This is a genomic window from Verrucosispora sioxanthis, assembly GCF_010560025.1.
Classification (GTDB): Bacteria; Actinomycetota; Actinomycetes; order Mycobacteriales; family Micromonosporaceae; genus Micromonospora; species Micromonospora palythoicola.
On sequence record NZ_SAIY01000005.1, the window covers coordinates 56,661 to 113,823 of the forward strand.

At 69.6% G+C, this 57,163-nt stretch carries 50 protein-coding genes and 3 pseudogenes (2 of these 53 only partly in view); 20 read left to right on the top strand and 33 right to left on the bottom strand.

From position 1 onward, the window contains the following. On the bottom strand, positions 1-513 hold the 5' portion of the coding sequence (locus ENC19_RS16085; protein ID WP_164448000.1) for a class I SAM-dependent methyltransferase. Its footprint begins 147 nt before the window's first position; only the first 513 of its 660 coding nucleotides appear in the window; its start codon is at positions 511-513; its stop codon lies beyond the left edge, outside the window. A 28-nt stretch (positions 514-541) separates the two neighbouring features. Continuing rightward, a complete protein-coding gene (locus tag ENC19_RS16090) occupies positions 542-925 on the bottom strand; it encodes a VOC family protein (RefSeq protein ID WP_164448001.1) in 384 nt (127 codons plus the stop codon). Between the two features lie 409 nt (positions 926-1,334). Between ENC19_RS16090 and ENC19_RS16095 the strand changes: the two genes are divergently transcribed. Both ENC19_RS16095 and ENC19_RS16100 read left to right on the top strand, forming a co-directional pair. Further along, positions 1,335-2,141 carry a hypothetical protein gene (locus ENC19_RS16095; RefSeq protein ID WP_164448002.1) on the top strand — a complete coding sequence of 269 codons (807 nt, stop codon included), beginning with the start codon at positions 1,335-1,337 and terminating at the stop codon, positions 2,139-2,141. Positions 2,142-2,315: 174 nt separating this feature from the next. Next, positions 2,316-2,486, top strand: a pseudogene (locus ENC19_RS16100) (methionine adenosyltransferase domain-containing protein); the annotation flags it as partial. Here ENC19_RS16100 and ENC19_RS16105 read toward each other — a convergent pair. Next, positions 2,444-3,715: a nuclear transport factor 2 family protein gene (locus ENC19_RS16105; RefSeq protein ID WP_164448003.1), complete on the bottom strand. Its 1,272-nt coding sequence runs from the start codon at positions 3,713-3,715 to the stop codon at positions 2,444-2,446. The pseudogene ENC19_RS16100 and the gene ENC19_RS16105 overlap by 43 nt on opposite strands. Between ENC19_RS16105 and ENC19_RS16110 the strand changes: the two genes are divergently transcribed. After that, positions 3,629-4,807 carry a LysR family transcriptional regulator gene (locus ENC19_RS16110; protein WP_208020921.1) on the top strand — a complete coding sequence of 393 codons (1,179 nt, stop codon included), beginning with the start codon at positions 3,629-3,631 and terminating at the stop codon, positions 4,805-4,807. The two genes, ENC19_RS16105 and ENC19_RS16110, sit on opposite strands and share 87 nt — an antisense overlap. Before the next feature lie 12 nt (positions 4,808-4,819). Here the strand turns inward: ENC19_RS16110 and ENC19_RS16115 are convergent, their stop codons facing one another. Continuing rightward, a complete protein-coding gene (locus tag ENC19_RS16115; protein ID WP_164448004.1) occupies positions 4,820-5,245 on the bottom strand; it encodes a winged helix-turn-helix transcriptional regulator in 426 nt (141 codons plus the stop codon). A 143-nt stretch (positions 5,246-5,388) separates the two neighbouring features. On the opposite strand from ENC19_RS16115, the gene ENC19_RS16120 reads away from it, so the two are divergent. Next, a complete protein-coding gene (locus tag ENC19_RS16120) occupies positions 5,389-5,901 on the top strand; it encodes an SRPBCC domain-containing protein (RefSeq protein WP_164448005.1) in 513 nt (170 codons plus the stop codon). A gap of 103 nt (positions 5,902-6,004) precedes the next feature. Here the strand turns inward: ENC19_RS16120 and ENC19_RS16125 are convergent, their stop codons facing one another. From ENC19_RS16125 to ENC19_RS16150, 6 genes are read right to left on the bottom strand one after another with little or no spacing between them, the layout of a single operon-like run. After that, the gene (locus ENC19_RS16125; protein ID WP_164448006.1) at positions 6,005-6,325 is read right to left on the bottom strand and encodes a hypothetical protein; all 321 of its coding nucleotides are present in this window, start codon (positions 6,323-6,325) and stop codon (positions 6,005-6,007) included. Further along, entirely contained in the window at positions 6,325-6,579 is a 255-nt protein-coding gene (locus ENC19_RS16130; protein ID WP_164448007.1) for a hypothetical protein, read from the bottom strand. Before ENC19_RS16130 ends, ENC19_RS16125 begins: the two co-directional genes overlap by 1 nt. Continuing rightward, a complete protein-coding gene (locus tag ENC19_RS16135) occupies positions 6,576-7,916 on the bottom strand; it encodes a hypothetical protein (RefSeq protein ID WP_164448008.1) in 1,341 nt (446 codons plus the stop codon). Before ENC19_RS16135 ends, ENC19_RS16130 begins: the two co-directional genes overlap by 4 nt. After that, positions 7,913-8,719 carry an ABC transporter ATP-binding protein gene (locus tag ENC19_RS16140; RefSeq protein ID WP_164448009.1) on the bottom strand — a complete coding sequence of 269 codons (807 nt, stop codon included), beginning with the start codon at positions 8,717-8,719 and terminating at the stop codon, positions 7,913-7,915. Before ENC19_RS16140 ends, ENC19_RS16135 begins: the two co-directional genes overlap by 4 nt. Before the next feature lie 14 nt (positions 8,720-8,733). After that, a complete protein-coding gene (locus tag ENC19_RS16145; protein ID WP_164448010.1) occupies positions 8,734-9,540 on the bottom strand; it encodes a cupin domain-containing protein in 807 nt (268 codons plus the stop codon). Continuing rightward, positions 9,537-10,076, bottom strand: coding sequence for an RNA polymerase sigma factor (locus tag ENC19_RS16150; RefSeq protein ID WP_164448011.1), 540 nt, complete (start codon positions 10,074-10,076; stop codon positions 9,537-9,539). The genes ENC19_RS16145 and ENC19_RS16150 overlap by 4 nt, the downstream gene beginning before the upstream one ends. A 152-nt stretch (positions 10,077-10,228) precedes the next feature. On the opposite strand from ENC19_RS16150, the gene ENC19_RS16155 reads away from it, so the two are divergent. The 5 genes from ENC19_RS16155 to ENC19_RS16175 all read left to right on the top strand — a co-directional run bounded on the left by ENC19_RS16155 (position 10,229) and on the right by ENC19_RS16175 (position 15,985). After that, positions 10,229-10,987 (top strand): alpha/beta hydrolase, encoded by a 759-nt coding sequence (locus tag ENC19_RS16155; RefSeq protein WP_164448012.1) that lies wholly within the window; start codon positions 10,229-10,231, stop codon positions 10,985-10,987. A 135-nt stretch (positions 10,988-11,122) separates the two neighbouring features. Beyond that, positions 11,123-11,836, top strand: coding sequence for a VOC family protein (locus tag ENC19_RS16160; protein WP_164448013.1), 714 nt, complete (start codon positions 11,123-11,125; stop codon positions 11,834-11,836). A 327-nt stretch (positions 11,837-12,163) separates the two neighbouring features. Next, a complete protein-coding gene (locus tag ENC19_RS16165) occupies positions 12,164-12,829 on the top strand; it encodes a dienelactone hydrolase family protein (protein WP_208020922.1) in 666 nt (221 codons plus the stop codon). Positions 12,830-13,105: 276 nt separating this feature from the next. Next, positions 13,106-14,551: an Nramp family divalent metal transporter gene (locus tag ENC19_RS16170; RefSeq protein WP_164448015.1), complete on the top strand. Its 1,446-nt coding sequence runs from the start codon at positions 13,106-13,108 to the stop codon at positions 14,549-14,551. A 96-nt stretch (positions 14,552-14,647) separates the two neighbouring features. Then, positions 14,648-15,985 (top strand): phytase, encoded by a 1,338-nt coding sequence (locus ENC19_RS16175; RefSeq protein ID WP_164448016.1) that lies wholly within the window; start codon positions 14,648-14,650, stop codon positions 15,983-15,985. Between the two features lie 302 nt (positions 15,986-16,287). On the opposite strand, the gene ENC19_RS16180 is transcribed toward ENC19_RS16175, so the two are convergent. Beyond that, the gene (locus tag ENC19_RS16180) at positions 16,288-17,406 is read right to left on the bottom strand and encodes an IS630 family transposase (RefSeq protein ID WP_309245962.1); all 1,119 of its coding nucleotides are present in this window, start codon (positions 17,404-17,406) and stop codon (positions 16,288-16,290) included. An 86-nt stretch (positions 17,407-17,492) separates the two neighbouring features. Beyond that, positions 17,493-18,461: a glycoside hydrolase family 6 protein gene (locus tag ENC19_RS16185; protein ID WP_164448017.1), complete on the bottom strand. Its 969-nt coding sequence runs from the start codon at positions 18,459-18,461 to the stop codon at positions 17,493-17,495. 274 nt (positions 18,462-18,735) lie between these two features. On the opposite strand from ENC19_RS16185, the gene ENC19_RS16190 reads away from it, so the two are divergent. Both ENC19_RS16190 and ENC19_RS16195 read left to right on the top strand, forming a co-directional pair. Next, entirely contained in the window at positions 18,736-19,749 is a 1,014-nt protein-coding gene (locus tag ENC19_RS16190) for a LacI family DNA-binding transcriptional regulator (RefSeq protein ID WP_166458730.1), read from the top strand. A 246-nt stretch (positions 19,750-19,995) separates the two neighbouring features. Beyond that, positions 19,996-21,456 carry an SDR family oxidoreductase gene (locus ENC19_RS16195; RefSeq protein WP_164448018.1) on the top strand — a complete coding sequence of 487 codons (1,461 nt, stop codon included), beginning with the start codon at positions 19,996-19,998 and terminating at the stop codon, positions 21,454-21,456. A gap of 205 nt (positions 21,457-21,661) precedes the next feature. On the opposite strand, the gene ENC19_RS16200 is transcribed toward ENC19_RS16195, so the two are convergent. The 3 genes from ENC19_RS16200 to ENC19_RS30285 form a co-directional block, all read right to left on the bottom strand. After that, positions 21,662-22,306, bottom strand: coding sequence for an alpha/beta fold hydrolase (locus ENC19_RS16200; protein ID WP_164448019.1), 645 nt, complete (start codon positions 22,304-22,306; stop codon positions 21,662-21,664). 289 nt (positions 22,307-22,595) lie between these two features. Continuing rightward, positions 22,596-23,882 carry a helix-turn-helix transcriptional regulator gene (locus ENC19_RS31430; RefSeq protein ID WP_328824268.1) on the bottom strand — a complete coding sequence of 429 codons (1,287 nt, stop codon included), beginning with the start codon at positions 23,880-23,882 and terminating at the stop codon, positions 22,596-22,598. 97 nt (positions 23,883-23,979) lie between these two features. Continuing rightward, on the bottom strand, positions 23,980-24,309 hold the full coding sequence (locus ENC19_RS30285; RefSeq protein ID WP_235944834.1) for a hypothetical protein: 330 nt from the start codon (positions 24,307-24,309) through the stop codon (positions 23,980-23,982). On the opposite strand from ENC19_RS30285, the gene ENC19_RS30290 reads away from it, so the two are divergent. After that, entirely contained in the window at positions 24,308-24,784 is a 477-nt protein-coding gene (locus ENC19_RS30290; RefSeq protein ID WP_235944835.1) for a hypothetical protein, read from the top strand. The two genes, ENC19_RS30285 and ENC19_RS30290, sit on opposite strands and share 2 nt — an antisense overlap. A 210-nt stretch (positions 24,785-24,994) precedes the next feature. Here ENC19_RS30290 and ENC19_RS31845 read toward each other — a convergent pair. The 9 genes and pseudogenes from ENC19_RS31845 to ENC19_RS16250 all read right to left on the bottom strand — a co-directional run. After that, a pseudogene (locus ENC19_RS31845) lies at positions 24,995-25,648 on the bottom strand (AAA family ATPase); the annotation flags it as partial. Beyond that, positions 25,642-26,010 carry a holo-ACP synthase gene (locus ENC19_RS16215; protein WP_164448022.1) on the bottom strand — a complete coding sequence of 123 codons (369 nt, stop codon included), beginning with the start codon at positions 26,008-26,010 and terminating at the stop codon, positions 25,642-25,644. The pseudogene ENC19_RS31845 and the gene ENC19_RS16215, both read right to left, overlap by 7 nt. Continuing rightward, positions 25,994-27,226, bottom strand: coding sequence for an acyl-CoA dehydrogenase family protein (locus ENC19_RS16220; protein ID WP_164448023.1), 1,233 nt, complete (start codon positions 27,224-27,226; stop codon positions 25,994-25,996). The genes ENC19_RS16215 and ENC19_RS16220 overlap by 17 nt, the downstream gene beginning before the upstream one ends. Next, on the bottom strand, positions 27,219-27,821 hold the full coding sequence (locus ENC19_RS16225) for a hypothetical protein (RefSeq protein ID WP_164448024.1): 603 nt from the start codon (positions 27,819-27,821) through the stop codon (positions 27,219-27,221). The genes ENC19_RS16220 and ENC19_RS16225 overlap by 8 nt, the downstream gene beginning before the upstream one ends. Then, the gene (locus ENC19_RS16230; RefSeq protein ID WP_164448025.1) at positions 27,818-28,666 is read right to left on the bottom strand and encodes a hypothetical protein; all 849 of its coding nucleotides are present in this window, start codon (positions 28,664-28,666) and stop codon (positions 27,818-27,820) included. Before ENC19_RS16230 ends, ENC19_RS16225 begins: the two co-directional genes overlap by 4 nt. Positions 28,667-28,703: 37 nt before the next feature. After that, positions 28,704-28,961, bottom strand: coding sequence for an acyl carrier protein (locus tag ENC19_RS16235; RefSeq protein ID WP_099845203.1), 258 nt, complete (start codon positions 28,959-28,961; stop codon positions 28,704-28,706). Positions 28,962-29,053: 92 nt separating this feature from the next. Next, positions 29,054-30,442, bottom strand: coding sequence for an alanine racemase (locus ENC19_RS16240; RefSeq protein ID WP_164448026.1), 1,389 nt, complete (start codon positions 30,440-30,442; stop codon positions 29,054-29,056). Then, on the bottom strand, positions 30,435-31,826 hold the full coding sequence (locus ENC19_RS16245; RefSeq protein ID WP_164448027.1) for a preATP grasp domain-containing protein: 1,392 nt from the start codon (positions 31,824-31,826) through the stop codon (positions 30,435-30,437). The genes ENC19_RS16240 and ENC19_RS16245 overlap by 8 nt, the downstream gene beginning before the upstream one ends. A gap of 11 nt (positions 31,827-31,837) precedes the next feature. Further along, positions 31,838-32,797 (bottom strand): 3-oxoacyl-[acyl-carrier-protein] synthase III C-terminal domain-containing protein, encoded by a 960-nt coding sequence (locus ENC19_RS16250; RefSeq protein ID WP_164448028.1) that lies wholly within the window; start codon positions 32,795-32,797, stop codon positions 31,838-31,840. A 328-nt stretch (positions 32,798-33,125) separates the two neighbouring features. Here ENC19_RS16250 and ENC19_RS16255 point away from each other — a divergent pair, with 328 nt between their 5' ends. The 6 genes and pseudogenes from ENC19_RS16255 to ENC19_RS16280 all read left to right on the top strand — a co-directional run bounded on the left by ENC19_RS16255 (position 33,126) and on the right by ENC19_RS16280 (position 40,203). Further along, entirely contained in the window at positions 33,126-34,898 is a 1,773-nt protein-coding gene (locus ENC19_RS16255) for a condensation domain-containing protein (RefSeq protein WP_164448029.1), read from the top strand. Continuing rightward, a complete protein-coding gene (locus tag ENC19_RS16260; protein WP_164448030.1) occupies positions 34,895-36,634 on the top strand; it encodes a condensation domain-containing protein in 1,740 nt (579 codons plus the stop codon). The genes ENC19_RS16255 and ENC19_RS16260 overlap by 4 nt, the downstream gene beginning before the upstream one ends. Then, positions 36,631-37,644: an ATP-binding cassette domain-containing protein gene (locus ENC19_RS16265; protein ID WP_166458698.1), complete on the top strand. Its 1,014-nt coding sequence runs from the start codon at positions 36,631-36,633 to the stop codon at positions 37,642-37,644. The genes ENC19_RS16260 and ENC19_RS16265 overlap by 4 nt, the downstream gene beginning before the upstream one ends. Continuing rightward, on the top strand, positions 37,628-38,389 hold the full coding sequence (locus ENC19_RS16270) for an ABC transporter permease (RefSeq protein ID WP_164448031.1): 762 nt from the start codon (positions 37,628-37,630) through the stop codon (positions 38,387-38,389). The genes ENC19_RS16265 and ENC19_RS16270 overlap by 17 nt, the downstream gene beginning before the upstream one ends. 68 nt (positions 38,390-38,457) lie before the next feature. Next, a pseudogene (locus tag ENC19_RS16275) lies at positions 38,458-38,726 on the top strand (transposase); the annotation flags it as partial. A gap of 397 nt (positions 38,727-39,123) precedes the next feature. Beyond that, positions 39,124-40,203, top strand: coding sequence for a trypsin-like serine peptidase (locus tag ENC19_RS16280; RefSeq protein WP_164448032.1), 1,080 nt, complete (start codon positions 39,124-39,126; stop codon positions 40,201-40,203). A 73-nt stretch (positions 40,204-40,276) separates the two neighbouring features. Here the strand turns inward: ENC19_RS16280 and ENC19_RS16285 are convergent, their stop codons facing one another. The 5 genes from ENC19_RS16285 to ENC19_RS16305 all read right to left on the bottom strand — a co-directional run bounded on the left by ENC19_RS16285 (position 40,277) and on the right by ENC19_RS16305 (position 43,931). After that, the gene (locus tag ENC19_RS16285) at positions 40,277-41,140 is read right to left on the bottom strand and encodes an IS5 family transposase (RefSeq protein WP_164448360.1); all 864 of its coding nucleotides are present in this window, start codon (positions 41,138-41,140) and stop codon (positions 40,277-40,279) included. A 393-nt stretch (positions 41,141-41,533) separates the two neighbouring features. Next, on the bottom strand, positions 41,534-41,722 hold the full coding sequence (locus ENC19_RS16290) for a hypothetical protein (RefSeq protein WP_164448033.1): 189 nt from the start codon (positions 41,720-41,722) through the stop codon (positions 41,534-41,536). A 382-nt stretch (positions 41,723-42,104) separates the two neighbouring features. After that, entirely contained in the window at positions 42,105-42,617 is a 513-nt protein-coding gene (locus ENC19_RS16295) for a MarR family winged helix-turn-helix transcriptional regulator (protein WP_164448034.1), read from the bottom strand. 73 nt (positions 42,618-42,690) lie between these two features. Continuing rightward, positions 42,691-43,098, bottom strand: a complete 408-nt coding sequence (locus ENC19_RS16300) for a hypothetical protein (protein ID WP_164446304.1) — start codon at positions 43,096-43,098, stop codon at positions 42,691-42,693. Continuing rightward, positions 43,095-43,931, bottom strand: coding sequence for an IS5 family transposase (locus ENC19_RS16305; RefSeq protein ID WP_164448035.1), 837 nt, complete (start codon positions 43,929-43,931; stop codon positions 43,095-43,097). Before ENC19_RS16305 ends, ENC19_RS16300 begins: the two co-directional genes overlap by 4 nt. A gap of 558 nt (positions 43,932-44,489) precedes the next feature. Between ENC19_RS16305 and ENC19_RS16310 the strand changes: the two genes are divergently transcribed. Together ENC19_RS16310 and ENC19_RS16315 are read left to right on the top strand one after the other, a co-directional pair. Continuing rightward, positions 44,490-44,924, top strand: coding sequence for a VOC family protein (locus tag ENC19_RS16310; RefSeq protein WP_164448036.1), 435 nt, complete (start codon positions 44,490-44,492; stop codon positions 44,922-44,924). A gap of 142 nt (positions 44,925-45,066) precedes the next feature. After that, positions 45,067-45,870 (top strand): PIG-L deacetylase family protein, encoded by an 804-nt coding sequence (locus tag ENC19_RS16315; RefSeq protein ID WP_164448037.1) that lies wholly within the window; start codon positions 45,067-45,069, stop codon positions 45,868-45,870. A gap of 19 nt (positions 45,871-45,889) precedes the next feature. On the opposite strand, the gene ENC19_RS16320 is transcribed toward ENC19_RS16315, so the two are convergent. The 4 genes from ENC19_RS16320 to ENC19_RS16335 all read right to left on the bottom strand — a co-directional run. After that, positions 45,890-46,345 (bottom strand): winged helix-turn-helix domain-containing protein, encoded by a 456-nt coding sequence (locus tag ENC19_RS16320; protein ID WP_208020923.1) that lies wholly within the window; start codon positions 46,343-46,345, stop codon positions 45,890-45,892. 653 nt (positions 46,346-46,998) lie between these two features. After that, a complete protein-coding gene (locus ENC19_RS16325; protein WP_164448038.1) occupies positions 46,999-49,389 on the bottom strand; it encodes an ATP-binding cassette domain-containing protein in 2,391 nt (796 codons plus the stop codon). 212 nt (positions 49,390-49,601) lie between these two features. Continuing rightward, a complete protein-coding gene (locus ENC19_RS16330; RefSeq protein WP_164448039.1) occupies positions 49,602-49,817 on the bottom strand; it encodes an MbtH family protein in 216 nt (71 codons plus the stop codon). A gap of 47 nt (positions 49,818-49,864) precedes the next feature. Then, a protein-coding gene (locus ENC19_RS16335) for a non-ribosomal peptide synthetase (protein ID WP_268968041.1) crosses the window boundary here: on the bottom strand, positions 49,865-57,163 show its 3' portion. The gene runs 2,124 nt beyond the window's last position; only the last 7,299 of its 9,423 coding nucleotides appear in the window; its start codon lies off the right edge, out of view; it ends in the stop codon at positions 49,865-49,867.

The window sequence follows — 57,163 nt, forward strand, 5'->3', positions numbered from 1 at the left end:
ATCGAAGTCGACGCCGAGGCTGCCGACGCGGCTACCGGGACCGTTACGATGCCCGGTGCCGTCGCCGTGCTTGAACGCCGCCACGAGGTAGCCGCCCGGCCGCACGACCCGAGCCAACTCGGCGAACGCCCGTACCCGGGCGTCCGGCGCCAGGAAGATCAACGAGTACCAGCACACCACCCCGGCCAGCGACGCGTCCCCGAACGGCAATTCCCGCAGATCGGCGACCTCGTACTCGAAACCCGGATGCTCCCGCCGCGCCACCTCCACCATGCCTGGCGACAGATCCACCCCGCACGGCGACAGGCCCCGGCCCGCGAGGTACGGAAGGAGTCTCCCGGTGCCGCAGCCCACGTCCGCGACCTCCACACCCACGGTCAAGGTCAGCTCGGCGAACAGGTCGAGCATCGTCCGCTCGACCGGCATGCTCTCCAGCGCCCCGACCAGGTTCTCCGCATACCACTGCGACAGCACGTCGTGCGCGTCCCGCAGTTCCTCCGTACTGGCGTCCATCCCCCGCTGATCCTCCCCGTCCTCAGCGTCAAGCGACACAGAACTCGTTGCCCTCCGGGTCGTGCATGACGACGTGTCCGAGGTCGTCGCCGTACCACTGCTCACTGACCACCGTCGCGCCGGCGGCAACCAGCTCGGGCACTTTCTGCTGGATCAGTCGGGTGCGCTCGGCCATGTCCCAGGGGCCTGGACCGGCCACCCGGATATCGATGTGCATGCGGTTCTTGGCAGACTTGCCCTCGGGTACCTTGAGGAAGCCGATGGCAGGGCCCTGGCCATCCGGGTCGACGATCGAGGCGTTGCCGGGCTCGTCGAAACCGGGTTCCTTGACATAGCCGAGGGCCAGCGCCCAGAAGACGGCGATCCGCTGGGGATCGTCGGCGTCGCAGCCCAAGGTCCATAAAGTCGCCACGGCGTCAACGTACGCGAGCTATGACGCGCTGTCATCGCCTACCACCGAGCGTCCATCTGCGCGGCTCGCTGGCAAACGATGGCCTGCGGACTGGAGCGGTTCCAGCTCGACTGAACTTGCCGCACTCTAGCGTCGGGCAACGCACTCAACTCGATGAGCCATGAGCGAGCGTGCATCTCGGCGAGGGCTGCTCGCCGGCCTCGACGTGCACACCAGAGGTTGGGCCTGACCGCCACGGTGGCCCCGCTGACCGCGTCGGGCACATTCCGTTCCATCCGGCCGCCACCACCTCCTCAGCGAGAGTCGGTCCCGTCCGGGGGCGATCGCCTTGCCCGACCATTGCCGGGACGGGCAGGCTTGGCAGATGCGTCCGGGGATGGCAAGCCGTCGTCTGCCGGCGCTTCAGCGTATGGTGACGCACCCGGCGGTCTGGCCGGTGCCGGCGATGGCGCTGCTCGTGCTCGTGGCCATGCCGTTCAACGACGCGTTCTACGGCTTCTTCGTCAACTACGACGCGCAGGGTGAGGCGCAGCAGCACGAGCTGCTGCACACCACGCGCATCTTCCGGTACACCTCCGGCGTCCTCTGCGGGCAGGTGTTGGCGTTGCTGGCCGGCGCCGCCCTCGCCGGTCGGAACGCACAGGCGAGGGCGCTGGCGGTGGCCGCACCGCTCTCGGTGCTCCGGGCCGGGGTGGCCGTCGCGGCCGCGTACCCGCTCGCCCGGGCTCGCGAGGGCGTCTCCTTCACGACCTCGGCACTCGACGACCCGATCCTGGTGCGGGTCCTCCTGTGCGAGGTGGCCGCCTACCCGCTCTACGCCGCTGCCGGCGTCGGCCTCGGCGCGCTGCTCGGGGGGCGCCTGCGGCGACCCGCGACGCGCTGGCCGCTCATGCTCCTGCTCCTGTTCGGCTGGTTCGTCACCACCATGACGGGACTCCTACAGGACGACCAGTTCGCGGGGCCGGACGCGCTGCTGTGGACCGTCCCACCGATCGCGGCCGGCACGGCGATCGCACTGGCCGGCCTGTCGACGGATGTCTGGGCCGTACCGCCCGTGACGGTGGGCGACTGGGGACGCGGCGCCAGTACTGCCCTGCTGGTGAGCGCCGCCGCGTACGCCCTGGGGTTGAACCTGCTCGCCTGCTGGACCCGTCGCCGGGTGCTCACGCGAACCGACCGGTTCGAACCCAACGGCAACCGGAGCACCCTGGCGTGAGGGCCCCGTCCCGGGGACCGACGCTCGGTACAGGGAACCGGCAGACCGGATCTCGGTCGCCGGTTCCACACCCTCCGACGAGGCACCGCGTATCGCCTTTTGCTCTTGACCTTGGTGTTCTTGGCTGTCACGCGGTGCCTACGCCGACGCCATCCGGTGAGCGGGCGGCCGTAGGTAGGAATTGGCATCGACGCCGAGAGGCACCGTCTTTTGCTCAACCCGGCCGGCCGTCTCGAGATCGGTGGCCCGATGGGCGACGCCGGTCTCACCGGCCGCAAGGTCATCGTTGACACGTACGGTGGCTACGCGCGCCACGGTGGCGGAACGTTCTCCGGCAAGGATCCGCCGGCCGGAAATTGGCCGGGTCGATAGGGATGTGCGGGGTGACGCTCGTGCACGCTCCTCGTCCGTCGGGTGCTCCGGTGGTAGGCCTTGTTCGCGATGCGCCAACTGTGATCCACGTAGATCAGTAGAAAGACGTCGGTGAAGACGTCCGCGCCGTGCCAGAGCGTCATCGACGCGGTCGCAACGGTGCCGTGGACGTCGACGGCGTTGATGCGGCGAAAGCGGCCGGGTTCGTCCGGGGCCGGCCGGCCGCGGAAGAGAGCGCAGTACTCGTCCAGGCGCCACGACACGAATTCGCCGTCGCGGATTCCCTCGATGTGGGCGGTGGGCAGGAACGCGTCCCGGAAGTGGGCAGGGTCTCCGGTGGCGTGTCCGCGAATGTAGGCGCGTAGCGGTTCGAGCACAGCATCAGCCACGGTAGGGACGGTGGCGGCAACCGCGATGTCCGCCTCAGGGCCGGCGACGGTGTCGGCCAGATCTGCTGCGCTGGCCAGGGGCGTGTCTGACGCGGCAGCAAGCAGTGCCATGTCTTTGGCCAGGGCGCCGATCGTGAATTCGGCCCGAGCCGTGGCGGCGGTCGACTGGCCGGTGAGGAAGGCCCGCTTACGAGCAACGAGTCCGCCGAGCTGGCCGAGTTCGAGGACGTCCAGCACCTGGGCGCGCGGCAGACCCAACGCGTCGGCTTGCCGCAGTGAGTCGCGCAGCGCCAGGAGGGCACCCGCGAGACTGCTGTTGGCGACCAGCTTGAGCGCGGCGGCGGTGGGAACGTCGTCGACGTGCCGCACGGTGCCGAGCGCTTCCAGCACCGGGCGTACCCGGTCGAGTGTGTCCTGGTCGGCGGCGGCGAGGATCTGCAGGGCGCCGGCGGTGGCGGCCGGTACGGAACCGAGCACCGGCGCGTGGACGTAGGACGGACCGAGCCACCGGGCCAACTGCGACGCCTCCACGGGCGCGACCGTGCTGGTGTTGACGACGATCGTGCCCGTTCGCAACGAGCCGCGGACCCGCTCGACGACCCGCTGACAGGCTTCGCCGTCGAACAGGGCCAGGAGAACGGTGCCGGCCTGCGCCGCGGCTTCGTTCGGGTCGCCGGTCACCTCGACGGTGACTCCCGCGCGCCCGGAGCGCGTCCAACCGACGACGTGCCAATCGAGGTCGGCGAGTCGTGTCGCTATCGCGGCGCCCATGCGGCCCAGGCCGAGCACGGCGATCGTGTGCGGTGCGGTCATCCATCGCACTTTGCGGCAACGCGACGGGTGCGACAAGCGCAGATCCATCAGGGCAGCCATGCGGACTACGCATATCGGCCGGGCATACTCGGGGTTATGGAGTTGACCGCGTGGCGGACGTTCGTGACGGCGTGCCAGCTCGGATCACTGTCCGCGGCGGCCGCCGAACTCGGCTACACACAGTCGGCCGTCTCCCGGCAGATCGCCGGGCTGGAGCGCCGGCTCGGCACACCGCTGATACAACGACACGCGCGCGGCGTGCGTCCGACGCCTGCCGGTGAAGTGTTCCAGCACCACGCCCGGATCACACTGATGGAGAGCGACCGGGCGCTGAACGCCGTCCGGGACATCCGTGACGGAACGCTCCGCCGGCCGCTGGCCATCGGCGCGACTCCCGCACTGGCGGCCGGGATCGTGCCCAAAGCGATCCGCCGCCTGCTCGACGAGGCCGGACCCCTCCGGTGGAGCCTGTCACCCGGACTGAGCGCACAACTGCACGACCAGGTGATCGCTGGCGACCTTGACGTCGCCGTCATCACCGACGCGCCACCCGGTCTACCCAACGATCCGCGTGTCGAACGACGCTTCCTGGGGCTGGACGAAATGGTGGTCGTGCTGCCCGTCGACCATCCGCAGGCCGGGCGCGGTCCGGTCCACATCCGAACCCTTGCCGGCCAGGCCTGGGTCGAGGACAACGACGGCTCGGCCGCGCTGCTGCGCCAGCACGCCGCCCGCGCCGGAGTCGCCACCCGTATCGACCTGACCGCAGCCGACCTACCCGGCAAGATAGCCCTGGTCGCCACCGGCCACGCTATCGCCCTGATACCCGGGATACTGACGTGCGCGCTGCGAACCGACGTCACTACGGTGACACTCGTCGATCCCCCAACCCGTGGCATCTACATGATCACACCACGTCGCGACCCACACCCATCCGCGACGGCGCTGGGCGACCAACTCGTGGTGGCATTCGGCCCGCGCCGACCCGCCCCACTCGCGTCCCCGGCCGAGCCGGCAGGCACCGTTCTCGCTGCTGACGGCGGTCACCCGCACGCCGTCGGAGACGCATCCCGATGGGATGACCCGGTCTGACGGACATCCCGGCTATGGGTATGGCCGGGTGGCGGTGCTCGCGGCGGGCGCCTGGTCGAACTCGTCGCGGTTTCGGGCGATGTCGCTCTGATGGTCTCGGACCCAGCCCACGAGTCCGTCCACCGCTTCACACAGTGAACGGCCGAGTGGCGTCAGGGCATACTCCACCCTCGGGGGTACGTGCGGGTACGCGGTCCTGGTCACCAACCCGTCGCGGGTGAGCCCGCGCAGCGTCTGGCTGAGCATCCGTTGCGAGATGCCGGCGACCTGATCGTGCAGCGCGGTGAAGCGCAGCGGGCCGGGCGCCAGGACCGTGAGGGTCAGCAGCGTCCACTTGTCGCCGACCCGCGCCAGTACGTCACGGACGAGCTCGATCGTCCGCACGCAGTCCGGCGCGACCCCGCGCTGTGCGAGTTCGGCGCCGAGGGAGCTTGTCATGGCTCGTTGTTCCTCGTCCGTCAGTAACTGACTTCAAAGTGCGTATCGGAAAGCCGGACTAAAACCGGTGGACGCACGTTTCTTCTGATCGTAACTGGGTGTGCGGCCACCCTCTCTGTGGCCGTGACAGCGGAAGGAACGGCATGGTCCGACACGACACGTTCACGATCTCGCGGCACCTCGACGCGTCGCCGGACGAGGTCTTCACGGCCTTCGCCGACACCACGGTCAGGCGGCGGTGGTTCCGGCTCCCCGGCCACGCAGCCTCGTACGAGCACGACTTCCGCGTGGGCGGAGGCGAGACGGCCCGCAGTACCTACACCGGGCTGGACACCGCGCCGGAACGGCTGGAGTACCGGTCGCGATACATCGACATCGCCCGTATCCACCGGATCGTCTACGGCTACGAGGCCATCGTCGACGACGAACTGCGTTGGACCTCGCTGGTCACCGTCCAACTCGACGCCGAGACGGACGGAACCCGCCTGCACTGGACCGAACAGGCGGCCTTTGTCATGTACACGGGGGACGGTAGTACGGACCTGGCGCACCTGCGCGGCGCAAGCGTGCTGCGACTGAACGGCCTCGACGCGGTCCTGCGACCCGGACCTCCGCGTCGGCCGGCGGTGGACATGCGTACTGGATCTCGTGATTGATCGCGCAGCACAACGTTCTCGGGCACGCCTCGTCGGTCGGACCAGTGACGGCCGTGCTCCGGGTCAGGCCGGGGGCGACTCGGCGATCCGCCGGGACGGGTGCTCACCGGCGAGCCCCGAGCACGGCGTGGGTGACCACGCCGACGACGGCGATGGTCGCGGCGCAGGCAGCGGCCGAGGTGGTGGCGGCCGGCTGCAGCATCCAGGTCAGGATCTCCTGGTACAGGTGCCCGCTCGCCGGCCCGGACAGGATCACCACGAGCGTCCACCCGACCGGGAGAAGCCAGGCCCACTGCGCACCCCAGACCGCTCCGACGGCGAGGAGTCCACCGAGCCCGGCGGTGTTCCGGATCATCAGCGCCGCCGTCGCCAGCGGTGCGCCGGTCAGCGCCGGCGCCGCGGCGATGAGCGTCGCGCTGGCCATCACCGCCAGGATGTGCGCGGCGCGGCGCGGCGGCCACGGCAGGGACGCCGTCCGCTCCAACGCGGATCGGCGCCGGCGAGCCCGGGCCCGAACGCGACGGTGGCGACGAGCGTCGACAACAACGCGACCGCGAGCCTGAGGCGCGACTCCTCGGCCGTCTGGCCCAGCCCCCACAACACGAGTACGCCGGCCGCCGCCGCCCCGGCGGCGGCCGGGACACCCCGGCACCGCAGGTACAACGTGAGCCACCTCATGAGTGGTCACCGACCAGCAGGTCGAGCAGGTTCACCTCGGTGCAGGCCAGCGCCGCCCTGCGTAGCGCGGCGACGCGGTCCCGCTGCTCGGCCGCCGGGAACGCGCGAAGGACCTGCCACGTCTGACGCGCCGCCTCGCCGTCCGGGCCGTCCGGTGGCGCACTGTCGGCCAGCCAGGCGGCCGCGGCCAGCCGGGCGACGCGGTTCGCCCGGGCCACGTCGGGATTTCCGATGGTGTACGCACACGGCCGGGTACCCGCTCCGTCCAGGAGACGCCACCGCAACTCGTCGGGGCTTGCCTTCGCACCACCCCAGGGCGCGAGCTCGAGTTCCACGAGCAGCACATCCCTCGGTCGTGGTGTCGGCTGGGTCTCGTACCAGGATTCGGGTGTTTCGTGGACCGAGGTCGGTGCCTGCGGGAGCTTCGCCGACATCGTCGCGAGCGCCTGCCGCGCCGGATCCCGCAGCTCCGCCAGCGCGCTGACGTGGACCCGGGTGACACACACCTCGGGCCCCGGTCCGACGCTGCAGACCAGCGCGGTGGCCGCCGCATCGGGTACCGGCAGCCGCTGCCGGCCGTCGGGAAGTATCGCCAGGGCCACCACGGCCGCCACCACGGCGGGCAGGGCCGCCGCCATCCGGACGGTCCGGGTGGCGCAGAGGAAACTGGCGAGCGCGCTCACCGCCAGTCCGACCAGCCAGACAGTGTGGGCGACGCTGACTCTGCCCAGCACCGTCACGAAGTCGCCCCAGAACCCGAACGGTGACGGAGTCAGCAGATGAACGATCTTCGGCACGTGGGCGTACCCCCGGTCGGTGATGGCGACGAGCGCCACGGTGGCACCGACGACGGCGGTGGCGGGTGGGGTCAGGCGGAACGGGGCGAGCGCCCCGACGGTCATGCCCAGCCAGACGCCGGACACCATCCAGAGCACACCGACCCCGGCTATCACGATGGACTGCCCCGGCAGGTAGCTCGCGTACGCCGCAACCTGGACCGCGCCGCCGACGTACATCAGCACGTAGCCGGCGGCCCCGGCGAGCGCCATCGCCGTGGCTGCCGGTAGCACCCGCTGCCACCGCGGACGGGCGGTCGCCGCGACCAGTTCCTCGGTGCGGCAGCGGCGGTCGCGGCCAGCCTGCCATGCGCCCAGGCCGAGTGCCATGGGCCAGAGGATGAACAGGTACTCCCGCTGCCAGAGCGCCAGCAGCATCCAGCGGCCTCCCCAACCGTCCAGGGCGACATAGAGCAGGGCGGTGCCGACCAGCGCGGCGCCCAGGGCCGTCCACGGCGCCACCGACCGATGGATCTCGATACGCAGGATCCGGCCGGTCATGCGGTGCGCTCCCCCGCCGCGCGGTGCCGGCGCAGCAGCTCGGTGTACCCGCGTTCGGCCGAACTGTCGCCCACCCCCTCGCGGCCCAGTTCCACCAGATCCGCCGGACCACCATCGAATACCAGCCGACCGGCATCCATCAGCACCACATTCGTGCAGGCAGCGACCACGTCCTCCACCAGGTGGGTGGAGACGACGACACAGGTGTGCTCGCCCAGCTCGCGCAGCAGCGAGCGGAAGGCCATCCGCTGCTCGGGATCGAGACCGACCGTGGGCTCGTCCAGCAGCAGGATCTCCGGATCGTTGACGATCGCCTGCGCGATGCCGGCGCGCCTTACCATCCCACCGGACAGCGTCTTCATGCGTGAGTCGCCACGCTCGGCCAGGCCCACGCGTTCCAACGCACGCTGGACCGCGTCCGGGATGTCGTGCGCCGGCACCTCCTTCAGCCAGGCGAGGTATTCGACGAACTCCCGCACGGTGAACCGGCCGTAGAAGCCGAATTCCTGCGGAAGGTAGCCGATCGACCGGCGCAACGTCCGCAGGTCGGGTCGTGCGTGCACGGGGTGCCCGAGTAGTTCGAGCACGCCGCCGGCCGGGCGCGACACGGTCGCGAGCGCCCGCATCAGCGTCGTCTTACCGGCACCGTTGGGCCCGAGCAGCCCGTGCACGCCGTTGCCCATCGACAGGTCGAGGCCGTCGACGGCAAGGCGCCTGCCCGCTCGCACCCGAAGCTCCACCGCCCGGATCGCCCACGCGTACGTCGTCGGCGCCAGGAGGGCGGCACTGATCCCTTTCCTCATTCCGTACCTTCTTCTCATCGGAGCTCCGCGTAACCACTGCGACGAGGCACGAGGACGAGAGCCACCACCACGGTCAGCGCCGCCCAGCCCGGCAGGGCGGCCTCGGTCAGCAGTACCGGTAGCCGGGCGGTGACGATGCTCGGTCCGACGACCACCGTGGCCCAGAGCAACGCCAGGCCCCACGCCGCCCTCGGCAGGCCGACCACCTTGCCGAGCGCCAGCGCACCTGCGGTGAACGCCAGGCAGGGCATCAACCAGCGCGCCGGGGATGCGCCCACCATCCAGCCGGCCACCGCCAGCACCGGGATCACCACCACGAGCACGACCAGGGTTCGTCGCAGCACCATCCCGAGGCCGGCCCGGGCGGTCGCGACGACCAGTTCGTGGGCCGGATCGAGCCGCCCGGTCCAGGCGGTGGCGACCCCGAGCAGCGGCGCGACCGGAGCCAGGAGCACCACCAGCGACGGCGGTGCCACGCCCCGGCCGGCGACCGCCAGGTCGAACCCGAGCGCGACCAGCACCACCAGCACCGTCGTCACGAGCCAGGGAACGAGCACCGGCGTCACCCACCGGACGGACCGCGCAGGCATCCACCGGCGCCGAACAGTCGCCGGCTCCGCGGCGGACAGCGCAGCGTCCACCTTCACCCAGACGGCGGCCAACAGCGCCATCGTGTCACCGTCGCTGGCGTCCGCCAGCCGAGCCCGGCAGTCGGCACACTGCTCCAGGTGCGTCTCCATCGCCCACAGGACATCCGGTGCGATGCCCTGATCACCGGCGGCATAGCGGCCCAGTGCCCGGACCGGGATGTGTGCGCTCACGACAACGCCTCCCGCAGTGCCAGTCGCGCACGACGGGCGCGAGTCTTCACGGTCCCCTCGGGAAGGCCGAGCATGAGCGCGGTCTCCCGGACCGAAAGTCCGTCCAACACCAGGGCGTGCAGCACCTGGCGCAGCTCCGGTGCCAGCCGGCGCAGAGCATCACCCATGTCGTCGTCGATCGCGCCCGCCAGCACCACATCCTCCGCCGCCGGCGAGTCCTCCAGCGCCAGCGGCAGCGGCACCGCCTGGGAATCCCTCGCGCGTCGCCGAAACCCGTCGACGAGCCGCCGCGCGGCGATCGACCACAGCCAGCCGACCGCGCTACCGGCCCTCATGCCCGCGTAGGAGTCGGCGGCTCGCCACACCGCGAGATAGGTCTCCTGAATGACCTCGGCGATCAGGTCGTCGTCCGCGCAGCGACGGCGGAGACGGACGAGCAACCACGGAGATGTCCGGCGGTACAGTTCGTCGAACGCCGCGCCGTCGCCACGCGCGATCCGCCGCAGCAACTCCCCTTCGTCTTCCCTCACGTCCATACAGACGCCAATCACCAAGATCAGGTTCTCGTCATGGGCACCATGCGTAGCCGCCGATCTCGGCTGTCGAGGTGGCGGTCCGCGGCGATCAACCATTCAGGATGGACAGCGGCTGGTCTGCGAGATCGAATCTTGCGTGACAGACTGCGATCATGGAAGAGACGCCGAGCTTCCTTCGCCCCTTCGTGCTGAACCCACCCGATCACCACGCGGAGCGGGAGGCGAACCTCGACTGGTACCGGCCGGATGGCGACGTGCCACGCCCCGCGGTGATCCTCGTTCATGGGGGCCCGATACCGCCCGACATGAGCCCGACCCCGCGTGACTGGCCGGTCTACCGCGGCTACGGCTCTCTCCTCGCCTCCCTCGGCCCGGTCGCGGTGACCGCCGAGCATCGGCTCCAGGTGGTTGTCGGCCCGGACGGTCCCTTCGCGGACTACGCCACGGCGGCCCAGGACGTCGCCGATGCGGTAGAGCGGGTACGTGCGGACCCGCGCGTCGACCCGGAGCGGATCGCGCTCTGGTTCTTCTCCGGCGGAGGGCTGCTGAGCACCGACTGGCTCCGCGATCGGCCGGAGTGGCTGCGCGCAGTCGCCCTGACGTACCCGCTGCTGGCGCCGTTGCCGGAGTGGGGCATCGATCCGCGGTTCGCACCCGCTGCGGCGATCGGCGAGGCGGGACGGCCCGTACCGCCGCTTCTGCTCACCCGGGTGGGCCTGGAGCGCCCCTCGTTGTCCGAGCCGGTCGCTGTGTTCCTGAAGGCGGCGGATGACAACGGTGTACCGGTCGACGTGCTCGACGTACCGAACGGGCAGCACGGGTTCGACATGCTCGACCACACCGACGAATCCCGGCAGGCGGTCGAGAAAGCGGCAACCTGGATCACCGAGCGGCTCGGGGGGCAGCGGTAACCGATCCCGACGGGTGCCCAGCCGGTCCCGGTACCGCCGCCCATCGGCCGCGCCAATCGCGGTGGCGCTTCTACGTCGGTCGTGTCGTGGAGGTGGCCGGGAGTTCGTGTCGGTGGGCTGGGGCAGGATGTGGCCATGACCGTGACAGCTCGCCTGGACCTGGCCATCTTCGACGCCGTTGACATTGACAAGGTCGGCTCGTTCTATGCCGAGTTGGCCGGCTGGGACAGCGTCCGTCAGGATCCCGACCGGTTCGGCGTTCGGACTCCGGACGGTCAGGAGATCGAATTTCAGCGCGCTCCCGACCATGTCGGGCCGCGGTGGCCCGGGCAGGAGCACCCGCAGCAGTTCCACCTGGACCTGCAGACCGACGATCCCCAGGCGCAGGCCGAGCGGGCCGTCGCCCTCGGTGCGGTCCGGCTGGCCGACGGCCCTACCTGGATCACCCTGGCCGACCCGGCCGGTCATCCTTTCGATCTCTGCCAGGCAGACGGCGTCGGGCCGGTGATGAGGCTGTTCGCGGTGACGATCGACGCACCCGACGCGTCTGCACTGGCCCGCTTCTACGCCAGCCTCACCGGCATGGAGGTCACCTACGACGGCCCCGAGGGCGCGCTTGTCGCCGGTGGCGGTAAGAACCTGATGTTCCAGCAGATCAGCGCCTACAACCCGCCCCGCTGGCCAGATCCGGCGTATCCACAGCAAGCCCATCTCGACCTCCTCGTCGACGACCTCGACGCAGGCGAGACCCAGGCACTGGAGCTGGGCGCCCGCCGGCTCCGAGCCGGCGGCGAACGCTTCAGGGTCTTCACAGACCCGGCTGGCCACCCGTTCTGCCTCATCCGTTAGCGCACCGGGACCAGCGCCGTCCGGACGGACCCGGATCCTCACTGCACCACCGCTCGAAGCCCCACCGCCAGCCGGCCAGCACGCGTGGGTTGCGAAGGCACGTAACCCTCAGGGCGGAAATCGCGGGACCCTGGCGGCTCGCGTCGTGCCTCTTCCACTGTTGTCGCGCCTTCGGGTTCGCGGGCTGTCCCTCGTGTCAGGGAGTCGATCATGTGTTTTGCGGCTGATGCCAGTCCGCCGGAACTACCTCAAGAGCGTGTCCGGGCAGTCGCGGGCGACCTCGTGCCGGCTCAACGTCTCGAGCTGATCTCCGCTGACGGGGCCCTGGTGTCCGCCGCGCTGGCCGAGGCACCTCAACCTGGCGGGCCTGGTGTGGTCATCTTGCCCGATGTGCGTGGCCTCTACCCGTTCTACGAGCGACTCGCCGAGCGGTTCGCCCAAGCAGGTCACGATGCGATCGTCGTGGACCTTTTCGCCCGCACCGCCGGTCTCGCGCCGCGCGGCGACGACTTCGATTTCCAACCCCACCTTTCCGCCACCACGCTGGAGCAGGTGCAGGCTGACATCGCGGCCGCGGTTGCCGTGCTGCGTAGGCGCATCGGTGCCCGACCGGCGGTGGCGATCGGCTTCTGCTTCGGCGGCACTCACGCCTTCCTGGCCGCGACGAACCGTGGGCTCGACCTTGACGCGGTGGTCGGCTTCTACGCCAAGCTCAGCCCCGGCCGGCTGCCCAGGCCCGCTGAACGGGCAGGTAGCATCGGCGTCCCACTGCTCGGTCTGTTCGGCGGGGATGATCCCTCGATCCCCGCTGACGACATTACGCAGTTCGCTATGGCTCTGCGCCAAGCAGGAGTGCGCCACCAGCTGATCACCTACCCGAACGCCCCGCACTCGTTCTTCGACATCTCCTTCGACGAACACCAGCAGGCATGCGGCGATGCCTGGCACCGGGTCCTCGACTTCCTTGAACATCTGCCAGTCTCGCCTCGGTGAGACAATCGGCTGTCAGCACAACACCGGGCTCCGGCATCGCCGCTTGCGCTGTCGTCAGCGTGCGTGGGGGAGCGCCCGGAATGAACCTGGCTCTCCGTGATCACGATCGCTACCCACACCTCATCGCCCTGCAAGCGGACGTGCGAGCTCCTACGGTGGAAGAAAGAGGTCGCCCGTCCGGTCGTACCGCTCCGCGTCGCAACACCGGCACACGATGAAAAAAGCGGACCGGCAAGGGCAGACCCGTCCCCGATGCTTCAACTCGGAAAGGATGGCATGTACAGGGCAGCAACCCGTGCGACGACCTCCGATCAGCGACTGCGCAGCCAGGCGGCGCCTCCACCGCAGGGGCGGCAGCGGCTACGGTGGTACGGCCCGGGTCTGGTGTGGATGCTGTCGTCAGTCGGCTCCGGATCCGTACTGTTCACCCCACGAATCGGCTCCCGGTACGGCTACGCCCTGGCATGGCTGGCCCTGCTCACCGCGGTCCTCATGTGGGTGATGATCCGGGAGGTGGGGCGCTACACCGTCGCGACCGGCCGCACCATTCTCGACGGCTACCGCGACCTTCCCGGCCCGCGCGACTGGGCGCTGTGGCTCATCTTCGTGCCGCAGCTGGTCGCCGCCGTGGTCACCATCGCGGGTATCGCCGCGCTGGCGGGCAGCGCCCTCATGATCGAACTCCCGGGTGGTCAGGCGGTCTACGCCATCGGCCTGATCGTGCTCTCCTGTCTGCTCGTGGTGAGCGGACGCTACAGCGGGATGGAGAAGGTCACGGCAGCGCTCTCGGCCGTCCTGGTCCTCGCCATCGTCGCGACCGCCGTCAGGGTGCTCCCCTCCCCCGGCACGATGGCGGGCGGGCTGGTGCCTCAGCTGCCCAGCGACTTCGACCTCTACTTCGTACTGCCCTGGATCGGTTTCATCCTGGCTGGCGCGGCGGGCATCATGTGGTACTCGTACTGGGTCGCCTCCCGGGGCTACGGTGGTGCGGTCACCGGAGACGGCCCCGACGCCCGAAACCGCAGCGAGAAGCGCGTCGATCCCGCGGAGCGCGAACGGCGGGTGCACCGCTGGCTCGGCGTGATGGGGCGGGCGGCGGCTCTCGGCGTCGTCGGCGGCGCCTTGATCATCCTGTCCTTCCTGGTGCTGGGCGCCGAGCTGCTGCGACCGCAGGGCATCGTCCCCGAGGGCATCGATGTCGCTCGTGACCTCACCGGCCTGCTCGGCGACGTGTGGGGTGACTGGGGCCGATGGCTGCTGCTCGTGGGCATCGTGATCGCCCTGTGGGGCACGGTCCTGGCGAACCAGGACGGCTGGGGGCGCACCTTCGCCGACGCCACCATCATGATCACCCGCTTGGACAAGGACCAGCCCGCCGCGGCCGGGCGCCTGCTGGCCCAGGTCGGCCGGCGGCTGCGCCTCAACCTGACCGACCGAGAGACACTCAAGAACGCGTACGCGGTGGTGGTCGTCACGGCACTGCCCATCCTGGTGTTTCTCCTGGTACGCCAGCCGGTCGACATCCTGTCCGTGGCAGGAGTCGTCGCGGCGGTGCACACCCCGGTGCTGGTGGTGCTGACACTGCTGCTGAACCGGCGCCATCTGCCGCCCGAGCTGCGGCCCAACGCATTCACCACCACCGCAGCCGGGTTCGCAGCCGTCTGGTATGGAGCGTTCGCTGCTGTCTATCTGCTCAACCTCGCCGGCGTGCAACTCGCCTGACTGTGCCGTGCGGTGAAGCCGCAGTACCCCGCGAGTTCCACTCCCGGCAACCCGCCGGACGGGCCGACGGCAATCTCCGTACCGAAGGGTCGGTGCATGACGCACACCTTGGGCGCCGTCGCGACGGTGGCCGCCGTCGCCGCTGCGCTGCTCGCCCCGGTGCAGGTGAACGCCGCCGCCATCGCCCGGCCGGCGGTCGTGACCACCGACAACGAAACCCCGGTGCTGTACGACGACAGGGCCGGCGGGAACGCCTCCGGTGACGATCCGGCGATCTGGGTCCACCCGGCGGACTCCCGCAAGTCCGTGGTGATCGTGACGGCCAAGGAGGGTGGCCTCCGCGTCTACGACGTGGGCTCCCGCCAGGTCCAGTCGCTGCCGGCCACCGAGGCGCCGCGCGGCGACGCGGTCGCAGGTCGTTACAACAACGTCGACATCGCCTACGGCCTGCGCCTGGCCGGTCGCCGGGTCGACGTAGCCGTCGTCTCCGACCGCTACAACGACCAACTCCGGTTCTTCGTCATCGACCCGGCCGGCGCGTCGGCACGTACCCCCCTGACCGAGGTCACCGCGGCGGACCAGACCTTCCTGTTCAACCCCGACCGGCAGGCGGTCGAGCAGGAGCAGACCGCCTACGGCCTCGCCGTCTGGCAGCCGCGCCCGGGCGAGACGTACGGCGTCGTCACCCAGGAGGGCACGACCACCATCGCCACCGTCCGCATCGTGGACATCGACGGCAAGCTCGGCTACACCGACATCCGGCACCTCGCCATGCCGAGCCACTTCCGGCTGCCCGACGGCACGACCTGGGTGCCCTGCGAAGAACCGGGCGTGCTGCCACAGCTCGAAGGCGTCGCGGTGGACCAGGCATCGGGCGTGCTCTACGCCGCGCAGGAGGACGTCGGCCTGTGGCGTCTGCACCTACCGCTCGGACCGCGGAGCCGGCCCACGCTCATCGACCGGGTCACCGACTTCGGCATCCACGACGTCTACGACACCGAGACCGAGGAATGCGAGCCGGTCGACCCGAACGCCAAGGGCTACGGCGGCAACCTGCTCACCGCGGATGCCGAGGGTGTCGACATCTACTACGGGCGGGGCTCCACCGGGTACGTGCTCGTGTCGAGCCAGGGTGACGACACCTTCGCTGTCTACCAGCGCCACGGCACGAACCGGGCGGTCGGAAGCTTCCGGGTCGCCGGCGTCGGTGGTGTCGACGACATCAACGGCTCCGACGGCCTGGCCGTGACCAACCGCCCCGTCGGCACGTACCGGCAGGGTCTGCTCGTCACTCACGACGAACCCGACACCGGACCCGACGTGGACCGGCAACGCGACGCCACCAACTTCTCGTACATCTCCTTCGGCGACATCGCCCGCACCATGAAGCTGACCGTGGACACCCGCCCCGGCAACGACCCCCGCCTGCGCTGACTCACCCCGACCGCCGGGATACCAGTCCGGCTGCTCCGGCAAGCGGCACCAACGTCGATCCGGGTTGGATACCGCCCGGACGACGCTCGTGGTCGTCGCCGGCCGCGGCGGCGCCTCGTCCTTGCCGACCTTGCGCAACGCTTCGCGCGGGTAGGGCGTGCGCGGCGCCTCTCTGGGCCCAATGACTGGACACAGAGAGGCGCCGTTGGTGTGGCAGGCCACGCAGGCACCGGCCGCGGGGGACGTCAAGCTCTCCGTGCGCTGCGCTAGTGCTCTGACCACGAATGTTCACGGTGTTGGGGTCAGGCCGCTCTGGTGGCGGGTTGGCCCCAGCGTCGTTGGCGTTCGCTGCGGATGCGGGCTCGTTCGCGGCGTTGGGCGGCCAGGACGTCAGGGTGGCGGGCGTTGGCGTTGCGCCACCGCAGGTAGGCCTGCAACCGTCGGGTCATCGCCGGGTGGTTCGGGTGGTTCGAGCCAGCGATGACGAAGGTGCGTAGCGGCCCGAACTGGGCCTCGATCGGGTTGGCCCAGGAGGCGTAGGTCGGGGTGAAGCAGAGCTCGACCTTGTTCCGGGCCGCCCACCTGCGGATCTTCGAGCCCTTGTGCGCGGACAGGTTGTCCAGGATCACGTAGATCGGTGCCCCGTCCGGGCGGGCGGCCCGGATCGACTTCAAGGCGGTGAGGGTGTTCGCGGCGCTCTTGCGGCGTCGGACGACGCCCCATAGTTGGTCGTCACCGACGGAGTAGCAGCCGTGGAACTGCCGAACCCCGTGCAGCTTGTGGTAGTTCGCGGGCAGCCGGTGCGGATGCCCGGCCGGAGCCCACCCGGCGCCGGCCTGCGGCCGGATCACCAGGGGACCGAACTCGTCGAACGCGAACACCCGCTGCGGGAACTGGCTGCTCACGTACTCGATCCGGGCGAGCTTGGCATCCCGGTCAGGGTCGGTGGACTCCTTCCACGTCTTGGTCCGCTGGAAGGTGATCTGGTGCCGGTGCAGGATCTGCCGCAGCCGTTCCCGCCCGATCCGGATCCGGCGGGTGGCATGCAGGCGCAGGTGGTCGGCGAGCTTGCGGATGCTCCACCGGGTGAACGGCCGCCCCAGTTTCTCGGGGCGGGTGTTGGCCGTCTCGACGATGAGCTGCTCTTCGTCGCTACTGATCTGGCGGGGACGGCCACCCGCCCACTGAGGGTCCAGGCTGGCCATCCCCATCTCGTTGAACCGGTGGATGACCTGCCGGATCGTGTCCTCGTCGGCCTGGACCAGGCGGGCGATGGCCGGCACTGTGTTCCCGCCGGCCGAGGCGAGCACGACCATCGCCCGTCGCAGTCGGATCGGGGAGCCAGTTCCCCGGCGAGTGATTCTGAGCAGCTGCTGACCTTCCTGGTCACTCAGCCGCCGCACGCGTACAGGATCTGCCACCGCCACAGCCTGACCGGCACAACGCCGCCCGACCGACAGGCCGGACGGCGTGTCATCCAACACCGTGAACGTTCGTGGTCACGGCACTAGTAACCGTAGATCATCTTGTAGGCCACCTCGGGCAGGAACTGCCCGGCGCTGGATTCGCCGCCGACTCCGCAGTTGCCGTCGGACTCCCCCGGCGTCTTGAGCCACAGCAGCATTTCCGCGCCGCCGCCCATCCGACTGGGTGTGCCGATCCGGCGGCCGCCGGGGTTGCACCATTGACCGTTGGAGCCGTTGCCGTTGCGACTGGTGTCGATCACGTACGGCTTGCTGTATCCGAATCTCTGCAGCGCGGAAGCGACCTGATTGCCGTAGTTGGTGTTCTCGCCGGTGGTGAAGTAGTTCGAGACGTTCAGCGCGAAGCCGCGTGCGTTGCCCACGCCGGCCATGTTGAGCCGCTGCGCCATCGTCTGGGCGTCGACCCAGCGGGGATTGCCGGCGTCGATGTAGGCCCAGGTGTTGGGCGCCTTGGACCGGAATTGGCCGACGGCGCGGGAGAGCATGCCCACTCGGTCATTGATCTGCGCCTGGCTCATGCAGTTGAAGTCGCCCAGGGAGTCCGGTTCGAGGACCACTACGGCAGGACGGCTGCCGATGGCGGAGGCGAAGGAGGCGATCCATGAGTCGTACGCGGCGACGCTGCCGGCGCCGCCACCGGAGTGGCCGCCGCACGCGTCCCGGCCGGGGAGGTTGTAGGCCACCAGCAGCGGAAGCTTGTCTACAGCGTCTGCGGCTCCCACATAGCCCCTGACCGCGCTCCCGATGTCGCCGCTCCAGTTGCCGAACCATCTGGCCATCGGCTTCTGCGCGATCTCGGTGCGGATGGCGGCGGCGCGTCCGTCGCCCGGGTTTGCGGCCGCCCACCTCGCGGGGCTCGAGTTGGGGTCGACGTAGAAGCCGCTGGTCTGGCTGATCGGGTCCGCGTGCGCAGCTGGTGCCCCGAGCAGGATCGCGGGAACCGCCAACGCCAGAGCGGCGGCAAGTCCCCAGGGGCGGGTAAAGCGTTTCATGGATAGCTCTCCTCTGGGTAAAACTGGAAGCGCTTCCAGCGATGTTCATCCATGTATTTCGGTCCGATGGTCGGTAAGTTTCAGGCAGATGTCAAGAGAGACCATCCTCATGACAAGATCAAGATCAGACATTTCTGGGACCGCTTCCAGCCTGACGACGACAGTGAGCCATCTCGACGCCGTCGATGCCGACCGATACGATCGATCAGCGGTAACGGCACCGGCCGGCGTTAGCGGCTGCCCCGACGTCGGACAGGAAGGACTCGGCATCCCGATGGCAGCGCAGCGGCCCCGGCGGCAACCGACCCTCGACGAGGTGGCCGAACGCGCCGGCGTATCACGCTCCGCCGCGTCCCGTGTGATCAACAAGGCACCGCATGTCAGCCGCGCCACGCGCGACGCCGTGGAGCGCGCCATCAAGGAGATGGGCTATCTACCCAACCGCACCGCCCGTGCGTTGGCCACCCAGCAGACGGGGATCGTCGCGCTCGCGGTCTCCCATGACGATCCCGAGCTGTTCGCCGACCCGTTCTTTGCCCAGGTCATCGTCGGCGTGTCCGCAGCGCTCGAGGAGACCGATCTTCACCTGCTGCTGTGCCTGGCCAGTTCCGGCCGGGGCCGGTCCCGGCTGACCAACCTGCTGCACACGCGCGGCGTCGACGGCATCATGCTGATGGCCCTGCACGGCGACGATCCGCTGACTCACATCGTGCGTCGGGCCGGCCTGCCCGCGGTGTACGGCGGGCGGCCACTGAATTTCGAGCCACAGTTCTACGTCGACTCCGACAACCTCGGCGGCGCGCGGCTCGCCACCGAACACCTCATCGGCCTCGGCCGAACCCGGATCGTCAGCATCACCGGCCCCATGTCCACCGACGTCGGCCGTGCTCGTTACCGCGGCTACCGCGAGGCGATGATCATGGCTGGGCTGACCCCGTACGCGACGGCAGAAGGCGACTTCACCGAGACCGGCGGTGCCGCAGCGATGAAAACACTGCTGGACAGCCACCCCGACCTCGACGCCATCTTCGCCGCCAGCGACGACACGGCGGCGGGCGCCCTACGCGTCCTCATCGACGCCGGCCGGTCCGTGCCAGCCGACGTGGCAGTGGTGGGCTTCGACGACCTCGGCACAGCCGAACGAACCGATCCGCCGTTGACCACCGTTCACCAGTCGGTCCAAGCCCTGGGCAAAGGAATGACCCGCATGCTCGTCGAACTCATCGCGGGACACGAACCCTCGTCCGTCATCCTGCCCACGAAGTTGGTGCTACGCGACTCGGCATGAGGGCGACGCCGTCCGGCTGACACTGCGCATCGACACTGGTACACGTGCTGGCCGGTCACCCACTATCCGCCACAGACGGACCGGACCTGAACACATAGACCTGGTCGAGGTGTGACCTCTACGGTCTTCGGGCTGGTGAACAGGCGCGGGATGCGTCGGAGGCCGCGCGGTGCGTACAGTTCCGGGTCGGACTTGGGGTGGGCCGGACGTATTCCGGCGCACGGAACGGGACGAGACAGCGACACCATGACGGCGGACAAAACTACGGAAACCGGTCAAGACCGCATTGACCCGGCCCGGCTGGAGACCTGTCTCAGCGTCTTCGAGGCGTTGGAGGACCTGCCTCCTGATCACCCAGACGTGGTGCGGGTGCAGCGGGCCACCGCGAAGCTCTACAAAATGATCAAGCAGCGGCGACGCGAGGAACGGCGGGATGCCATCGCGGCGGCCGACCGCGCAGTCACGGCGGCCACCGCCACCGGCGCCCCCGGCCGGATCGACGACGAGACCCAGGGCAACCCGCTCGCCTCCCCCACCGTAGGTCCCACGGCCGGCGTCCTGCACAAACCGCGCGGCTGCTACATCTGCAAGCAGCGCTACCGCGATGTGGACGCCTTCTACCATCAGCTCTGCCCGCCCTGCGCCGCGCTGAACCGGGAGCGCCGCAACGCCCGCACCGACCTGACCGGCCGACGTGCGCTGCTCACCGGCGGCCGAGCGAAGATCGGCATGTACATCGCGCTGCGGCTGCTGCGCGACGGGGCGCACACCACGGTGACCACCCGATTTCCCCACGACGCGGTCCGCCGATTCGCCGCGATGCCCGACAGCGGGCAGTGGCTCCACCGCCTGCGGATCGTCGGGATCGACCTGCGCGACCCCGCCCAGGTCATCGCCCTCGCGGACTCGGTCAGCGGCCAGGGACCACTCGACATCCTGATCAACAACGCGGCGCAGACCGTCCGCCGCACGCCTGCGGCGTACGCGCAACTCGTCGCCGCGGAGGCGGCGGCCCTGCCGGACGGCCCGCTGCCGGAGATGATCACATTCGCCAAATCGGCCGGCCGGGGCGACCCGGCGGGCAGCCTGACAGCCCCACTGAACTCGCCCACCATCACCCCGCACGCGCTCACCGCGCTGGCGCTGACCAGCGGCTCCGCCTCACCGGAACGGATCGCGACAGCCAGCGCCATCGACGCCGGCGGTCTGGTGCCGGACCTCGACCCGGTCAACAGCTGGGTGCAGCGGGTGCACGAGGTGAACCCGGTCGAGTTGCTCGAAGTGCAGCTGTGCAACGTGACCGCGCCGTTCGTACTGATCAGCCGACTACGACCGGCGATGGCCGCAGCGACCGCCCGCCGCAAGTACGTGGTGAACGTGTCGGCGATGGAGGGCCAGTTCGCCCGCGGCTACAAGGGACCAGGGCACCCACACACCAACATGGCCAAGGCCGCCCTGAACATGCTGACCCGCACCAGCGCCCAGGAGATGCTGTCCGACGGCATCCTCATGACCAGCGTCGACACCGGCTGGATCACCGACGAGCGGCCACACCCGACGAAGATGCGGCTGGCGGACGCCGGCTTCCACGCCCCGCTGGACCTCGTCGACGGCGCGGCCCGGGTCTACGACCCGATCATCCGCGGCGAACAGGGCGAAGACCTGTACGGCTGCTTCCTCAAGGACTACACACCCTGCGCCTGGTGATCGATGCCCCCTGCCGAAAACCTCATCCACGCAGGGACCGGAAGCACTGGCCGCAAGGACCCGACGACACCGATGGTCAAGCCATGAAGTTCGTGTCGGAGGCCCGACATCGACCAGACAATCAATGATTGTCGTCAACGGTGAGCTGCATCTGGTGGCCCGCTGATGACAGCACCAGCTGCGGCCGGCACCGGGCGTAGCGCCTTCAGCGCGGCAGGTACGCGGTCAGCTGGTCGGCGAGTTGCTTCGGATGGCTGAGCGCCACCGCGTGACCACCGTCGATCTCATCCGGTACGGCATCGAGGCGGTCGGCCGCGACGCGGCGCTGGAAGTCGGGTGGGAAGAACCGGTCTTCACGGGCGATGAGCACCCTCGTCGGCACGTCCGGCCACGCATCCAGGGGCCACGGCTCGCTCCATTCTGCGCTGACCTGGTCGCGGCCGTGCGCCGAAGCCTCCGCGACAATCTCGGCCGGCACGCCGTTGTAGAACTGTTCCTCCTCACTGAGCCCCTCTGCGCTGCGGTGACCGGTGTTGCCCCACCAGTCGTCGGGGCTCTCACCCGGCTTCGGGATCATGGGAGTGAGCAGGACAATGAGCCGCACAGGCAGCTTGTCAGCGACCAGCGGTGCCGTGAACGCACCATACGAGTGTCCGACGACCACGAGGTTGCTGCGATCGCCGACGGCATTGACGACCGTGTCACAGAACTCGGCGAAGCCTGCCGCCCTATCCTCGATCGGCAACTCCGGCACCACCACGTCGTGGCCCCGTCCGGCCAGCTCAGGGGCGAGCAGATGCCAGTCCCAGGAACTGCCGCCACCGCCGTGGATCAGAACGAAAGTCGCCATGCGCCAAAGCCTCGCACCGGGGTACGACAGTCAGTAGCGCCGCTCGATACGCCACAGCCGGCCAACCACCGGCGGCCTGCCAGCAGAATCACGCACCGGGCCGGAAGCATCGTCCCGCGACGACCGGATCTCCGAGTGTGGTGGCCGGCGGCCGGGCGTTCGACTCGGTCAGCTCACGAAGCCAGAGGATCCCGAGGCGGACGTCCGCCCGCCACCAATGGCTCCGAGCCCTGCGAAACACGGCCTGGAACCTCAGCCAGGTCCACCGTTCGAGTGTTCCGGGAGCGCGTCAGGAGGACTGTGCCGACGCGAGCCCGCCGAGGTGGAAGTGGCGTACCAGGGCGGCCCGGTTGGTGACGCCCATCTTGGCGTACACGTGGGACAGGTGCATCTCCACGGTCTTCTGGGTGACGAACAGGCGGGCCGCCACCTGGCGGTTGGTCAGCCCTTCGCTGACCAAGGCCGCCACCTGGGTCTCCCGCCGAGTCAGGGTCGGCGAGCCGCCTTGGCGGCGGGCCCGCCGGGCGCCGCCCGAGCGGCCCGCCAGCAGCCGCCGTCGCTCGGTGTTCACCTGGCGGGTGAAGAGACCGGCGCCGCAGCGGTCGAAGATCTCCTCGGCCAGCCGCAGCGTCGCGACGGCCCGGTCCGGGTCGCCGTCGGCCACCAGCGCTCTCGCGGCCACGATGTGGGCCTGCGCGGCGTCCAGCGGCATCCGGACCCGCGTGAGCGTCTCTGCGGCGGCGGCAGCCGCCTCGGCGGCGGCGGCGGGGTTCGCAGCGCCAGCACCGGGCCCTCGCGGACGCGGCCAGCGCACTGCGGCCCGGCCGGCCGAGTCGCTCGGCCACCTGGTACGCGCGCTGCGCCCACTCCGCCGCTGCGTCCGATCCCCCTCGGCCAGGGTGGCCCGGGTCAACAGTTCGTACCAGCCGACCTGCGCCCAGGGTTCGAGTTCGGGCAGTCCGGCGGTCGCGGCCACGGCCACGCACCCGGCGGCATCCCCCAACGCGAGCAGCGTCTCGGCGTTCGCGCTCAGCGCCAGCCTGCCCGGCCAGCCGGAGGCGGGCAGGTCCGGGGTGTACGGAACCACGGCCGGCTCGACCTCTTCGGTTCCGCTCCAGACGGTCAGCAGTCGACCCATCGCCTCGGCCGCGACGTGCAGTTCCCGGAACTGTGTGCCGGACGCCAGTCGTAGCACCTCGGCGCAGTCTGCGGACGCCTCCGCCAGCCGCCCGGCGCACCGGTGGGCCAGGCTCCGGGTGCACAACAGGTGCAGCAGGGAAAAGTAGCTCCGGGCTCCGGGCGCGACATCGATGGCCCGGCTGAGGTGATGCACCGCGGCGTCGGAGCGGTCCAGCAGGATCTCGCTCCAGCCGACCCACAGGGCGCTCTCCGGCTCGTCACCGAGTTCGGCGTCCAGCGTGGTGTTGAGCTGCAACGCGGCCTGGTTGGTCTCGCCGCCGGCGGCGCGGTTGCCCCGCAGATGGCTCGCCGCCGCGAGCAGACCCAACGCGTGCGCCCGTACCGCCCCGGGATGGTCGTGGCCCGGCGGGCGGCGCCCAACGCGGCTGCCGCCCACCGGCGTGCCTGCCCGGCCCGGCCGCTGGTCAGTTCCACCGCACCGAGCGCGAGTGCCAGCGCCGCCCAGTCCACCGGCTGGGCCTCGTCGGGTCGCGTCAGACCGGTGCGTAGCAGCGCCGCCGCTGCCCGTGCCGGCCGAGCTGGCGTTCGACCCGGGCGCAGAGCAGGGTCGCCGTGGTGCGGTACGCGGACGGGCGCTTGTCGAGCAGCCGCAGGGCGTCGTGCAGTACCGCTCGGGCGGCTCTCGGGTGGCCGGCTGCGGCCAGCGCCTGGCCGAGTCGCACCGTGAGCATCACGCGGGACTCGCCAGGGTTCGCGCTGCTCGGCGAGAGCCGGATCGCGGCACCCAGCCACCGGACGGCGGTGTGCGGGGCCCGGTCGAGCACGGCGGTGGCCGCCTCGCTGAGTACCTCGACGGCGACCATGTCGCCCGGCACCGCCAACCGCAGCAGGTGCGGTGCCTGGGCGGCGGCGCTGCTCCGGCGGCGACGCAGCTCCGCCAGCGCGGGCGTGCGCGGTCAACCGCCAGCCGGCGTCGGTGGTGAGGTACGCCGCGTGTTGGACCACGGGATGTCGGAAGGCGAAGCACCCGCTGCCGGTCACCGGGCGCAGCAGGTCGGCGGCGACGAGTTCGTCGATGGCGGCCGGCACCTGTTCGGTGGCGATCCCGGCTACCTCGGCCAGCAGGCCGGTGTCGACCGGTTCGGGCCCGAGCACCGCTGCGGCCGAGGCCACCAGGTGGGCCGCGCGGGACAGCAGTTCGAGTTCGGCGGCCAACGCGGCCTCCACCTCAGCCGGGAGCGCTCCCAGCTCCACGTGTTCACTCGCCGGGCCATGAGGCAGCGCGCCGGCCAGCAACGCCGACAGGTACTGCGGGTTGCCCTCCGACAGTTCGTGTAACACGGCGCGCTGACCAGCCGACAGCGGTAACTCGGTCAACTCGTCGAGGTGCGCCCGCTCCAGCGGCGTCACCTCGATGCGGGTCACCTGTGCGGCGGTGTCCAACGCCAGCCGCAGCCTGGCCGGCGACTGGCGGCGGCGATGTGCGATGACCAGCAGCAACGGCGTACGCAGGGGCGCGTCGAGCAGGTGGCAGACCAGATCGACGGTGGCCCGGTCGCCGTTGTGCAGGTCGTCGATCGCGATCAGCAGCGGCCGTTCGGCGGCCAGCGTCTCCAGCAACAGCCGTACGGCGCGCAACTGCCGGGCGCCCGCCGGCACCCCGGCCGGCGCCAGTGAACGGGCGCCCGGCAGGCGCAGCGACGGAAAGGTGTCGTTGAGCAGTTGCGCGTGATCGGAGCGGAGTTCCGCCAACCGGGCCTGGGAGACCTGGGGCAGGTACGGGTCCAGCGCGTCGACGATCGCCGCCATCGGCACGTCCGAACCGGGTACCGGTGCCCGGCCGGCGAGCACGTGTACTCCGTCTTCTCGCGCCACTGCGGCCACCTGGTCCAACAGCCGGCTCTTGCCGATCCCCGGCTCCCCCGTCACCTCGACGATTCGTCCCGTGCCGTCGAGTAGGGCGGCCACGGCCGCGGCCAGCGCCGCGCTCTCCCGCTCCCGGCCCACCAACGGCCGGCGGTGCTCGTCGGCCACCGCCGGCGGGCCGGGCGGCAGGGACGACAACGCCCAGCCTGCCGGTCGGGACAGCTCCGAGCTCCGCTGGTGCCGATGGCCGGAACGAATCGAGGACCGGGTCAATGTGTGCTCCTCAGGGACGGTGCGGCGGGATTCCGGTGCTGGTCGACGAACGGGCGTCACCATCCGGCGGCGACCACGGCGACCAGGTCCCGCTTGTGGGTGACGGAGACGGTCACGTGGGTGATCGAGGCCGACCGCGCTGCCTGAGCGGCACTGCCCCGCAACGTGACGTTGGGCGACCCGCCGGGCTGACGCGGCAACGCGATGTCCCGGGGGGCGACCCCCTCGAACAGGCCCGTGCCCAGAACCTTGAGCACGGCTTCCTTCGCGGCGAACCGCCCCACCAGGTACTCCCGACGTCGGCTGTCACCCAGCGCCTCGGCCTGGGCCAGTTCCTCGGCTGCGAAGAAGTACCGCAGGAACCAGCCCCGGCGCAGGAGACGGTCCAGTTCGTCCAGGGCGACAAGATCAATGCCGAGCCGCACCGTCGACCGCCCGCTCCGTTACCGGCTGCGGGGCGGCCCGGTCCCGCAGCAGTCGTTGGAAGACCGACATGGCGTGCAGGTTCGTCGTTCCCTCCATCAGTTCGAACGCCCGCACGTCGCGGTAGGTCTTCTCGACCCAGGGATGCTCGATCAGGCAGGCCGGACCCAGCAGCTCGGCCACGAGCCGGGTGGCGTCCTCGGCGACCCGCGCCGCCCGCGCCTTGACCGCACCGATGCCGGCCACGTCGACGACACCGGCGTCGATGTCGCTGGCCACCGCGTACGTCCGGTGCCGGACCGCGGCGATGCGGTCCAGGATGCTGTCGAGTCGGTGCCGGTCGCGCCTGGGCAACGTCGGGCGGTGCGTGACCAGGTAGTCGCAGGCGGCCTGCGCGCAGCCGATCGCCATCGCCGCGATGCCCGGGCGGAACCGGTAGAGGATGTAGGTGGCACCGTAGAGCCCTCGGCGGCTGGGTGACCGTTGTGCCCCGAGCACGTCCTCGTCGGCCACCGTGACGTCCTGGAAGCGCAACCGGCTGATCCGCGCGCCGCGCAGGCCGACGGTGGGCAGCAGTTCGCCGCTGAACCCCGGCGCGCTGGTGTCCAGCAGCACTGCCTCGATGCCCCACGGCCCGGGTGCTCGCCGGCAGAAGACCACACCGAGTTGAGCGCGTGCACCGTTGCCGATGTAGCACTTCACCCCGTTGAGCAGCCAGCCGCCGCCCGGCGCCGGGGTCAGCGTCGTCTCCAGTTCCGTCGCGGCCGAGCCCTTGCCCGGCTCGGTCAGGGCGAAGAACGTGTGGGTGGGGCTGGACGCCAGCCGACCGAAGTACCGCTTCCGCTGCTGCTCGTCGGCCAGCGCCTGGACGGCCCCGCCGGACAGCGACGGCCCCGGGCTGGCCAGGAGCACGTTGGGATCGCCGTAGGACACCTGCTCGGTGGCGACCACCTGACCGAGGACGGTGCTGCTCACCTCCACCAGCCGCGCCGGGAACTCTCCCACCGACCGGTACTCCGGCGGCAGCATCCCCTGGACGGGAAAGCGCACCTCGGGCTCGTGCAGGAACTCGGTGATGACGTCCGGATCCTGGTCCAGCCGCATTCCGATCGCGCGTAACCGGCCGGCCGCCGCCGCGCAGTAGTCGGCCAGCTCCCGGGTCCGTTCATCGAGCAGGTCCGTCCCGGCGGACGCGGCGGCCTCGCGAAGCTCATTCATCGGCGTCCTCCGTGTCGGCATGCAGGTAGACGTTGCCGACCACCTCGGCGAGGTGCAGATCGCCGGCGGGTCCGTCGGCGAGGAAACCGCTGGCGCCGAGCAACCGCAGCAGGTCCCGGCCGATGTCGACCAGCCGCAGGTGACAGCGCCACCGGGCGTCCCGGTCGGCGTGCCGACGCGCCTCGGGAACGGCCGTGTCCTCGGCCAGCCGCAGCGCGATGTCGGCCAGTTGCCCGGCCACGAGTTGCTTGGCCAGCAGCGTGGTGTTCCCGGAGGTGCGTCCTTCCAGGTGACGCAACGTGTGGGTGAGGGTGGTGTCGAGCAGTTCGCGGTGCGCCGCCAACAGGGCCACCGCGAAGCGGTCGGCGGCCGGCCCTTCGCCGAAGGCGGACTCGGGGGTGGCCTCGGCGACGGCGAGGCCGAAGCGGGTCAGCGGCCCGGCCGGCGCGTCGGGCAGCGCTACCGTGGAGGCGAGAACATGGCCGGTGGGTGACGCGACCAGCCGGCCGGGTGCCACCCGACCGTGCAGCGCGTCCAAGACGAGGGGGTAGGGCGTCCCCGCCGTCTGCGGCGACGCGGGGGGTGCGGGTTTCATGGTCGGGCCTCCCTGCGCTCGGGCGCGCCGGCGTTGGACAGTACGGCGAGTTGGCTGCGTCCGGTCCGCGGATCGGTGTCACAGAGGACGAGGTTGGCGTAGCGGGTGGCCCATTCCTCGTGGTGTCGGGCCAGGTCCAGCCAGACGCTGGTGCAGTAGCCGCCGGGCTGGCAGCGGTGCACCGGCAGATCGACGCCGCTGAGCTGATCGTCCGCTGGCCACGGGCCGGCGACCAGCAGCGTCGGCCCCGGCGGCAGCGCCGTGCGGTGACCGGCCAGCAGGTCACCCAGCGGTACGTCCGCGCCGGCCACCCGGCTCGCGGTGAAGCGAAAACCGGATCGGGAGTCGGTGTCGAAGTAGAGCAGGACGCCGCTGTCCAGCAGGGGGGTGTCGTGCACCAGCGGATCCCGGTACGGCAGCGTGGTCTGTTCGCAGACGAACAGGGCCAGGCTGGCCTTCTTGCCGGACCGGGTGTACGCCTCGGCGACGCGCAACGCGGTGAACGGCGCCTGCAGGCCCTGCTCGGAGACGGCGAAGCTGTGGCTGCGCCCGCCGAACAGGGCGTTGAGCCGCGTGGTGACGGTCTTGAGGGGATATCGGTCGGGCAGGCCGTAGGCCAGGATCAACAGGTCCGGCGGCCCGAACGGACTCGGGCGCCGGTCCATCAGTTCCTCGGCCAGTTCGCGGAACCCGATGTTCCGGGACTGCTTCATCAGGTCCTCGTCGACCTCGATGCCGTACGGCGCGAGCAGATCCCGGTGGTAGGCCAGCAGGGCCTCGTCGGGTTCGTAGGGAAGGCCGTCGGGGCGTACGAGCGCTGCCGCGCCGCGCAGGGTCAGGGACATGACCACGTCCTCGGTGATGGGGCGGTGGGCGCGACGGTCAGGAACTCACCTTCCGCGCACGCTCCAGGAAGTCCGTCAGGGTGCCCACCGTGCGGAAATCGTCCATGTCCAGGTTCTCGGGATCCACCTCGATGCCGATGTTGTCCTCCAGCGCCATGAGCAGTTCGAGAATGGCGGTGGAGTCCAGGTGCATGTCCTCGAAGAGCCGGGTTCCCTCGGCGAGCGGACCGAAGTCGCGCATCAGCACCTCGGTCAGCGCGGCCCGGATGTTCTCGACGATCTCGTGGCGTTCCATGTTTCTTCCTCTCGGGATACCCGGTCCGCGGGACCGGGTGACGCGGGACTGCTGGGGTCGGCGGCGGTCACCCCGACGGCGGTGGGACGGGCTCAGGTCGCTGCCCGTCCGGCGGGCACCGGTGCGGACGACGGCTGCGGCGGGGCACCGGCTGACGGCTGGCCCGGCGGCGACGCGCTCGCGAGCGGTGCGGCCGGCACGACGAGGTGCTGCGGCCGGAGCAGGTCCTCGACGGTGTCCGCGCGGCGGACCAGGTGCGCCACGCCGTCGAGGACGAGCACCTCCGACGGGTGACCGTGGCTGAGAAAGAGCACCGGAGACGCGCTCGGCCCGTAGGCGCCGGAGCGCTCGACACCGATCAGGTCGCCCGGGCGGACCTCGGGCAGCGGCACCTTCTTGCCGATGACGTCGTTGGGGGTGCAGAGCGGACCGGTGACGGTGTAGTCGCGGGTCGGCGGGTCGGCGGGACGGCTCAGCGACCGGATGGGGAAGTTCCGCTTGACGAAGCTGCCGATGCCGACCGCCGCCATGTGGTGGTTGGTGCCGCCGTCGGCGACGACGAACCACCCGCCGCGCGACTCCTTGACGTAGCGTGCCCGGAGCACGTAGGTCCCCGCCCAGCCGACCAGATAGCGGCCCAGTTCGGTGATGACCCGGGTGTCGGGGTGTTCGTCGCGGAATCGCGCCACGGCGCCGTTGACGCCCTCGGCCACCGCCTCGATGTCGAGGGGGGACTCGTTGTCGAAGTAGGGGACGCCGAAGCCGCCACCGACGTCGACGACGTCCAGCGGCAGGTCCAGCGCGGTGGCAAGCTCCGCCGCCGCGGTGAGCACACTGCGGGTGTTGTGCGCGATGTCAGCGGCGTCGAGGATGCGGGTACCCATGTAGGCGTGCAGACCGATCACCCGTACGTGGCGCAGCGCGCGCAGGGTCGAGCCGGCCGTGGCGACACGTTCCTGGTCGATGCCGAACTGCCGGGGCTTGCCTCCCATCGCCAGCCGGGAGCCCTTGGTGGCGAACGACGGGTTGACCCGCAACATGACCCGCACCGGCTCGCCGGGGGCGTCGGGCAGCGTCGACGCCATCGCGTCGACGGTGCTGACCTCCTCGAGCGACTCGCACACGATCGCCCCGATACGCTGCTCGATGCAGGCGGCCAACTCCGCCACCGACTTGCCGGGGCCGAGGAAGATGATGTCCCGCGCCGGCACCCCGGCCCGGCGGGCGGTCACCAGTTCGGCCAGGGACGACACCTCGGCGCCGGCGCCCAGGGAGTGCAGCAACGCACAAACGCTGATGTTGGGGTTGGCCTTCAGCGAGTAGTAGATCTCGACCGACGGGTCGAGCAGATCCCGCAGCTGTCGGTACGTCTCGCGGATGACCTCACCGTCGTAGAGGTACAGCGGCGTGCCGTACCGCTCGGCCATTTCGGCGACGGGCAGGCCCTGGACGGTGTGGCCTTCGACGGCCGCTTCAGGCATGGCTCTCCTCCGCAACGGACAAGGTGGTGACGGCGGCCTGGACCGCGCGGTCAAGGTCATCGAGCCGGTCCCGGTCAGCGGCGACCAGCAGGGCGTACAGCCGGCCGTCGAACGGCTCCGGTGGGCCACCGGCGCCGACGGGCAGCAGCGCGTTGGCGGTGACGGTGGCGAAGCAGGTGACCAGCACCCGCTCGGTGTCCGGCGCGGTGGCCACCGTGGCCAGTGCCCGACGTACGGCGTCGAACTCCAGGGACGCGGCGAGCCGCAGGGGGTAGTGCCGGGCCAGCGCGACGGTCCCGGGCGGCTGGCACAGCTCGGTGACCCCGCCCTGGTACGTCGACATGTTCAGCCGGGCATTGATCTCCAGCACCGGGTAGACCGTCTCGTCGGCGCCGACGATCGCGTCGACACCCACCACGCCGTGGTAGCCGTCGGCGTACAGCCGGTCCGCGACCGCACCGGCGGCGTACTCGATCTGCCGGTACTGCCCGTCACTCAGCTCTGCCGGCATGAGATGGCCCTGGTGCACACCCTGCGCGGTCAGCGCCTGCTTGACGAAGTCGAGTTCGGCCCGCCCGTCGCGGGCGATGGTGATCTGGTAGTTGAGGTCGCACCGCTTGGGCAGCCATTCCTCGACCACCACGTGGATCCGGTCGTCGCCGGTGCGCGCGGCCCGACGGTCCACCATGCGCAGCAACTGCGCCGCCCGCCCGGGGTTTTCCAGCACCAGCAGTCCCTTGCCAGAGACGCCGTAGGCGTCCTTGACGACGAGTGGTTCGCCCGACTCCAGCCGGAGCCGGTGGTGGGTCAGCACCTCGGCCAGTTCCTGCCGGGTCTCGCAGCAGACTCCGGGTACAGGTCGCAGGCCGGCCGCCTCGGCCAGCCGCCGACCATAGATCTTGCTGTTGACCCGCTCGACCACCGCAGCGGCCGGGGTGGCCAGTGTGAGGCCGCTGCGCCGGGCCAGCTCCTCCTCGTCGGAGGTGGTACCCATCGGCAGCAGGTGGGCACCGGCCGCACCGAGCTGGCGCAGCCGATCGAGCAGGACCGGTGAGTCCAGCGCGTTCGCGGTGGTGGATCGCTCGGGCCGGCAGTTCTCGGGCACCAGCATGGTGGGCAACGCCAGGCCCTGCCGCGCCAGGTAGTCCCGGTAGTCCGGGTCGAGTGGGCGGCTGAGCAGAATCGCGTCGCCGGCGCCGGCGAGCAGCACGCCCAGCTCCTCCAACGCGGCGACCACCGGGCGGGTGGCACCCGATGGTACGGGCAGTCCCACGTGGTTGCGGGCCCATTGGGCCTCGGCCTCGAAGTTGCACAGCAGCACCAGCGGCGTGTCGGCCGAACCCGTCAGGGCGCGCTTCAGCTTGCGTAGGTATCCGGTGGACATGCTCGGCTCCCTCAGCACTCGACGACCATGGCGGAATAGGTGGCGCCCAGGCCGACGGCGGTGACCAGGTAACGGCCTCCCGCGACCAGCGCGCCACGGCCGGCGAGCGTCGCGAGGTTGAGGAAGGGGTCCGCGCAGGAGCAGTGCGAGTACTCGCCGACGTTGTCCAGGAAGACCCGGTCCCGGTCCAGCCCCAGGGTGGCGCAGATGGTGATCCAGGAGGAGACGTTGACGTTGTGCGGGATGACCATGGTGATGTCGTCCAGGTCCAGCGCGGCGTCGTCCAGCGCCTCCCGGATCACCTCGGCCAGGTGGGTGTGGTACGTGCTGCCGAAGCGGTGCAGGGCCTCCCCGGCGAGTTGGTACCCGTCGAAGAACTCGCCCACCGTGCGGGAGGCGTACGACAGCACCCGGGTGCCCGCACCGCCAAGTCCGATCAGGCAGGCGGAGGACGCCTCGCCGATGATCGAGGTGTTCCAGAGCACCTGGATCGCCCTGGTGAACGGCTGTTCGCCGGTGAGCACCAGCGCGAGGGCGGCGGGATCCCCGTCGGCGCGCAACAGCTCGCCGGCGATCTCGACGGCGAGCAGGCCGCTGGCGCAGGCGTGTTGGGTCACCGCGAACGCCTCGGCGTTGGTGAGGCCGAGGCGTTCACGCAGCGTGTCGGCCGCGACCAGGGTGGTCGGGGTGAGGTCCTGCGCGGTGTGCGCGAAGATCAGGTAACGGATGCGGTCGCGCTCCTCGACGGTGGACAGCAGGGCCTGGGCCGGCGGGCAGACCAGGTCGAAGAGCCCGAGGTCGGGGTCGATGCGCAACCGGTCCAGCCCGCGGATGCGGCGGAACAGCCGGGTCTGGTAGCGGTTCAGGCCCAGCCCTGCCGCGATCTCCTCCACGGTGACCGAGCGTTCCGGTGCGTACGCCTCCATCCGGCGCAGCACGACATCGGACCGGGTCGGTGCCAGCGTGGTCATGGGGCAATCCTCCGGTCATTTATTGATCGTCAGACGCCACTACGTTAGGAGCCGGTCACAGGGCGGGCAATGGGGTAATCCCCAGTATCCCGAGGACCAAGAAGACCGGATAAAGAGACGTTGCAGATTGTAATCCAGAGCAGACAATTCACTCGCTTTGCCGACCATTCATCGCCAAACCCCTGGCAATTCGTACCGAACAGGACGTACGGACCACGTTCGCGCCCCAGGCCCGGCCAACAATGGGGTTTTCCCGACTACCTACGACGGAGCCGCGCGGGCGAGGGTGGGCGACAGTCACGCCGATCGCCGACGAACGGGAGACCCGATGTCCAGTCCCACGCTGGCCGACCGGATGAAGATCGCATTCGAGGGTCTCCGGGCTGGCGAAGGAGCCCTCACCTGCGGCCAGACCAACACCTGGCAGTGGATGCGAACAGACGTGTCCAATCCGATGGCCACTTTGCAGTGGAAGCTGCCACTGCCGGCCGACACCCCCGTCGCGGACGTGGTGGAGGCCTTCGCCATCCTGCTCGCCCGGCACGAGTCGCTGCGCACCACCTTTCACGAGCACGACGGGGAGATGCGTCAACGTGTCCTGCGTAGTGGGGTCCTCGCGGCCGAAATTCACCAGGTAGACGCATCCGCCGACACGGAACTGACCTCCCAGCGGATGATCGACCAGCTCCGTCAGAAACCGTTCGACCTGGTCAATGAATTACCGGTACGCCTGGCGATCGCGCTGGTCGAGGATAAGGCACTAGCAGCGGTTACCGTCTATTCACACATGGCGGTTGACTATGGAAGTATGGCCATTCTTGGTCGGGAGTTCGCCGAGCTGATCGGCACCGCCGGCAACCGGTCCGTCGGGGCCGCTCGGCACCAGCCGCTCGACCAGGCGGCGGAGGAGGCCTCGCCGCGCGGGCGGCGGCGAACCGCGGCGGCTTTGCGGTACTGGACCCAACACCTGCGCCAGATACCCCAGTGCCTGATGGCGTTGCCGCCGGTCGGCGACGGCGACGGCCCGGCCAGCGCCGCCCTGCGCTCCTCGTCCGCCACCGCCGCCCTCGACCGGATCGCCGCCCGGACACAGGCCAGTCCGGCGGCCGCCGTGCTGGCCGCGTTCTCCGCCGTGGTGTCGGTGCGAGTCGGCCAGTCCCGCTGCGTGTTCGCCTCACTGTCGAGCAACCGGTTCACCTCCCGGCTGCGCGACTACGTCGGCACACTGGCCCAGGACGGCCTCGTGGTGGTCGACGTGACCGGACCGACCTTCGATGACCTGGTACGGCGGACCAGCGCGGCCATGCTGCGAGCCAACCGCAGCAGCATCTTCGACGTGACCGAACTGGTCACCCATGCCGTCCAGATCAACGACGAGCAGGGCATGGACTTCAGCCGCGACTGCGTCTTCAACAACATCAGCGCCCACCTGCCCTCGGGTACCGACGAGACGACCAATGTCCAGTTGCCCCCGTTGGATCCCCCCGATCTGCGCTGGTCGCCCACGGCGGGGGCCGCCGAGCACAGCACTCTCACCTGGATGCCGGCGCCACCCTTTCCCAACCGCCTGGTGCTCCAGCTGATCGCCGCCCAGCCGGCTCTGGTGGTCGGCCTGAGTACCGGTGACACCCGACACGTGCCCCAGCCCGAGATCGCCGGACTGCTGCGAGGGATGGAAGGCGTCCTCGTCGCCGCCGGTGCCGGGCCGCTGCACCTGGCGGACGTGCCTGACCTCACCGGACTGACCCCGGTGCCCCGCGACAGCAACTGGGTGCGGGTGGGGGTCAGCTGGGTGCAGCTCAGTGAGGTTCAAACTCTGCTGCGCGAGGCACTCGGCACCCCGGCGTACGCGACGGCCGAACCAGACGGTGACGGGCACCGGCTGACCGCGCACCTGCTCGCCTCCGACGGCGTCCGGACCCCGCGCCAGGCGCACACGGCGTGCATGGCCCACCTCGGTGGCCGGTACGCCGTGGCCGCCCCGCACCACTACGTCCTGCACGACTCGGCTCCGACCGACCTCACCGACCTGGCGGCCTGGCGTTCCCGGCCAGTGCTGGCCCGCGGTGACGGCCGCGCATCCACGGAGGACCACCGATGACCGCCCCGAGCGAGACCGTCCGTACCATCCGCCTGCGCGTCGACGGCGACCGCGACGCGCAGGGCCCACTGACCCTCGGTCAGGCGAACGCGCTGCAATGGATCTCTGCGCTCACCGACGACCACTTCCTCGGCCTGGTGCAGTGGATTTTCAAGGTGCCGGCGGGGACCACACTCGAGCGCGCCTGCGCCGCCCTGAGCGCGCTGGTCCGCCGGTACGAGTCGCTGCGCACCACCTACCACGACGGGCCGGACGGTCCGGTGCAGCGCGTGGCGCGTACCGTCGACCTGCCGATCGAGATACACCAACGACCGGCCCAGCCGGACGGCACGACGCTGTCCCGGGAGCTGATCGCCCAGCTGCGTGCGCGCCCATTCGACCTCTCCGAAGATCTGCCGCTGCGCCTCGCCGTGGCGGTCGAGGGCGACCTGGTGCACGCGGTGGTCGCCGTCTACTCACACATGGCCGCCGACTACGTGAGCATGACAGTGCTGGGCGAACGCTTCACCGGGCTGCTCACCGGGACCGTGACCGACGGGGACGCACCACCGCACCAGCCGCTGGACCGGGCCGATCGGGAACGTTCACCGAAGGGCCTGCGGCAGGCGGACGCGGCGCTGCGGTACTGGTCCGCAATACTGCGGCGGCGCCCCCGCTGCGTACTGCCCCGACCGACCACAGGTGTCGAGCCGTCGATGACGCCCACGCCGCGCAGCGCGGACCTGCACTCGTCACGGGCAGCCGCCGCGCTGGACCGGATCACCGCCCGCACCGGCGCGAGCCGGGCCATGGCGGTGCTCGCCGCGCTCGCCGCCGTGCTCGCCCTCCGCACCGGCCAGCGGAACGTGGTGCTCTACTCCCCCGCCGCCAACCGGCTCGGCGTGCCGCTGCGCGACTATGTCGGCACCGTGTCCCAGGACGGCCTGATCAGCCTCGACGTCGACCAGCCCGACTACGACTCGCTGGTGCGGCACGCCGGGACCGCGTTGCTGCGGGCCAACCGGAACAGTGTCTTCGACGCCGAGGCGCTGCAGCGCGCGCACGACCGCATCGCGCACGAGCGCGGCATGCCGATGGTCCGTGACGGCGTCTTCAACAACATCTCCGGCAACGCCCCGCCGGATCTGCCGACGGTAGCCACCACGGAGACCTTCATCGACTGGTGGACGCCGACCGGCTTCACCAACCTGCTGCTGTTCCACCTGGTCCGGACCGAGCAGGCGCTGATCCTGGAACTGATCACCGGGGACAACCGGTACCTTCCCGACGCGGAGATGGAGGCGCTGCTGCTCGGCACCGAACGGGTGCTCGCCGTGGCGGCCACCGGCAACGTCGCCCTGGACGACCTCGGCGCCCTCGCCGGCATCGACCCGATCCCCCGCGACGGCGACTGGCACTTCGTCGACCACAGCTGGATCCAGCTCAGCGAGGTCAACCGGGTACTGCAAGCAGCCCTGCCCGGGCCGGCCCGAGCCTTCGTGACCGACGAAGGACCCGAGGGGGCAACCGTCGTCGCCCACCTGGCCGCCGTAGCCGAGATCACCGACCCCGCGCGGGCACACCTGGCCTGCCTACGACGGCTCGTCGACTCACCCACGGCGATCACCCCACACCGATACGTCCTGCACCGGGGCGCACCCGCCGATCCGGCTGATCCGCAGGCGTGGCGGGAGCTGACGGTGCTGGCCGAGGGCGACGGCCGGGCCGCGGATGCGGGAAGCGAGGCAGGGACATGAGCATCATCGAAGCGAACGAGTTGACCCGCACATTCCGGTCCGGCCGGCAGAGCGTCGCGGCGGTCCGAGGCGTCAACCTGCGGGTCGAGGCTGGCGAGATCGTCGGCTTCCTCGGACCCAACGGCGCCGGCAAGACCACCACTCTGCGGATGCTGACCACGCTGCTCCGCCCGACCAGTGGCACGGCCCGGATCGCCGGCGCGGACCTGGCCACCGCTCCCCGCGAGGTACGCCGCCGAATCGGGTACGTCGCCCAGTACGGCGGTACCGACCCCAACGCCCTGGTCGACGAGGAACTGTTCCTGCAGGCGCGCCTCTACCGGATCCCGGTCGCACCCGCCCGGCGCCGGGTGGTCGAACTACTCGAACAGCTGGACCTCGGCGGGCTGGGTAAGCGGCTGGTCGGCTCGCTCTCCGGCGGCCAGCGCCGCCGCCTCGACATCGCGCTCGGCCTGGTCCACGATCCGCAGGTCATCTTCCTCGACGAACCCACCGCCGGCCTGGACCCGCACAGCCGCAACAACCTGTGGGAGCACACCCGCCGGCTCCGCGAGGACCACGGCACCACCGTCTTCCTGACCACCCACTACCTCGACGAGGCCGACGCGCTCTGCGACCGGATCCTCGTGATCGACCACGGGCGGATCGTCGCCGAAGACACTCCCGTGAACCTGAAGCGCCAGCTGGCCGCAGACGTGCTGACCATGGAGGTGGTCGGCGATCCGGCCGCTAGCCAACGGCTGCTGGCCGGGCTGCCGGGCGTCCGGCAGGCCGCGGTGACGAGCACGGGCGGTATCCAGGTCACCCTGGCCGACGCCGAACAGGGGATCACCGACGTGATCACCGCCCTGTCCGGCGCGGGCATCGGCGTCCGTGCCCTGCAACTGGCGCGGGCCAGTCTGGACGACGTCTTCCTCAGCCTCACCGGCCGCGAACTGCGCGACGACCCGCAAGACCAACAGTCCCCCATCCCGACCACCGAGGGGGCGGACCATGTCCCTGCTCGTTGACATCCTGCTGGTTTTTCAGCGCCACCTACGCATCTCCCTGCGCAACCCGCTGTGGATCGTCATCGGGATCTCCCAGCCGGTGGCCTTCCTGGTGCTCTACGGCCCGCTGATGACGAGCACCCTGTCGATCACCGGCGTCGCACCGGAGCGCGCCTGGCAGACCTACGTGCCGGGGGTGCTCGTGCAACTCTGTCTCTTCGGCTCCGCCTTCGTCGGGTTCGGAGTGATCGCCGAGTGGCGCGGAGGGGTGATCGAGCGGCTGCGGGTCACTCCGGTGAGCCGGGTGGCGTTGCTGCTCGGCCGGGTGCTGCGTGACGTCGCGCTGCTGGTGGTGCAGGCGGTGCTGCTGGTCGTGGTGGCGTTGCCGCTGGGCCTGCGCGCGTCGGTGCCGGGTGTGCTGGTGGCACTCGGCGTGGTCACGCTTCTCTCGCTCGGCCTGGCGAGTCTGTCCTGCGCTCTCGCGCTGACCGTCAAGAGCGAGGACACGTTGGGCCCCACCCTCAATACCGGCCTGATGCCGCTGCTGCTGCTGTCCGGGGTGCTGCTACCGATGTCCTTCGCTCCGCGCTGGCTGGACCTGGTCTCCCGGCTCACCCCTTTCCGGTACATCGTGGATGGCATGCGCAGCGCGTTCCAGGGTGAGGTGTTCAGCGCGACCGTACTGTCGACAGTCCTGGTCGCCCTGTCGATCAGCGTGCTGTCGGTGCTGCTCGGCGTACGTACCTACCTGCGGCAGAGCGCCTGACCGATGGGCGACAGCTCGTCTGTTCGACTGGCGCGACGCCGAGATCACCGACGCTGACCGGCGATGGGTTGCCGTTCGCCGCGCTTCTGACCCGCGCAATCGGCTACAACGACCGTCTCGCCTCGTGGATCGCCGAGGCCAAGGCGACCGACCTGCCCCACCTGCACACTGTCATTCGCGGTCTCGGCCTGGACCGCGCCGCTGTCGATGCCGCCCTGACCCACCCTCCCACATCGGCGGCGCCAAAGGCGTTAACACCAGAACCAAACTGATCAAGCGACAAATGTACGGACGCGCCGACTTCACCCTCCTACGACAGCGCATCCTGCTCGGCTAACCAGCACCCTCCGTCGCCACCGAATATGAGACAGTGCCGTTTTTTGTAAAGTCCCTCCCAGGGCCATTGCGTGTTCGACGGGCAGCCGCTTGAGCTGGGTGGTCGGGGCGACCGGCCTCTATGGATGATGCATAGCGCAGGTAGCACAGTCACGTCTTTCCTCATCAATGTGCTTGTCGGCATCGGGCCCGCCGGGTGGGCCCACGACATCGACGGATAAGCGGCGGATTTGGATCAGCAATAAATCGACGAACGTCTGTCTGCTTTTCGACAGCGGCCGCCCAACGGTGTCAAACCTGGTCCAAGATGGCCGCATGACCAGTCGTAGAGAACCGAAACTCGATATTGACCGGGGCAATCCCCGGTATCTCACACGACCCGAGAAGAGGGATGTTCGATGAGAGCAAGAACGATCGGCGGTCGGCGGCTAACGTACCCCATCCTGGCCCTGGCCTTGGCCCTGCCGCTGCTGACCGTCGGCCAGCCGGCGCAGGCGGCTCCGCACGCCGACGGTGACAGCATCCGTCAGGTGGGCACGGCAGTCAGCGCCGAGGCGTGGGCGGCCGGCAGGCAGCGGTACGGCGCGCGGGTGACTGCCGACGCGGCGATCGAGGCGTACTGGACGCCCGAGCGGATGCGCAATGCCAAGCCGGTCGAGGAGTCTCCCTCGTACAAGGCCGCGGCACGGCGTTTCGCCGAGAGTGGAGGGACCTCGTCCGCCGCGCCGACCAGCCGGTCCAAGCCGGTGGATGTGCCTCCGGTGGCGGGCCTGATGGGCACCCCGGGCATGTCCACGCAGGCCATCAACCCGAACCTCGGCTTTAACCACCCCACCGCCCGGTCCAACGGCAAGGTCTTTTTCAACATGGACGGCGGATCGTGGGTCTGCTCCGGCGCGGTCATCAACTCGGTCGGCTTCAACACCGTGTGGACAGCTGGCCACTGCATCCACGGCGGCCCCGGCAGCAGTCTCGCCACCAACTGGTCGTTCGTCCCGGGTTACGACGATGACCTTGCCAACCCGCGGCCGCACGGCACCTGGACGGCCCGAGAGCTGTGGACCTGGAGCAGTTGGATCGACAGCTCCAACTGGGAGGCCGACATGGCCGTGGCCATCATGAACACCCGGAACGGCGTCCGAATCGTGAACCAGTTCGGGGGCCACGGCTTCCGTACGCACCAGGGCTTCACGGTCGGCATCAACAACTTCGGCTACCCGAGCGGCGCGCCCTTCGACGGCGGCAACCTGTTGAGGTGCAGCGGCAACTCGACTCAGTCCGGGGCGCGGATCCGCATCAACTGCGACCTGACCGCAGGCGCCAGCGGCGGCCCATGGCTGATCAACTGGGATGGGAACTGGGGCTACCTCAACGGCGTCAACAGCACGCTCAACTCGTACACGGCACCGACCTTGTGGTGGTCACCCTATTTCGACGACACCGCGTCGGAGTTGTACAACTTCACCGCCACCCACTGACCGACGTCCGGTGACAGATATCTCGTCCCGGTAGTGCGCCCTTGACCTGAGAGCGTGTTTGAGATGGAGTTGATCAGGTCCTGGTGAAGGTGCGGCGGGGTTGCCGGCGGGCGGGTTGGCCGCGGGTGATGCGGCGGGTGATGCCGGCGATGGCGGCCCAGCGGATGAGGGCTGCGGAGATGGCCGGGTGGCGCTCGTAGTCGCGGGCCAGGCGGCGGCAGGCGGTGAGCCAGGCCAGAGTCCGCTCGACCACCCACCGACGTGGGTGGACGGCGAAACCGCGCTGCTCAGCGGGTTTACGGACGATCTCCAGGGTGGTGCGCAAGGTGTCGCGAGTCCAGTCGACCAGGCGGCCGGCGAAGCCCTGGTCGGCGTAGACATGCCGGATCGGGCTGATCATGTAGGCGCCCAGCAGGGCGGTCTTGGCACCGTCGCGGTCCTGCCAACTCGCGGCGAGGACGGTGACGGCGACCAGCAGTCCCAGGGTGTCGGTGACGATGAACCGCTTGCGGCCGTTGACCTTCTTCCCGGCGTCGTAGCCCCGACTGTCCCGACCCACGGTATCCGCGCCCTTCACCGTCTGCGAGTCGATGATCCCCGCCGACGGGTCCGGCTGACGGCCTTGCTGCACCCGCGCCTTGACCCGCAGCGTGGTCAGGAGCTTCTCGGTGACGCCGGCTTCTTCCCACCGGGTGAAGTACCAGTACACCGTCTGCCACGGCGGCAGATCCGCCGGCAGATAGCGCCACGGACACCCCGACCGCACCACGTACAAGATCGCGTTCACGATCTCCCGACGCGGATGCTTCTCCCTGCGGCCGTCCGTGCTCGGCTCGGGCAACAACGGCTCGATCAGCGCCCACTGGGCGTCAGTCAGGTCCGAGGGGTAACCACGACGTGCAACCACCGCGCCACCCTGCCCGCCCCGGCAACAGATGTCACGCCGCCACACCGTCCACAACAGACCTTCTCAAACACGCTCTGAGCGGGCCTTCTCCAATGGCAAATGATCGAGCGACTGGTCGCCATTGGAGGCGGCCCGCGGCGTGTGGGACGAGCTACTCGCAGAGCGAGATGCGGTTGTTATCTGTGGCGGGGCATCGGTGTGATGCAGGGCGTCGCGGCCGGGGTCCGCGCCAAAGACGGGCTGGTAATCGGGTGCGGCCCAACGAGGCCGAACATTTGCGCCCTGGTCTTCCTTTTCAACGGCGCGGGCAGGCCGTCGAACGGCTGGTCACCGCGAACGTTGTCCGCGTTGCCGGCAACTCTAAGCGGCGATTGACCGCCCGCGCTCATGGCCGCACGAGCGCGGCGGCCTGATGTACGGCCGTTACCGCTTCTGCGCTCGGTGCTTCCGGAGCAGCGCCGTGATCTCGGCGTAGTCACGGGCACCGTTCAGCTCGTTGAGCAACTCGTCTGGGCAGAGCTCATAAAGGTCGCCCCACCACCGACAGGCCCGGTTGTCCCAGATTCGGTAGCCGCCCTCAACGCCCCTCGCCACATACCTTCGCCTCGCCATCGGCAGCAAGGTAGCAATGTCGTCAGCCGACTGCATGCGGTTTGCGGCTGTCCAGTTCGCCACGCTCATCTCTCGCGTCCGGCGTCAGGCTCGGTGAGGGTCGCTGATCCTCGCCGACCGCCCGCTGACCGCATTTTTCCAGATCGTGGGCAATCGCCTGCGGTCCCTACTGCCGCCGCGACAAGCCCCCTCCGGTCACGGAGCCGGACACCCGCCACCGTGTGTGCCCTGGGGAACACAACCCGACAGTATGATCTTGGCGTCCGGATTTGCTAGCGGGGCGTCGCGGGCCGCAGCTGCGAGGCCGATAAGTCAGCGGACGGCTCGTATCGATGAGCGGAAGCGCTGAGCCCGTCCCCAGCGGCCGCTGGTGCGCGGTGCATCAGTTCGGCGTCTCACTGCGCTCATCGACTCGGGCGAGCACGCGTTCGAGCGAGTCCAGGAGTGTGCGTAGGGTGGGTGGATCGAGGTCGCTGAACCAGGCGGTGACCGCTTCGACGTCGCTGGTGTCGCGGGATGCCCAGTAGGCGCGGCTGCGCCGGGTCGCGACGAGGCGGGTGACCCGCGCGTCGTGCCGGTCGGCGCGCAGCTCAATGAGTCCTTTCCGCTCCAGGGCGTTGGCGAGCTGCTTGAGGTTTTGTCGGGTGCAGGTCAGCGCGCTGGCGGCCTCGGACAGCGACGGCGCCCCGGCCGTCTCGACGACCGTGATCAGTGCCGCCTGCTGGGTGGTGAGGCCATCCTCGCGTAGCCGCTGGTCCATCGCCGCCCGGAGCCGCGCGGCGAGGTGCAAAGTCGTGCGGAACGCCTGCACCGCCAGCAGTGACTGCTCGGAGAGATCCTCGGCCTGGTCGGGCCGCAGGCGTAGCGGATTGGGAGGATCGCTCGTCGTTGACATAGGCAATATATTACCTTATTTTCGAGCGGGAACTCGGGACGCTAGGCCCTGTTTCAGAGGGCGGTTCGGAGTGTTAGGTCCGTTTCTGGCTGAGGGTGAATACTCCGGGTTCGTCTTCGGTGAGGACGTGGCGGTTGACCATGCGTTTCAGCTTGGCGCGGGTGCCTTCGACGTTCTTCGGTGAGGGTTCGACGCCGAGGGCGAGGCAGATGCCTTTGGCGCGCATGCCGGCGGGCGCGGTGCCAAGGATGTGCAGGATCTGCTGGTAGGGCCCGCTGGCGATCGTCGGGTCGTCGGCGGTGAACTCGTCGGCGGCGAGAGTGCGCAGGGTGGTGCGGGTGGTCGCGAGGTCGGCCAGTTCGCCGTCGAGGCGGGCGAGTTCGCCGGTCAGTGCGGTGATCTGCTCGCGGAGCCGGTCGGCGCGTTGGCGTGCGGTGGTCTCCCGGTCGGTGATCAGGTCGAGGACGGTGGGAAGGTTCACCGGTGCCGCCAGGAGGGTGTGCTGGTCCCGGTCAGCCGCCGCACGATGTTCGCCGTCGACGCCCACAGGGTTCGTGACACCGAGGACTCTGGGCGGCTCTCGTACTCGCGCACGAGGCGGCGGTGCAGCATCAGCGTGCCGTTGACCTGCTCGACGATCCACCGCTTACGGATCGGCACGAACCCGGGCCGGGTGTCGGAGCGTTTGACGACCTCGACGTCGACCCCGAGGACGGCGCCGTGCAGGGCGAGGTCCTGTTTGAACCCGGCGTCGACCCAGGCGCGGCTCACCGTCGGGGTGTGTGCGACGACTTTGTCGAGCAGCCGGATGCCGATGGTGTTGTCGGTGACCGACGCCGCGGTGACCACGACCGCGATGACCAGCCCCAACGCGTCCACTGCCAGGCCCCGCTTACGCCCGGACACCTTCTTGGCCGCGTCCTTGCCGGTCGTCGCGGCCGGAATGTGGTTCGCCGCCCTGATCGACTGGGTGTCCAACACGACCGCGCTCGGATCCTCCCGACGACCGACTTTTTCCCTGGCCTGGCAGCGCAGCAGATCGTGGATCACCTGGTCAGTGCCGTCGTCACGCCACAGGGCGAAGTAGTAGTAGGTGGCCGACTTCGGCGGCAGGTCGTGCGGCAGGTACGCCCACTGACAACCGGTCCGATTCTGGTAGAAGATCGCGTTCACGATCTCCCGCAGGTCGTAGTCACCCTCACGACCAGACACCGACACCGCGACCCGCTTGGCCTTCCACGCCTGCAGAAACGGTCCAATCAGCTCCCACTGCTCGTCGCTGACGTCACTGGGATACGGTTTTCGATCACCCATGACCGGGCTAACGCCGCAGCCGCCTCACAGTCACGACCAAGACTCACATCCCATAGATCGACCTGGTGCTGTAACAACAGCGAACCCGCCGGAAGGCCGCCAACCGGACGCAATGCATTAGACCAGATCAAGTTACTGCGGACCGCCCTCTCAGGCATGTTCGCTCCCTCTGATCGTCCCCGGACCCGATCTCCGGCTCTGCGTACGCTACGAACGGGATCCGCCAGATCCGACACTCTCCGGCTTGATTCCTGCCAACCAATCAACCGTCGCCCTCAGATCGGCCGGACCAGAACCGCACGCCGGCACGCACCGTGACGCCCGGACCGTATTACAGTCCCCGGCGGCCGGGACCGCCTCCACCGCGAGCGGCGGCGTCCGATGGGACGGTTGGCACCTCTTTCGCAGATGCTTCGTCGCGGGCCCTGGTGTCTCAAAACGTGGGTAGCCTGCCTCGACAGGGATGTCGAGAACTTCCGACATCAGAAGTCCCTGTCCCGAAATGGTGACGTCGAACCGTTGACGTCGGCAAGCTGCTCGCCGAACGAAGGAGACTCTGTGTACGACCCGGCCCGCGGCTTCCCTCACGTGGTCGTCGAACTCGCCTACACGGACCCCGATCGTGCTGTCGACTGGCTGGTACGGGTCTTCGGGTTCCGGCTGCTGCTCCGGCAGCCGGCCATCGGGACCATCCGACACGCCGATCTGGACACCGGCGGTGGGATCGTCATGGTCCGGCGTACCGGCGAGCTCTACACGGTCACCTGCACCGGCGGGCACACCTGCAAGCAGATCATCGTCTGGGTCTCCGACGTCGACGAGCACTTCATGCGCTCCACGGCGGCAGGTGCCGACATCGTGCAGCCCCTGCAGGACAAGCCGTGGGGACTGCGCCAGTACCTGGTCCGTGACCTCGAAGGTCACTTGTGGGAGTTCACGAGACACCTCCGTGACGTACCGCCACGCGAGTGGGGTGCGGTAGCTATGACCTAGCCGTTCTCCGCGCAGCGCATAGCGCGGGCACCACACGTCGGCTTCTTCGGCTTCCGGTTCGAGCGGAGTGCGTCGCAGCGCGTGGCCGCACGCGCTGTCGTCGCGACCGTGCTCAGCCGCCGCGACCAAAAGGGATCACATCATGCTCTCCTCGCACACGGTCATCGTCCTGCACGCTCACCCGGACGACGAGGCAATCTTCACCGGGCTGACCATGCGTCGCCTGGCCGACGCTGGCGCCCGCGTGATCCTCGTCATGGCCACCGATGGTGCCGCCGGTGTTCCACACGTGCCGTTGTCACGCGGTGAGAGTTTGCGCAGCCGCCGTCTCGCCGAACTCGAACGTGCCTGTGACCTGCTCGGCGTAGCCAGATTGGAGGTGCTGGGCTACGCCGATTCCGGTGCGCACGGCGGCCCGTACCGGGCCGGCACCCTCGGCGCGGCGTCCGCCACGAGGGTCGCCCGACAGGTGGCCCGGATCGCCAGCCGTGAGGGTGCGACCACGCTGGTTCACTATGATCCCGGCGGCATCTACCGGCACGTGGACCACGTTCAGGTGCACCGGGTGGGCGCTCTGGTCACCCGCAGCCTTCAGCTGGCGGGATACCAGGCCACCGTGGATGCCTCAGCTCTTCGCGCGGGGCCACGTCACGTGTTGCAGCGTGCTGCCGGCGACTTGACGGACATGGGGGTGCCGGCGTCCCGGATCTCGCTCGCTGTCGACGCGGAAGGTGCCGACCTGCTCGCGAAGATGGCCGCGATGGCCACGCACGCCAGCCAGGTCGGGGCGGCAGACCTCGACCCCTCATGCTTCGCCGCAGCCTACGGCCGGGAATGGTTCGTCCGCGAGGGCCGCCTCGGCGCGCTGGACGCGCTCCTCGCTGCTTCCGCCGGACCGGCGGAAGCCACGCACCGCAACCTTCAGCTCGACGGTACGGCGATTTGAGCTGTTTCGGTGGGCATCATCACATGCCGCTGGCGTTTCTGATGATGGCCTCGGCGGAGGCCGCATACGCCAACATGTAGCCCCGACCCCACACGGTCCGGATCGCCAGGTCGATCGGTAGGAGCCGGCGGCGCAGCCGCATGATGTGCAGGTCGAGCGAGTTTCTGTTCAGCGCGGGCGTCCGGATGGCGAGGCACTGCACGAACTCGATGCGGTACACGACTTCGCCGAAGCGTTCGATGAGCAGCCGCATCAGCTCCGCCTGGGTGTTGGAGATGACGATCGAGTGACGGCCGAAGGTCAACGTCCCGGTAGAGTCGATGGTCGGCAGCCGTCGGCTGTTGAAGCGTTGCTGTAGTGCCTTGACCCGTGCCTCCAGGTCGTTCCTGGACACCGGCGGCCGGACCCAGTCCTCGACCGGGTCATTGCTGATCGGCGGCTGCGCACCGCCCTCCACGACGAGCAGCCGCGGCACTCCCTCCTTCCGGCACCGGGTTCTCAGGTCCGCCTGAGCGGGCCAGCGGATGAAGACGACATCGGAGTTCCGACCGCCCACAAGCAAATCCCCCAAAACATCTCGCGAAAGGCCCTGCCCCCGTCACCATCGGCGACGGGTCGCGGTCAACGGATCTGTCAGAGCGTCATGGGCACGGATCCGTGACGGCATCGCCCCGGCTGTGTGTCCATGACGACTTCGACCCCGAACGCGACGGGCCGGCTCGGCTCGGCCGGTGCTCGCACCTGCGCAGCCGCAACGCCAGTCGCCTCCATCACCGCATCCCCCCGCAGGCGAGATATCCAATTACGAATCCCAATACTCAACGCGACCATGGGGTCACGCAACACGCATGCCACAAGGATGAAAGAACTTCGCCAGGGCCACGAAGAGCTGGGTTCGGTCAGGTACGGGGACAGCAGAAACACCTGTGCCGGGCTACCCGGATCGACCCGAACCGATCGCCGCGTCCTGGAGAACGGCCTGGTCAGGGCAGGGTGGAGCCTGAGGCGGCGGTCGGGTACCGCCATGGATGCCATCGCACGCGTGGGCCGAGGCCGACAGAGCGGGTGCTTGTACGAGCGGTGACCGGCCGCCACGGCAGGCGGCCGGAAACCGTGTCAGGCAGGCCGTCAGACCCCTACGTACGCCGCGAGGTGTTCGCCCGTGAGGGTGGCGCGGCTGGCTACGAGGTCGGCCGGGCAGCCTTCGAAGACGACACGACCGCCGTCGTGGCCGGCGGCCGGACCGAGGTCGATGATCCAGTCGGCGTGGGCCATGACCGCCTGGTGATGCTCGATGACCATGACCGACCGGCCAGCGTCCACGAGCCGGTCGAGCAGACCGAGTAACTGCTCCACGTCGGCGAGGTGCAGGCCGGTGGTCGGCTCGTCGAGCACGACGATGCCACCCTGGTCAGCCAGGTGCGCGGCGAGCTTGAGCCGCTGTCGCTCGCCTCCGGAGAGTGTGGGGAGTGGCTGGCCGAGGGAAAGGTAGCCAAGCCCCACGTCGGCGAGCCGTTCGAGGATGACGACGGCGGCGGGCGTACGTGCCTGACCCGCAGCGAAGAAGCGCCCGGCCTCGGCCACGGACATGGCCAGCACCTCGCTGATGTCGCGACCGCCGAGACGGTACTGGAGCACGAAGTCCTGGAACCGCCTGCCCTCGCAGTCGTCACAGGTGGTCGCCGCGCCCGCCATGATCGCCAGGTCGGTGTAGATGACGCCTGCACCCTTGCACGTGGCACAGGCCCCCTCGGAATTCGAGCTGAACAGCGCCGGCTTCACGCCGTTGGCTTTGGCGAACGCCTTGCGGATGGGATCGAGGAGGCCGGTGTAGGTGGCGGGGTTGCTTCGACGGGAGCCCTTGATCGACCCCTGGTCGATCGTGATCACGCCGTCGCGTCCCGATACCGACCCTTCGATCAGTGAGCTCTTGCCGGAGCCTGCCACGCCGGTCACGACGACGAGCACGCCGAGCGGGATGTCGACGTCGACGTCTCGCAGGTTGTGTTTGTTCGCGCCCCGGACCTCGAGCGAGCCCGACCGGGTACGCACCCTGTCCTTCAGCGACGCCTTGTCGTCAAGATGGCGGCCGGTCAGCGTGTCGGCGGAACGCAGTTCCTCGACGGTGCCCTCGAAGCAGACGGTGCCGCCTGCGGTGCCGGCGCCGGGACCGAGATCGACGACGTGGTCGGCGATGGCGATGGTCTCCGGCTTGTGCTCCACGACGAGCACCGTGTTGCCCTTGTCGCGGAGCCGCAGCAGGAGTTTGTTCATCCGTTGGATGTCGTGGGGGTGAAGCCCGATCGTCGGCTCGTCGAAGACGTAGGTGACGTCGGTGAGCGGTGACCCGAGGTGGCGGATCATCTTGACCCGCTGTGCCTCGCCGCCGGAGAGTGTGCCGGAGGCCCGGTCGAGGGAGAGGTAGCCCAGCCCGATACTCACGAACGAGTCGAGCGTGTGCAGGAGCGTGGCCAGCAGCGGCGCGACGGATGGCTCGGCCAGGTCGCGGACCCATTCGGCGAGGTCGTTGATCTGCATCGCGGAGGCGTCGGCGATGTTGATGCCCTTGATCCTGGATGACCGGGCCTGCTCGTTGAGCCGGGTACCGCCGCAGTCTGGGCACGCCGTGAACGTGACCGCACGCTCCACGAATGCGCGTACGTGCGGCTGAAGCGCCTCGATGTCCTTGGTGAGCAGCGTCTTCTGGACCCTTGCGACCAGCCCTTCGTAGTTCGTGTGGTAGTCGCCGATCTTCAGCCGGGTCGGTTCCCGGTAGAGGAAGTCGTTGAGCTCCTTCTCGGTGTACTTCTCGACGGGCTTGCCGGGGTCGAGCAGCCCGGACCCGGCGTAGAGCCGGTGGTTGTAGCCGCCGACCTGGTAGCCGGGCACCCGAATGGCACCCTCGTCGAGCGACTTCGTGGCGTCGTAGAGCTGGGTGAGGTCGACGTCGTTGACCGACCCCGTGCCTTCGCAGCGTGGGCACATGCCGCCGGCGACGTCGAAGACGCGTTGCTCCTCGACCGCCCGGCTCCCTCGGCCGACGGTGACCGCGTTCGCGACGCTGATCGAGGGAATGTTGAACGAGTACGACCGCGGGGAGCTCAGTCGTGGCTCGCCGAGCCGGCTGAACAGGATGCGCAGCATCGCGTTGGCGTCCGTCACGGTGCCCACGGTGGAACGCGGATTGTTGCCGATCCGCTCCTGGCTGACGATGATCGCCGTGGTGAGGCCATCGAGCACGTCGACGTCGGGGCGCGACAGCGTGGGCATGAACCCTTGCACGAACGCGCTGTAGGTCTCGTTGATCAGACGCTGTGACTCCGCGGCGATCGTATCGAACACCAGGGAACTCTTCCCCGAGCCGGAGACACCGGTGAACACGGTAAGCCGGCGCTTCGGGATCTCCAGTCGGATGTCCTTGAGGTTGTTCTCCCGTGCCCCGACCACGCGGATGACGTCATGAGTGTCCGGGACGAGCGAAAGGTCTTCTTGGCTCTGCCTGGGCGACGCAACAGTCATGGGGCCTCCAAAAAGTGTCTGGCGCGCGACGCGGAGCCGGCGGAGTGACCCGGGCCGATCACCCCCCGGCGATCTCCGGCTTGCCACATCCCAGTTCTATACCTAGACATCCTGTGAAGACTTCTGTGCGCACCTTCCGCCACCGGCATCGCGGAAGTTTAAAATCGTGGGCCCGCAGGCGGACGCGTCCGCCTGCGGGCCCACGACGTACGTCATGCTGCCGACATCGCCTCACGCAGGCTCTTGGGCCGCATGTCGGTCCAGTTCTCCTCCACGTATGCCACGCTCTCCGCTCGGCCGGCCGGCCCGAACACGATTCGCCAGCCGTCGGGCACGTCACCGAAGGTGGGCCACAGCGAGTGCTGCTCCTCGTCGTTGACCAGCACGTAGAACTCGCCGTCCTCGTCATCGAACGGGTTGACGCTCATCTTTCCTCCGTAGTTGTCACGTCCGCTCCAGGTCAGGGCGGAAGCGGTTATCGGGCCGAATCGATGATCTCGTTGACGATACGGCTGATCATGGCCGCGTTCTCGGGCCACATCATCTCGTTGTGGGCGCATTCGATGTCGAAGCGCCGCACGGTCCCGTCGGTGTATTCCCGCCATTGGACGTCCAGTTCCACCTCGAGTTGCCGTCGTTCCCGGGTGCCCTGGTCGATGAGGGCGGCAAAGAAGATCAGATCGCCACGGAACGGCGGCGACGTGAATTGCGTCATCAGGTCCGTGTGCTCGATGAACAGGGTGGTGGATGTCTGCACGAGCGACTCGAATTCCGCCATTCCCGCGAGATGACCCATGTAGTGCGCCAGGTACCTGCGCACCAACTTCTCGTCGGGAGTCTGGAAGTCGGCGAAGTAGCTCGCCGGACCCGAGTCGAGGACGGCCAGCAGATCCACCTCGCACTCCCGGCGCTGGAGTTCGGCGGCCACCGCCTGGGCGATCGGGCCGCCCAGCGACCAACCCAGCACGTTGTAGGGGCCTTCCGGCTGGACCCGCAGGATCTGGTCGACGTAGTCGTCCACCATGCTCTCGATCGAGGTCGCCCGCGGGTCTCCGACAAATCCACGGGCCTGTAGACCGTAGATGGGGCGCGAGCGGTCCAGGTGCTGGGCGAAGCCGAGATAGGCCCAGGAGAGTCCGCCACCCGGCGGCACCAACCAGATCGGTGCCCGGTCCCCGTCGGTCCGGATCGGTAGCACCACCGAGAAGGGGTCGTCGAACTCGACGTCCTCCCTGCCGGCCGCCAGGTGTTCCGCGACCTCGGCCACGGTCGGATGCTGGAAGATGGTTCTGACCGGAATGTCGAAGCCCAGCTCCGCGCGGATCCGCCAGATGAGCCGGATGACCTGGAGAGAACTACCGCCGCAGTCGAAGAAGTCGTCCTCGATGCCCACCCGGTCCACGCCGAGGACCTCGGCGAAGAGACCGGCCAGTTCCGCCTCCAGGGGCGTGCGCGGCGAGCCGTACTCCCGGTCGGCCTGCTCCACCTCCGGAAGTCTGCTGTGGTCGATCTTCCCGTTGGTGGTCAACGGCAGTCGTTCCATGACCACGATGTCGCCTGGCACCAGGTACTCCGGCAGCTCCGCCGCCAGTTCCTCGCGCAGCCACGAGGGCAGCCGAGACACCCGGCGCGCCGCCGCGGGCAGGTTGACCAACTGCCGTGGCCGGGGCCCCACCGGCCGGTACACACCGTCGCGGCAGTGCCCGCTGTCGACCGGGATGATCACCGCCTCGAACCAGCCGGGCGCCTCCGCCGACCACGTGCAGTGGACCGAGTAACCCCGCTGCTTTCCCCAGCTCGCCAACTCGTGCGGGTCCAGGGGCGTGCCGCCTACGTTGGTGGGCACGCCGCACTGGACCGCCTCGCTCACCAGCCTGGCGTTCGGGATCCGGGCCAACCGGAGGCGACCGCCGTGCCGGGCCAGTGCGGTCTCCAGCCCGGACAGGTCGGGCACCTCCGAGCCCCAGTTCGCCGTCCGCACGTCCGCGAGGCGCAGTGGTTGGCTCGGCTGCTTGTGCAGGATGACCTCGTAACGGTGCCGGGTGAGTTCGTTCTGGTCCGCGCCCGGCTTCAGCCGGATGTCGACGGCCACGACGTCGGGCCGGGTCCGTGCCCACTCGGTGAAGAAATCCGGATCGATGACCAGTTCCTTCTCGGCCAGGACGGCACGCTCGACCGCCGCCCGGACGGCCGACGCGCTGTCCTGCGGGTGTTGCGCGTGATGGACGGCCGTCAGGAACTCCCGCAGGGTGCCGTAGTTCCGGACGTCACCGACGAGGATCCGGCCACCCGGCGCGAGCCGGTCCAGGGCGACGTCCAGTACCCGGGAGAGATAGGCGGCGTCCGGAAAGTACTGCACGACGGAGTTCAGGATGACGGTGTCGAAGTACTTCACCGGCAGTCCGTCGGCGACGTCGGCGTGCTGGCACCGCAGCGACACCTTCTCCTTCAGGCACGGATCGGTGCCGACCTGCACCTCGAGGCGCTCGATGACCGGCAACGAGAAGTCGGTGCCCCAGTACGCCTCCGCTCTCGGCGCCAACGGCCCGAGCAGGAGGCCCGAACCGACCCCGATCTCCAGGATCCGGCGCGCCCGCAGGCCGCGGACCTCCTCGACGACGGAGTCGCGCCACCGGCGCATCTCGGACAGCGGGATGTTGTCGCGCGTGTAGGAACTCTTCCACCCGGTGAAGTCGTTGCCGATCTCGGTAGCGTCGACCTCGGTCTCGTCGTACATCGAGTCGTAGATGGCGCGCCACTTCTCGACATGTTCGGTCGAGTTTTCGTCCGCGCCCGCCGGCACCTCCGGAACCACGTAGGCCACCAGGCGCCGCTCGCCGAGTCGGTCCGTACGGGGGACCACCACCGCCTGTGCCACGCCGTCCCGTTTCCGCAGGGCCGCTCGGATCTCTCCCGGCTCAACCCGGAAACCGCGGATCTTCACCTGCTCGTCGACGCGGCCCAGGAACTCGAGTTGCCCGTCGTGGTTCCACCGGACCAGGTCACCGGTGCGGTACATCCGCTCACCCGGGCGTCCGAAGGGATCGGCGACGAACCGTTCGCTGGTCAGCTGGGGATGGTTCGCGTACCCACGAGCCACCCCGTCGCCACCGACGTAGAGTTCGCCAATGACGCCCTGCGGCACCTGCCGGAGCCGGTCGTCGAGGGCGTAGAGGCGGCTGCCCGCCATCGGCTCGCCGATCGGCAAGGGGTCCTTGCACCGCGCCGGTGCGGACATCCGGTACCGGGCCGCGAAGGTGGTGGTCTCGGTGGGACCGTACCCGTTCACGACGGTGAGCGTGCCGTCGTCGCGTACCAGCCGTCGCACGGCCGCCGGGGACAGTACGTCGCCGCCGGCCCACACCTCGCGTACCTGGACGAAGCTCTTTGGGTGATGCTGCGTGATCAGATCGAACAGGCCCGCCGGCAGCCACAGCGCCGTTACGCCCCGCTCGGCGATGACCGTCGCCAGTCGGGCCGCGTCCAGCTTTCCCGGCGGCGCGACCACGGCCGCTCCGCCGTGCAGCAGCGGCACCCACATCTCGTACGTCGATGCGTCGAAGGTCGGCGGGGCATGCACCAGCACTCGCTGGTGGTCAGCATCGGCCCAGCACGGGTCGAGCGCGAGACTGAGCACGTTGCGATGGCTCACCTCGACACCTTTCGGTGTCCCCGTGGAGCCGGAGGTGTACATCAGGTAGGCGAGGTGCTCCCCGCCGACGTCGGCGGTGTCCAGCGGGCGCGTCGGGTAGCCGGCCAGGTCCTCCTCGGCCAGCCGCTCGTCGATCACGAGAGCCGGATCGAGGTCGGCGAGCACGAGGTCGATCCGGGCCCGCGGCCAGGTGGGTTCCACCGGCACATAGCAGGCGCCCGCCTTGAGCGTGCCCAGCACCGCCGCGACCAGCAACGGGGACCGCTCCATGACCAACGCCACCCGGTGCTGCCGACCGACGCCGCGCGCGTGGAGATGGTGGGCGATGCGGTTGGCCCACCGGTCGAGTTCGCCGTACGTCCAGCTCTCCTCGCCGTCGGCGGCCACCAGGGCGACGGCCTCCGGCTGCTCGGCCACCACGGCGGCGAAGCGCTCGGGAATCGTCCCGACGACACGATCGGTGCCGCGGGCGCGACCGGTCCAGCGCTCAAGGGCGGCCAGGTCGTCCCGACTGAGGATCTCCACCGCGTCGATCGGGGCGTCCGGAGCGCCGACCCACTGCCGCAGCAGGCGCCGCCAGCGCTCCAGCAGCCCGGTGACCGTGTCCCGGTCGAACAGTTCCGTGGCGTACTCGACGACTCCGGCGATCCGGCTCGTCCCCTCGCCGGTGGTCTCCTCCATCAAATTCAAGAACAGGTCGAAACGGGAGACGCCCATGTCGACCGGCTCGTGGGACACCTTCAGTCCGGGCAGGTCGAAGGCCGGCTGCACGTTGTTCTGCAGGGCCAGGCACACCTGGAACAGCGGATGATGCGCGGTCGAGCGCACCGGGTTCAGCGCCTCGACCAAGTGCTCGAACGGGATGTCCTGGTGGTCGTAGGCGGCGAGGCTCACCTCCCGTACCCGGTCCACCAGCTCGATCAGGCTGGGGCTTCCGCTGGTGTCGACGCGCGCCACCCAGGTGTTGACGAAGAAGCCCACCAATCGGTTGAGCGCCTCGTCCGTCCGCCCGGCGATCGGCGACCCGATCGGAATGTCGTTACCGGCGCCGAGCTTGCTGAGCAGCCCCGCGAGACCCGCCTGGAGCACCATCGACACGGTGGTACCGGTACGCAGGGCCAACTTGCGGAGGTCCTCGGTCAGCGACTCGTCGAGTTCTACGGGCAGCACCTCGCCGGCGAACGACGCGACGGCGAGTCGGGCCCGGTCCGTCGGCAGTTGCAGCGATTCCGGCAGTCCGGCGAGTTGCCCCGTCCAGTAGTCCAACTGCCGCCGGTACAGACTGTGTGGGTCATCGCCGCCGAGAAGGTCACGCTGCCACAGCGTGTAGTCGGCGTACTGGACGGGCAGTGCGGCCCATTGCGGTCGCTGCCCGTCGCACCTGGCGGTGTACGCGGCGGTCAGATCCTCGGCCAGCGGCCCCAGCGACCAGCCGTCGGCCGCGATGTGGTGCAGCGGGAGCAGCAGCACCGCGTCGTGCTCGCCGACGCGGAACAGCGCGGCGCGTACCGGAATCTCCGCGGCCAGGTCGAAGGGCCGCCGTGCCTCCAGGCGCAGCGCCTCCTGAAGGGCGGACTCGGTGACCTCGTGCTCCTGCCACGGGATCGCCAACCCGTCCGGGTCGAGTACCCGCTGGTAGGGTGCCCCGTCCAGCTCGTCGAAGACGGTGCGCAGCGACTCGTGCCGGACCACGACATCGTGCACCGCCTGCCGCAACGCGGGCACGTCCAGTTTTCCGCGCAGACGCATGGAGAGCGGAATGATGTAGGTCGGCGATGGCCCTTCGAAGCGGTGGATGAACCACAGCCGTTGCTGTGCGAAGGAAACCGGGAGCCGGTCCGGCCGCCGCTGCGGCCGCAGCGGCGGCCGGACCGTCCGCTGGCCGGTCAAATGGGCCACCAGTTCGGCGACGGTCGGCGCCTCGAAGATCGTCCGGATCGGGATCTCGACACCGTGCGCGGCGCGGATCCGGCTCACCACCCGGGTCGCCAGAAGCGAGTGGCCGCCGATCGTGAAGAAGTTGTCGTCCACGCCGACGCGGTCGAGCCCGAGGACGCCGGCGAAGATCTCGCAGAGCGACTCCTCCTCCGAGGTACACGGCGGCCGGCCGCGACTGGCGGCGGCGTACTCCGGCACCGGCAGCGCCGCCCGGTCCAGCTTGCCGTTCGGCGTCAGCGGCACCCGGCCGATCGGCACGATCGCCGATGGCACCATGTACTCGGGCAGCGTCTTCGACAGGTACTCCCGCAGGACCGCCGGGAGTGCGGTGATGCCCGCTGCGGCGGCCGGGTCGTTGATCCAGGTGCCGGCGGCGGCCACCGGGAGGTAGGTACCCGACAGTGCCCGGTGCTCGGTCGTAGCGTCGGTGAACAGGACTGCTTCAAACTGGTCGACGGCGCTTCCGGACCAGGTCAGCGCGATCGACCAGCCCTGCCGGGCGGCCCAGGTCGCCACCTCGTGCGGGTCCACCGGCACCGACGTCGGCGGCTCGGACTCCTCCAGCCCCAGGTCGCGCGCCGCCGCCACCTCCTGCGCGACGCGCGCGTTGGGGATGCCGGCGATGCGCACCACCGGCCCGCCCAGCGTGCGGATGCGCTCGGCCAGGCCGTCCAGGTCGCCGTTCCACTCCAGGCGCGGGACGGCATCCACCGCGTAGGGCCGGCCCGCCTCCGTTGTGCCCGGCTTGTGCACCACGACCTCGTAGCGGTGGCGGGTCAACTCGTTCTGGAACGCGCCCTCCTTCAGGCGCACGTCGACGCCGGCCGCGCCCGCGCGCTCGGCCCAGCGGTGGAACCACTCCGGGTCGATGACCAGTTCCTTCTCCAGGAGCAGGCCCTGTTCGACCGCGCTGCGCAGTTGCGCCGGCGGGAGGTTGCCGTGCTTGGCCTGCTGCACGGCCACCTGAAAGGCGCGCAGCGAGCGGGCCCGGCGGATGTCGCCGAGCACGAGCCGGCCACCTGGCTCCAGCATCGCCCAGACGCCGTCGAGCACCTGCTCCAGGTAGCGCTCGTTCGGGAAGTACTGCACGACCGAGTTGAGCACTACGGTGTCGAAGATCCGTGGGATCCCGTCCAGGTCGTCCGCGCGTCGGCACAGCAGCCGTACCCGCTCGGCCCAGCCCGCCTCGGTCACCTGCCGGCCCAGCCGCTCGATGACCGGCTCCGAGAAGTCGGTCGCCCAGTACGCCTCCACGCTGCCCGCAACCCGCGCCAGCAGCAGGCCGGTTCCGGCACCCACTTCCAGCACGCGCCGCGGCGTGAAGCCAAGGATCCGGTCGACGGCGGCGTCCTGCCACTCCCGCATCTGGCCGACCGGGATGGGCTCGCCGGTGTAGCTCGACACCCAGAGGTTGAAGTCGTCGCCGAAATCCTGGTCGGTGACCTCCAGGTAGCCCTGGTCGTAGATCTCCTGCCATTCGCGGACCTGTTCGTCGGCGGCGACCACGCTCTCCACCGTGTCCAGATCGGGCAGGACGTAGCTGACCAGCCGCAGGTCACCGACGGAGTCCCGGCGGGTGATCGCGATACCCTGGCGCACCGCCGGGTGGCGGCCGAGGGCGTACTCGATCTCGCCCAGTTCGATGCGGAACCCCCGCACCTTCACCTGGCCGTCGGCGCGACCAAGGAAACAGATGTTGCCGTCCGGGAAGAAGCTGGCGCGGTCGCCCGTACGGTAGATGCGCTGACCGGGAACCCCGCCGAACGGGTCGGCGATGAACCGCTCGGCCGTCAGGTCGGGACGGTTCACGTACCCGAGAGCGATCACCGGCCCGCCGATGTAGAGGTCGCCCTCCACACCGACCGCGCACGGCTCCAGCTTCTCGTCGAGGACGTAGTAGCGCGCGTTGTCGATGGGCCGCCCGTAGGGGATGCTGCGCCACTGCGGGTCGATCGCGCCGACCGGGAAGAAGTTCGACCAGACCGTCGCCTCGGTCGCGCCGCCGAGGCTGATGATCTCGGCGCGCGGGAAGACCGCGCGGACCTGGTCGGGCAGGGACAGCGGGGTGTAGTCGCCGGAGAAAAAGACCAGGCGCAGATCCTGCACCCCTGGGCTGCCGGCGGCCTGTGGCAGCAGCGGGACCAGTTGGTTCAGCGTGCCGGGCACCGAATTCCAGAAGGTGAT

Excerpts from the sequence above, each read along its gene's own strand:
- ENC19_RS16245 (WP_164448027.1), bottom strand. The coding sequence starts at position 31,826 with ATGTCCACCGGATACCTACGCAAGCTGAAGCGCGCCCTGACGGGTTCG.
- ENC19_RS16240 (WP_164448026.1), bottom strand. The coding sequence starts at position 30,442 with ATGCCTGAAGCGGCCGTCGAAGGCCACACCGTCCAGGGCCTGCCCGTC.
- ENC19_RS16140 (WP_164448009.1), bottom strand. The coding sequence starts at position 8,719 with ATGAGGAAAGGGATCAGTGCCGCCCTCCTGGCGCCGACGACGTACGCG.
- ENC19_RS16295 (WP_164448034.1), bottom strand. The coding sequence starts at position 42,617 with ATGTCAACGACGAGCGATCCTCCCAATCCGCTACGCCTGCGGCCCGAC.
- ENC19_RS16105 (WP_164448003.1), bottom strand. The coding sequence starts at position 3,715 with ATGACCGCACCGCACACGATCGCCGTGCTCGGCCTGGGCCGCATGGGC.
- ENC19_RS16135 (WP_164448008.1), bottom strand. The coding sequence starts at position 7,916 with ATGACCGGCCGGATCCTGCGTATCGAGATCCATCGGTCGGTGGCGCCG.
- ENC19_RS16155 (WP_164448012.1), top strand. The coding sequence starts at position 10,229 with ATGGAAGAGACGCCGAGCTTCCTTCGCCCCTTCGTGCTGAACCCACCC.
- ENC19_RS16115 (WP_164448004.1), bottom strand. The coding sequence starts at position 5,245 with ATGACAAGCTCCCTCGGCGCCGAACTCGCACAGCGCGGGGTCGCGCCG.
- ENC19_RS30285 (WP_235944834.1), bottom strand. The coding sequence starts at position 24,309 with ATGGTCGCCGTCGAGGTACTCAGCGAGGCGGCCACCGCCGTGCTCGAC.
- ENC19_RS16315 (WP_164448037.1), top strand. The coding sequence starts at position 45,067 with ATGCTCTCCTCGCACACGGTCATCGTCCTGCACGCTCACCCGGACGAC.
- ENC19_RS16125 (WP_164448006.1), bottom strand. The coding sequence starts at position 6,325 with ATGGCCAGCGCGACGCTCATCGCCGCGGCGCCGGCGCTGACCGGCGCA.
- ENC19_RS16230 (WP_164448025.1), bottom strand. The coding sequence starts at position 28,666 with ATGTCCCTGACCCTGCGCGGCGCGGCAGCGCTCGTACGCCCCGACGGC.
- ENC19_RS16150 (WP_164448011.1), bottom strand. The coding sequence starts at position 10,076 with ATGGACGTGAGGGAAGACGAAGGGGAGTTGCTGCGGCGGATCGCGCGT.
- ENC19_RS16305 (WP_164448035.1), bottom strand. The coding sequence starts at position 43,931 with ATGGGTGATCGAAAACCGTATCCCAGTGACGTCAGCGACGAGCAGTGG.
- ENC19_RS16185 (WP_164448017.1), bottom strand. The coding sequence starts at position 18,461 with ATGAAACGCTTTACCCGCCCCTGGGGACTTGCCGCCGCTCTGGCGTTG.
- ENC19_RS16290 (WP_164448033.1), bottom strand. The coding sequence starts at position 41,722 with ATGGCGAGGCGAAGGTATGTGGCGAGGGGCGTTGAGGGCGGCTACCGA.
- ENC19_RS16235 (WP_099845203.1), bottom strand. The coding sequence starts at position 28,961 with ATGGAACGCCACGAGATCGTCGAGAACATCCGGGCCGCGCTGACCGAG.
- ENC19_RS16220 (WP_164448023.1), bottom strand. The coding sequence starts at position 27,226 with ATGAATGAGCTTCGCGAGGCCGCCGCGTCCGCCGGGACGGACCTGCTC.
- ENC19_RS16130 (WP_164448007.1), bottom strand. The coding sequence starts at position 6,579 with ATGAGGTGGCTCACGTTGTACCTGCGGTGCCGGGGTGTCCCGGCCGCC.
- ENC19_RS16260 (WP_164448030.1), top strand. The coding sequence starts at position 34,895 with ATGACCGCCCCGAGCGAGACCGTCCGTACCATCCGCCTGCGCGTCGAC.
- ENC19_RS16170 (WP_164448015.1), top strand. The coding sequence starts at position 13,106 with ATGTACAGGGCAGCAACCCGTGCGACGACCTCCGATCAGCGACTGCGC.
- ENC19_RS16200 (WP_164448019.1), bottom strand. The coding sequence starts at position 22,306 with ATGGCGACTTTCGTTCTGATCCACGGCGGTGGCGGCAGTTCCTGGGAC.
- ENC19_RS16330 (WP_164448039.1), bottom strand. The coding sequence starts at position 49,817 with ATGAGCGTCAACCCGTTCGATGACGAGGACGGCGAGTTCTACGTGCTG.
- ENC19_RS16280 (WP_164448032.1), top strand. The coding sequence starts at position 39,124 with ATGAGAGCAAGAACGATCGGCGGTCGGCGGCTAACGTACCCCATCCTG.
- ENC19_RS16175 (WP_164448016.1), top strand. The coding sequence starts at position 14,648 with ATGACGCACACCTTGGGCGCCGTCGCGACGGTGGCCGCCGTCGCCGCT.
- ENC19_RS16160 (WP_164448013.1), top strand. The coding sequence starts at position 11,123 with ATGACCGTGACAGCTCGCCTGGACCTGGCCATCTTCGACGCCGTTGAC.
- ENC19_RS16120 (WP_164448005.1), top strand. The coding sequence starts at position 5,389 with ATGGTCCGACACGACACGTTCACGATCTCGCGGCACCTCGACGCGTCG.
- ENC19_RS16225 (WP_164448024.1), bottom strand. The coding sequence starts at position 27,821 with ATGAAACCCGCACCCCCCGCGTCGCCGCAGACGGCGGGGACGCCCTAC.
- ENC19_RS16325 (WP_164448038.1), bottom strand. The coding sequence starts at position 49,389 with ATGACTGTTGCGTCGCCCAGGCAGAGCCAAGAAGACCTTTCGCTCGTC.
- ENC19_RS16265 (WP_166458698.1), top strand. The coding sequence starts at position 36,631 with ATGAGCATCATCGAAGCGAACGAGTTGACCCGCACATTCCGGTCCGGC.
- ENC19_RS16250 (WP_164448028.1), bottom strand. The coding sequence starts at position 32,797 with ATGACCACGCTGGCACCGACCCGGTCCGATGTCGTGCTGCGCCGGATG.
- ENC19_RS16255 (WP_164448029.1), top strand. The coding sequence starts at position 33,126 with ATGTCCAGTCCCACGCTGGCCGACCGGATGAAGATCGCATTCGAGGGT.
- ENC19_RS30290 (WP_235944835.1), top strand. The coding sequence starts at position 24,308 with ATGTCGCCCGGCACCGCCAACCGCAGCAGGTGCGGTGCCTGGGCGGCG.
- ENC19_RS16270 (WP_164448031.1), top strand. The coding sequence starts at position 37,628 with ATGTCCCTGCTCGTTGACATCCTGCTGGTTTTTCAGCGCCACCTACGC.
- ENC19_RS16190 (WP_166458730.1), top strand. The coding sequence starts at position 18,736 with ATGGCAGCGCAGCGGCCCCGGCGGCAACCGACCCTCGACGAGGTGGCC.
- ENC19_RS16195 (WP_164448018.1), top strand. The coding sequence starts at position 19,996 with ATGACGGCGGACAAAACTACGGAAACCGGTCAAGACCGCATTGACCCG.
- ENC19_RS16095 (WP_164448002.1), top strand. The coding sequence starts at position 1,335 with ATGGTGACGCACCCGGCGGTCTGGCCGGTGCCGGCGATGGCGCTGCTC.